Source organism: Burkholderia sp. BC1, assembly GCF_052683555.1.
Window position 1 is genome coordinate 14,459 of the sequence record NZ_JBQYLP010000026.1, and the last position, 51,233, is coordinate 65,691.

The following is a 51,233-nucleotide window of genomic DNA, read 5'->3' on the forward strand; positions in this document are numbered from 1 at the left end:
TGCCTGCTTGCCTGCTTGCCTGCTTGCCTGCTTGCCTGCTTGCCTGCTTGCCTGCTTGCGGCAGCATCATCGTGCATCGAAAAGCCGCCGCTCGTTTTTATTTGCACGGCCCGCGCGCCGCACAATGCATCCCATCGACACCGCGGGCACACATCAACCTGACCGCCCCTCATCCGCCGGACGATCGGCACGTTCAAGGCTCGGCCGACCACACGAGCAGCACACCGCCCGGCGCGGCCGCCAGCCCGCGCGGCGCATGCACGATCGTCGGCTCGACCGCGAGCGTTTGCGTGAGCGTTTGCGCATCGTCGATCGGCGTCGAGCGCACGACCGTCATCAGCCGGGCAGGCCGATGCAGCGCCTCGCGATAGAGCGCGCCGTACCACAGCGCGCGCGTGCCGCGCGCATCCGACAGCGCGTACGGATAGCGCCACAGCCGCAGCACGAGACGGCTGTCGGCGTGCGCCGGATCCGCGCGCACGAACACACGCCGCGTGCTCTCGCCGTGCGTGTAGCGCGGCAGCACCGGCAGCGACTCGGCCGGCCCCTGCGGCATCAGCCAGCGCAGCGCGGTCTGCAGCGTCCACGGCGTCGCGCGCTGCCAGCCGGCCTGCGCGAGATGGCGGTCCAGCGTGTCGGACGTCGCGCACCACTGCAGCGGCAAGTATTCCTCGCGATCGCCGCCGATCTCGGTGCGGCGCGTCGGCACGCGTTGCCAGCCGCCGCGCATCCACTGGTCGACCGTCATCGCGACGACGTCGCCCGCATGCGGACGCGCGGCGCGATCGGCGTCCCATTGCGCGGGCACCAGCCACACGCCGACCGTCGCGAGCACGACCGCGAGCGCGACGGTCGCGCCGACCGGCTGCACGTGCTCACGCACGCGCCAGTACGCATGCGCGCCGGCCAGCAGCGCGAACCACGCCAGCCCGAGGCTCCAGCCGCCGACCAGCCCCGACAGCCACGTATCGCCGACGTAGAGCCGCGCGAAGCCGCCGAGCACGATCCACAGCACGACCGCCGTCACGACCGGCGTGCGCCAGCGCGCGGGCCGGTCGCGCGCGAGCAGCCAGCCGATCCCGCTGCTCGCGAGGATCGCGAACGCCGCGTCGGCATCGGGCAGCGGCATGTGCGCCGCACCGGGCGGTAGCGCCGCCGGCGTCGCCCCCGGCGGCACGACGCCGAACGCGGGTACGAGCACGACCGCGATGCCGACCGTCGCGAGCCACCATGCGGCGCTCGCCCAACAGCGGTGAATCGCGAGCCACGCGAGAAACGCGGCCGACACGATGAGCCCCGCGTCGCGGCCGTGCAGCACGACGACCGCGCGCATCGCGGCGTCGACGGGCGGCGTGCGCAGGTTCTGCAGGAACGCATACAGCGCGACGTCGGCGTGCATCAGCGGCGCGTTCGCGACGACGTCCTGCACGATCCGGCCGAACAGCCATACGCTCGCGACGAACAGCAGCGCGAGCACCGGCACGGCGCCCGGCAGCCGGCGCAGGTGTACAAGGCTGTCGTGCAGCCGCGCGCCGAACCGCGGCCAGTGGCGCACGCACGCATGCAGCGCAGCGGCGAACGCCGCGTGCAGCAGCGGCCAGCCGCGCCGCAGCAGCAGGCGCACGCCGTACCAGACGCCGAGCACGAGCGCGGCGACGACGAGCAGGATCGCCGCAATCCGCACGCTGAGCGCGGCGGCAAGCGCGGCCGAGGCACCGAACAGCATCCCCGGCGCGATATGCACGGGCGCCCAGACGAGCGCCGAGACGATGTTGACGGGATAGAACGACCGGCGCGGCAGCGTCGCGCAGCCGACCACGACCGGCACGACTGCGCGCACCGGCGCGAGAAAACGCGCGAGCACGATGCTTTTCGTCCCGTGACGCAGCACGAACTGCTCGCCGCGCGCATAGACGGCCGCGTGCCCGAAGCGCGCCCAGCCGTTGCGGATCATTCCGCGGTAGTGCCGCCCGAGTTCGTAGCTGATCCCGTCGCCGACGATCGCGCCGACGGCCGCGACACCGATCGTCATCCACGGATCGAGCGCGCCGGCGCCCGCGAGCGCGCCGGCCGCGAACATCACGGCGCCGGCCGGCACGACCGTGCCGATCAGCGCGATCGCCTCCGCGCATGCGGTCGCGAACACGATCGCGAGCGCGAGCGCCGGATGCGCGCCGATCTCGGCAAGCCAGGCGTGAATGGCGGCGCTCATCGCGCGCTCCCGCACCGCGACGCGGCGCGGCGCCGTTCGCGCGCGCAGCACCGGGCAAAGGGGAAGGAGAACTGGAGCCGCGCCCGCGCGCCGCCGGCCGCGCTGCGCGCGTCAGTCGCGCTCATGCCGGCGCGCATCGGCCTCGAGCGGCGCGTCGCCATAGCCGACCGTCGCAATCTCATGCAGATAGCGCGCGAGAAACGCACCGATCGACCCGGCCGCCTCGTACTGATGGACGTGCCGGAACTCGTGCGTGAGGAGTCGCCGCGTGCCGTGCCCGCGCAGCACGAACACCGCGTGGCCGAGCGTCAGGCCGATCGTGCCGGGCGGCAGCAATCCCGTGTCGCGTGCGAGCGCCGCGAGCGCCGGCGTGTCGGGAAACGGCATGCGCTCGACCGTCGCGATGCGGATCCGTTCGGGCCGCGCGACGCCGACCGCGCGCGCATCGCCGAGCTGCGGCCGCGTCAAGGGCACGCCGTCCGCGAGGCCGCGCGCGGCCTGCGCTTCGGCCCACGCGATAGCGTCGGGCAGCGCGGACGACAGTACGTCGGCAAGATCGATCATCGCGAACTCTCCTGGTGGCGCGGCCGTATCCTGCACCAGTGTAGTCCCGAACCAGGGGCGTTCGCGAGGCGCCGAGCGCGATGCGTGGGGCGGCGCACAAGCCGCTGCATCGCAGCAATCGCGTATGTGCGGGCAATGCCTGCGGCACGGCCGCGCAGCGCATCGCAGCGCGGCAAGCCCGCGCGTCGCGCGCCGCGCCTTTCGTCAGCGCATCGCCGTGACGCGCGTCGATCGTTGCGCGCACCGCACGCGCGCAGGCGCGTACCCGCCCAGGCATCGCGCCCGACGGTGCCGCGATGCACTCATGCGCCGGCCGCGACCATCGCGCGCTCGCTACGCGTCCACGCGACGAGCGCGCCGATGCCGAGCACGGCGAGGCACACGATCGGCACGATCATCGGGCCGAATGCGGTGCCCGTCACCTTGCCGGCGAACGGCATCAGGTTCTGGCTGAAGAAACCGCCGAGGTTGCCGATCGAATTGATCGCAGCAACGCTCGCCGCCGCACGCGCGCCGGTGAAGTAGCGCGGCGGCATCGACCAGAAGCACGGATACAGCAGCGGAATGCAGGCGCCGCCGAGCACGAGCGCGACGAAGCGCAGCGGCGTCGACGGCAGCACGAGACTCAGCAGGAAGCCGAGCGCGCCGAGCGCCGCGACGATCGAGATCGTGCGCAGAATGCTCTTCGCGCGGCGCAGCTTTGCCGGCAGCCACAACAGCAGCAGCACCGCGAGCGCCCACGGCAGCATGCTCAGCAAGCCGTTCGTGCTGCTCGACACGCCGAACGACTTCACGAGCGTCGGCAGCCAGTACGTGACGCCGTAGAGCGACGTCGACATCAGCATGTAGGTCGCCGCGAACAGCATCACGCGCGGATCGAGCAGCGCCTTCCACGGCTGCGCATGCTCGGCCTGCGCGGGCTTTTCGCGCTCGAGCGCGGCCGCGACGATCTGCTTTTCGCGTTCGTCGAGGAAACGCGCCTCACGGAACGACGCCGGCAGCACGCGGAACACGACGATCGCGACGAGCACGGCCGGAATGCCGGTCGCGACGAACACCCATTGCCAGCCCGCGAGGCCCCAGACGCCGTTCAGGCTCAGCAGCACGCCGCCGACCAGCGACCCGAGCATGTTCGCGAGCGCGCTGCCGAGCGTGAAGATGCCGAGCACCTTCGCGCGATAGCTCTGCGGAAACCACAGCGTCAGGTAGTAGATGACGCCTGGATAGAACCCGGCCTCGGCGATGCCGAGCAGAAAGCGCAGCGCGCAGAACACGGGCATCGAGGTCGTGAAGCCCATCAGCACCGTGATGAGCCCCCACGTCAGCATGATGCGCGCGAGCCAGACGCGCGCGCCGTAGCGATGCAGCGCGAGCGTGCTCGGCACTTCGAACAGCAGATAGCCGATGAAGAACAGCGACGACGCGAGCCCGAACGCAGCCTCCGTCAGCCCGAGGCTGTGCACCATCTGCAGTTTCGCGAAACCGACGTTCTGCCGGTCGATGAACGCGATCAGGAACATCACGACGAGTATGGGCAGCAGGCGCCGCGCCATCTTCGACATGATGCGCTGTTCGTCGGCGGACGCGGCGTCCGGATAGGCGGTGGAATTCACTGCAGGTACCTCCGTGAAACGGTTGCGTATCGTTGAAATGCGGCGCGCCGCGCGCGACGGGCGCGCGATCGCGGCATGACGGGAATGGCCGGCTGCGCTCAGCCGGACCGGTAGTCGTCGAGCATCGGCGCGAACATCTCGTGCCACGCGCGCGGCTTCGCCTTGATCGTGCCGGCGAGGTAGAGGAAGTCGACGTAGTCCATCAGCTGATTCGGGCGGACCGAGAAGCGCGTCTCCGGCGCGGCGAGCATCTGCATCACGTCGTCGTGCGACACGCCGACGCCCGACGACGCCGCATAGAGCGCCGCCGCCGCACGCGGGTCCTGTGCGATCAGCCGGTTCGCTTCGTCAAGCGCGCCGAGAAACGCCGTGGCGAGCGCCGGTTCCGCATCGACGAGCCGCTTCGGCGCGAACACGACGTCGAGCGTCATCGGGCCCAGGACGTCGACCGAATTCACGACGCGATGAATGCCCGGCTGCCGCAGCTCGAGCGTCGAGAACGGCGGCGACGTGAAGTGCGCGGTCACGCCGTTCTCGCGGCGGATCAGCGCCTGCATCGCCTGCGGATGCGGCAGGTTCACCGTGATCGAATCGAGTTGCGCGAAATGCGCGGCGCCGAGCTGGCGACTCGCGACCATCTGCAGCACGACCGCCGACAGCGACGTGCGGATGCCCGGTACCGCGATCCGGTCGGACCGCGTGAAGTCGCGCAGCGACGTGAGGCCCGGACGGTTTGCGTTCAGCGACAGCGACGTCGTCGACAGCCCGCTGATGCCGATCACTTCGACGTTCGGAATCCCGCGGGCGCGCGCCCACAGCTCGATGAAACCCGGCGCGCCGGCGCCGGCAAAGTCGAGCGTGCCGGCCATCATCGCGTCGTTGACCGAGTTGCCGCCGTCGAGCAGCACCCAGTCGACCGCGACGTCGCGCATTCCGTGCCGCGCCGCGTGCCGCTCGAACAGCCGCTGCTTCTCCATCACGAGCAGCGGCAGATACAGCACGCCATAGCCTTTGGAGATCCGCACCGTGCGCGGCTTCGCGCGCAAGAGCGACGGCGCGCCGAGCGCGCCCAGCATGCCGAGGCCGGCCGCGATCAACGCGCGGCGGCGCGGGCGCGACGTCATGCGCGCACCCTCGCGCGGCGATCCGCAGGCGGCGGCGTGCCGCGCCGTGCGTTCGTCGTGCTCGTGACCTGCTGCATGTTGGCGTCTCCTCTGGTATTAATGCCGTCTTCGCATGCTCCGGCTCGACACAGGTTATCGAGCGAGTCTGAGAAAATGCTGACATCCCGGCCTCGGGAAAACCCGTAACCCCTACCTGCAAACGGCACCATGCGCATTCTCGTCGTGGAGGACGATGCGGAGATCGGCGCGGCGATCCGCAGCCGCCTCGCGCGGCTCGGCCATGCCGTCGATCTCGAAACCGACGGCTCGACCGCGAACAGCCTGCTGCGCGTCGAGCGCTTCGACCTCGTCGTGCTCGACGCCAACCTGCCCGGCCTCGACGGCTTCGCGGTGCTGCGCAACCTGCGCGCCGCGGGCAGCACGACGCCGGTGCTGCTCGTCACCGCGCGTTCGGCGATCGACGATCGCGTCAGCGGTCTCGGCCTCGGCGCCGACGACTATCTCGTGAAGCCGTTCGACTACCGCGAGCTCGACGCGCGCGTGCAGGCGCTGCTACGCCGCAACAGCGGCCATGCGAGCGACGTGCTGACGCTCGGCGGCCTCGTGATCGACCGCAGCAGCCGCCTCGCGGAACTCGACGGCAAGCCGCTGTCGCTGTCGCGCCAGGAGTTCGCGCTGCTCGAGATTCTCGCGAGCCGCCCGCAGCGGATCTTCTCGAAGGACGAACTGCTGAATCAGCTGTTCAGTTTCGGCAACGAGCCGAGCGCGAACGCGGTCGAGCAGTATGTGACGCGCGTGCGCAAAAAGCTGCAAGGCAGCTCGGTCGAGATCCGCACCGCGCGCGGGATGGGGTATCAGATTGCCGCGCACTGACTGGTTCCCGAAGACGCTGTTCGGGCGCACGCTGCTGTTCATCGCGCTCGTCGTCGCGACCGGCGCGCTCGCACTCGCCGCGATCGCGCGCTACTACGCGGGTGTCGCGGCCGAGCGTGCCTACGATCAGCTGCTCGCCGGCGCGTCGATCCAGGTCGCGGAGAATCTTTACGTGCAGGGCGGCGTGCTCGCGCTGAATCCGCCGGTCGCCGCGCTCTCGACGCTGTCGCGCTACGACCTCGTCTACTACAAGGTCGTCGATTCGCGCGGCGTCGTCGTGGCCGGCTACAACGATCTGGCCAGCTCCGCGACGCTCGCGGCCGCGAAACAGGGGCCCGCGTTCGCGAACGCCGTCTATCACGGGCACCGGATCCGCACGGCCACCATCGCGCGCTACATGCCGGAAGAAAGCACGCCGGGCTGGGCGCTCGTTACCGTTGCGCAGACAACGAATGCACGTCAGCAGCTGACGAACGAGATGAGCATCAAGGTGTGGACGCTGATCCTGCTGATGAGCGTGCTCGCGATCGGCGCAAGCGGGCTGGCGATCCGGCGCGGGCTGCGCCCGCTCGCGCAGATCGGCGCGATCATCGCGGCGCGCGATCCGGCCGATTTGCGGCCGGTGGCCGTCGATACGCCGAGCGAGATCGACGCGATCATCGGCGCGATCAACGGGCTGATTCGGCGGCTCGCCGAGCGCATCAACGCGATGCAGCGCTTCATCGCCGACGCCGCGCACCAGATGCGCACGCCGCTCGCGCGGCTCGATGCGCAGATCGAGCTGCTCGACGGCGACGACGATCCTGCGCGTCATGCGGCGCGGCTCGATGCGTTGCGCGCGACCTGCGCCGATGTCGGCCGGCTCACCGGGCAGCTGCTCAATCACGCGATGGTGATTCATCGCACCGAGGCCGTGCCGCTGCAGCCCGTCGATCTGGTCGCGCTCGCGAAGGACGTGCTCGGCCGCGCGATTCCGCTCGCCGACGCGCGCGACGTCGCCGTCGCATTCGCAAGCGACGCGCCGCACGCCTGGATCGACGGCGATGCGATCAGCCTGCAGGAAGCGCTGTCGAACGTGCTGCACAACGCGCTGCTGCACGGCCATGCCGACGACATCGTCGTGTCGGTCGCGACGTCGGGCCATGCCGACGATGCGGTGACGCTGACCGTCACCGACAACGGGCGCGGCATTCCGCGCGAGCATTGGGATGCCGCATTGCAGCCGTTCGTGCGGATCGCGCCGGATGGGACGGAGCGCCGTACGGGATCCGGGCTCGGCCTCGCGATCGTGCAGGAAGTGATGAAGGCGCACGGCGGGCGCGTCGGGTTCGCGTTTCCGGATGCGGGCGGATTTGCGGTCGTGCTGACGTTTCCGAAGGCGGCGCGAACGGGCTAGCGTCTACGCGCGAATCGACGATCGTCGCGGTTGCGCATCGCCGGTCGGTTCAGTTCGTCATACGGTCGGGCGTTGAACGCGTCGAACACGCGGCACGACATGTCGACGCCGGCGCGCGACCCGCGTTCAGGCCGTCACTGCCTCGCCGCCCAGATAGGCATCGCGCACACGCTCGTCGTCGAGCAGCGTCTTGGCCGCGCCTTCGAGCACGACGCGCCCCGTCTGCAGCACGTAGCCGTAGTGCGCGATTTCCAGCGCGAGGCTCGCGTTCTGTTCGACCATGAACACCGTCACGCCCTGCCGGTTGATCGTATCGATCAGCTCGAGCACCTTGTCGACGTAGAGCGGCGACAGCCCCATCGTCGGCTCGTCCATGCAGATCAGCTTCGGCCGCGCCATGAGCGCGCGCGCCATCGCGAGCATCTGCTGCTCGCCGCCCGACAGCGTGCCGGCGCGCTGCGTGAGCCGTTCGCGCACGCGCGGAAACAGGTCGAGCACGCGTTCGTAGTCGTCGGCCACCGCCGCGCGATCGCCGCGCGTGTACGCACCCATCAGCAGGTTCTCGCGCACGCTCATGTCGCCGAACAGCCGCCGCGCCTCGGGCACGGCGGCGATGCCGCGTCGCACGCGCTGCGGCGTCGCGAGGCTCGTCACGTCGTCGCCGTCGAAGCGCACGACGCCGCGGCGCGGCCGCATCAGCCCGAGAATCAGCTTCATCGTCGTCGACTTGCCGCTCGCGTTGCCGCCGAGCAGGCTGACGATCTGCCCGCGGCCGACCGCGACGTTCACGTCGAAATGCACCTGCACCGGTCCGTAGAACGTGTCGAGATGTTCGAGTTTCAGCAAGGCGTCGGTCATGGTCGTATCGGATGACGAAGAAAACGGGCTCATGCGGCTGCCTGTGCCGCGTGAACGGCCGGTGCACCGCCCGCGTGGCGGCGGCCGAGATAGGCTTCGATCACGCGCGGATCATGGCGCACATCGCGCGGTGCGCCTTCGGCGATCTTCACGCCGTTGTCGAGCACCATCACGCGATCGGACACGCGCATCACAAGTTCGAGCTTGTGCTCGATCAGCAGGATCGTCAGGCCGCGCGCCTTCAGCGAGCGGATCAGCTCGAGCATCTCGGCGGTCTCCGTCTCGTTCATCCCGGCCGTCGGTTCGTCGAGCAGCAGCAGGCGCGGATGCAGCGCGAGCGCACGGCCGATCTCGACGCGCCGCCGGTTCGCATACGACAGGCTGTGCGCCGGATGATCGATGCGCGGCGTGAGTCGCTCGCCGAACCCGGCGACGATCTCGCGCGCCTCCTCGCGCAGCGCCGCTTCCTCGCGCCGCACCGACGCCGGGCGCAGCAGCGCGCGCAGCACTTCGGCCGCCGCGCCCAATACGGGCCAGCCCGGCCGCGCCGCGCGCAGCCGCGCATGCGCGCCGATCAGCACGTTGTCGAGCACGCTGAGGTTGCCGAACACGCGGCCATGCTGGAACGTGCGCGCCAGTCCGAGCGCGGCGAGCCGTTCGGGCGCCGCGCCCGTGACGTCGCGGCCGTCGAACGTCACGCGCCCGGCATCGGGCCGGTCCGCGCCCGCGATCAGATTGAACAGCGTCGACTTGCCCGCGCCGTTCGGTCCGATCACGCTCAGCAGCTCGCCTTCGGCCAGCGTCAGGCTCGCGCCGTCGAGCGCCGTGACGCCGTCGAAGCGGCGCGTCAACCCCTGCACGTCGAGCAAGGGCGGTTGGGTGGTAATCATCGCTTTCCTCCTCACACGGTGCCGAGCAGGCCCTGCGGCCGGAACCGGACGAGCAGCAGCAGCACGAGTCCGTAGATCAGCATCCGGTAGTCGGCCGCCCAGCGGAACAGTTCGGGCAGGCCGATCAGCGCGAGCGCGCCCGCGATACCGCCGAGCACGTTGCCGAGCCCGCCGAGGATCACCATCGTCAGCGCGAGGATCGACACCTGCGAATCGAAGGTCTGGTGATTGATGTAGCTGTACAGGTGTGCCGCAATACCGCCGCTCACGCCCGCTGCGACACCGCCGACCGCGAATGCGATCGCCTTGTAGCGGTTCGGTGCGATCCCGTGCGCGCGCGCGGCGACGTCGTCCTCGCGCACCGCGCGCAGCGTGCGGCCCAGGTGCGAACGCAGCAGCCGCACCTGCACGAGTGCGAACGCGACGAGCACCGTCAACGTGAACCAGTACGCGGCCTGTGCGGTCGACGCCCACGGCAGCGGCGCGATGCCCGTGATGCCGAGCGGCCCTCGCGTGAGACCGTCCCAGTTCAGGATCACGAGGCTCACCACTTCGCCGATGCCGAGCGTCGCGATCGACACGTAGTGACCGCGCAGCCGGAACGCCGGATAGACGAGCAGCGTCCCGAGCACGGCCGTGATCGCGCCCGCGCACGGAATCGTCACGGCCGGCGACCAGCCGAGATCCGACGACAGCAGCGCCGACGCATACGCGCCGATCACGAGCAGCGCCGCATGGCCGAGCGAGATCTGCCCGACCGTGCCGGCGACGAGCGTGAGGCTCAGCGCGAGCAGGCCGTACAGCCACGCGTTGGTCAGCGTCTGCAGGACATAAGGCGATGCGCCGAGCCAGGGCAGCACGGCCGCGAGCGCGACCAGCGCGACGATCGCCGGGCGCGGCACGCGCAGCGCCTTGGCGGCCGCGAGGAAGGTGCCCGTCATCGGCTCGGGCGGCAGCGCGCGGTTCGCGCTGAACAAGCCGTTCGGCCGCCAGACGAGGAACACGATCAGCAGCCCGAACGCGAACAGGTCGCGATAGCTCGTGCCGAACAGCGCGACGCCGTAGCTTTCGACGAGCCCGAGCAGCAGGCTCCCCGCGATCGCGCCCGGCACGTTGCCGAGCCCGCCGATCAGCAGCGCGACGACGCCCTTCAGTGTCGCCTGGAAGCCCATCGCGGGATCGATGCTGTTGTAGTACATGCCGACCAGCAGCCCGCTCACGCCGCCGAGCGCGCATGCGATTGCGAACACCGTCTGGTTCACGCGGTCGACGTCGACGCCCATCTGCAGCGCGGCGTCGCGATCCTGCGCCATCGCGCGCACGGCCCAGCCGAGCCGCGTGAAGCGCAGGAAGCCGTACAGCAGTGCGGCCGCCGCGATGCCGATGCCGGCGATCAGCAGATCGAGCGACCCGAGCGTGGCGCCGCCGAGCCGCAGATGCCAGTCGGGCAGCGGCGTCGGCACCGCGCGCGGATCCGCGCCGAACGCGAGCTGCGCGAGCTGGTCGAGGATGAAGCTGATGCCGATCGTCGCGAGCAGCGGCGCGATGCGCGCCGCATGACGCAACGGCCGCAGCCCGATTCGTTCGATCGCGACGCCGAGCGCGCCGCAGCCGAGCACCACCGCCGCGAGCGCGACCGGCAGCGGCAGCCCGAAGCGCGTCAGGCACAGCCAGCCGATGAACGCGCCGACCATATAGACCGAGCCGTGCGCGAAGTTGATCAGATGCGACACGCCGAAGATCAGCGCAAGCCCGACGGCGAGCAGCGCGTAGATATTGCCGACGATGAGGCCGTTGAGCGTGTAGTCGAGCCAGGATGCCATTGCGATGCGTCCGGTACGGTTCAGCGTGCCGCGAGCTGCGGCTTGGCACCGTCCCACAGCGCCCACCGGCCCTGCTTCACGACGAGATACACGGTGCGCGCGCCCGCGACGCGGCGCGTCTGCGGATCGAAGCGCACCTTGCCGAAGATCACGCTCGGCACGTCGCTGATCTTTGCGAAGCCATCGTGTGCGGCCTGGCGCGTCGTGCCGTAACGGCGCAGCACCTCGGCCGACAGGATCAGCGCGTCGTAGGCGCGCGCGACGAACGAGTCGGGATCGGCGTGGAATTTCGCGCGATAGCGCTGCACGAACGCCTGCACTTCGGGGCGCGGTTCGGCCGGGAAGAAATTCGATTCGGTGTAGACGCCGTCGACGGCCGTGCCGCCCAGTTCGAGGAACTTCGGCGAATACACGGAGCCGACCGCCGCGATCGGCAGCGCGATGCCCGAGGTGCGTGCCTGCCGCACGATCTGCGCGCCGTCCGCGTAATACGAGATCAGCACGATCGAGTCGGGCCTCGACTCGCCGATCCGCACGAGCGTCGAACGGAAATCCTTTTCGGCGGGTTGATAGCCTTCGGCCGCGACGACCTGCGCACCGAGCGCTGTCGCCGCCTTCGCGAAGATGTCCTTGCTCGTGCGGCCCCAGTCGGTGTTCAGATACAGCACCGCGATCCGTTTGAAGCCGAGTTCCTTCACGGCGTAGCGCGCGAGCAGCGGCTGTTCCTCGGCCTGGCTCAGCGCGGTGCTCCACAGATAGTCGCCGCCCTTCGTGAAGTCCGGGTGCGAATTCGTGAAGCCGAACTGGATCAGTTGACCGCGCTGATAAATCGGCGACGCGGCCATCGACGTCGCGCTCGAAAAATCGCCGAGCTCGATCACGACGCGCGGATCGGCGACGAACTTCTGCGCGATCGCCACCGCCTGGCGCGGATCGCTGCGGCTGTCCTGGAAGTCGATCGCGAGCGGCCGGCCGTGTATGCCGCCTCTGCCGTTGATCTCGTCGAGTGCGAGATCGAAGCCGCGCTTCCACTGCTCGCCGTATTGCGCGTCCTGCCCCGTGAGCGGCCCGCTCACGCCGACGACGACCGGCTCGCCCGAGACGCCTGCCGCGAGCGCGGCGCCCGTCGACAAACCCCAGGCCGCCGCGAGCGCCGCCACCGTGCCCAGCACGCGCCGCCATGCGCCGCGCGCGTCGTTCCCCGAAACGTTCATGGATCCCCCAACGTCAGTCAATCGAAAAGAGTGAGGGCATGAAACCATCGGGGTCCGGACGATCCAACGAAGTTTTGCGCATATCGATATCGCGGCGCACGCGTAGCGCATCGTGCGCTTCGACGGCCGCCTGCGCATGCGGCATCGCGTGGCCGCGACGAGGCGCACTCATCGTGTTGATTCGATTGCCGTTTCCGGTTCGGCAGCGCGCGTGCGAGATGCGCATCGGCGCATAGCCGGCGATGACGACACGCGCGCCCTTCGCAGTTTTCGCGCTGTCGATAGCAAAAATCATTATAAGAATTGCGCATGCTCACGCTCCTACAATGCGCAAATCGCATCATCGGAACGCGTCATGGAGCTGCATCAACTCGAGGCTTTTTCCGCCGTCATGTCGGCCGGCAGCGTGACCGGCGCGGGCGAACTGCTCGGCCGCTCGCAGCCCGCCGTCACGCGGCAGATCCAGGAGCTCGAGGCCGATCTCGGCTATGCGCTGTTCGATCGTCACGGCCCGCGTGTCACGCCGACGCGGCGCGCGTTCCTGCTTTACGAGGAAGTCGAGCGCTCGCTGATCGGCCTGCGCGCGATCGACGCGCGCGCCCGTGCGATCGGCAGCGAAAGCGCTCAACCGGTGCGCATCGCCGCGACGCCCGCGCTCGCGGCCACGATCGTGCCGGCCGCGCTCGCGGCGCTGCCCGACGACGCGCACGTACCGCACTACCAGTTGCGCAGCGAATCGGCCGAGCACGTCGTGCACGAAGTGCTGGCCGGCACCGCGGACGTCGGCGTCGTCACGCTGCCGATGGCGCATGCGGGGCTCGACGTGCACTGGATCGCGCAGACGCCCTGCGTCGCGGTGCTGGCCGCCGGCGATCCGCTCGCGGCCAAGCCTCGCATCGCGCTGCGCGATCTCGCGCGCCGCCGCATCGTGACCGTCGCGAACCGCCATCGATTGCGCCAGCGCATCGACGCGGCATTCGCCGCCGCGCGCGTGGAGCCGCGCGTCTTCATCGAGACCAATGCGTCGCTCAACGCGGTGATGGCCGCGCGCGCCGGCGTCGGGATCGGCATCGTCGATCCGGCGACGGGTGTCGCGCTGCCAGTGGACGGCGTCGTCGCGCGGCCGCTCGAGGTCGACATTCCGTTCGCGTTCGGCGTCGCGACGCCGGCCGGCAAGATGCGCACGGCGGCCGTCGATGCGCTGCTCGATGCGTTGCATCGCACGACGCGCGCGCTGTTCGACGACGCGATCTTTCACGACGCGTCCGCACACGACGCGCTGCTGCGCGGCGACCGCCCGCGCACGCGTGCGCGGGTGCGCAGGACGAGCCGGGAGATTTCCGCATGACGGCTTTCCACACCCTTTCGAACAACGAAACGAAGGACGAACAACTCGCATGACGACCTCACTCGACGCACTCGAATCGCGGCTCGCCGAGGACCTGCGCTGGCTCGACCTGCCCGCGCCCTCATGGGTGCCGCCGCGCGACGTCGACGGCATGCGCGTGCTCGACGTCGCGATCGTCGGCGGCGGGATGGCGGGGCTCGCGGCCAGCGCCGAACTGCGGCTGCTCGGCATCGACAACCAGTGCGTGATCGATCGCGCGCCGGCCGGCTACGAAGGTCCGTGGGTCACGTTCGCGCGCATGGATACGCTGCGCTCGCCGAAGCAGCTTGCCGGCCCCGCGCTCGGGCTGCCCGCGCTGACGTTTCGCGCCTGGTTCGAAGCGCAATACGGTCGCGACGCGTGGGACGCGCTCTACAAGATTCCGCGCACGCAATGGATGGACTATCTGCGCTGGTATCGGCGCGTGCTCGACCTGAACGTGCGCAACGACACGACGCTCGTCGCGCTGCGCCCGCGCGACGACGGCCTGCTCGCGCTCGATCTCGACACGCAGGGCCACGCGCAGACGCTGCTCGCGCGCCACGTCGTGCTCGCCACCGGCCGCGACGGGCTCGGCGGCCCGTACGTGCCGCACGTCGCGCAACGCGCGCCACGCACGCGCTGGGCGCACTCGTCGGAGCCGATCGACTTCGCGGCGCTGGCCGGCAAGCGCGTGGGCGTCGTCGGCGCCGGCGCGTCCGCGTTCGACAACGCGGGCACCGCGCTCGAGGCCGGCGCCGCGCGCGTCGACCTGTTCTTCCGCCGCCCGGACATTCCGCGCATCAACAAGCTGACGGGCATCGGCAGCCCGGGCCTCGTACACGGCTATGCCGACCTCGACGACGCCAGCAAGTGGCGCTTCATGCATTACGCGCTGACGTCCCAGACGCCGCCGCCGCGCGACAGCGTGCTGCGCGTGTCGCGCCACGCGCAGGCCTTCTTCCATGCGGGCAGCCCGATCGAGACGCTTGCCGAGCATGCGGACGGGCTCGAAGTCACGACGCCGCGCGGCCGCTACGTCGTCGACTTCCTGATCTTCGCGACCGGTTTCCATTCGGACTGGACGACGCGCGCGGAATTCGCGGCGTTCGCTGCGCACGTGCGGCGCTGGAAGGATCGCTATCGCCCTGCGCCCGGTACCTGGCTCGACGAGTTGGCCGAGTCGCCCGATCTGGGCCCCGCATTCGCGTTCCAGGAGCGCGAGCCCGGTGCGTGCCCGGCCGTGACGCGCATCCACTGCTTCAACCATGCGGCGAGCCTGAGCCACGGCAAGCTGTCCGGCGACATTCCCGCGATCAGCGCGGGCGCCGAGCGGCTGGCGCGCGGCATCGCGAGCCGGCTGTTCGACGCGGACCGCGAGCGCCACTACGACGCGCTCGTCGCGTTTTCCAACGCCGAGCTGCAAGGCGACGAATGGCGCGACGCCGATGCGTGAGCGCCTGTTCCATTGACGATGACGGATACCGAAATGATGACCGATACCCTCACACCGGCCGCTGCGCCGGATACGATCGACCGCGTGGCCGGCCTGCGCGACGACGATGCCACGGCCGTACTGCGTCGCGCACGCGACAAGGTACGGCTGCATACGCAGCTCGGCGAAGCGGCGCTGTTCGATCCCGCGCTGCCCGACCTGTCGCCAATCGAGCGTCTGCATGCCGCGCGATATGTCGCGCAGCGGTCGAACGCGCCGGCCCTTGCGTCGCTTTATCGCGCGCGTCTGCTCGACGCCGGCGGCAACGACGCCGACATCGCGCAAGCCGATGCCGATGCATTCGACGCACTGCCCGCGCGGCTCGGCGCCATCCTCGCGCATGCACGGCTTCTGACGACGTCGCCGGCCGCTGCGCAGCGACCCGATCTCGATGCATTGAAGGCGGCCGGCCTCACGACGCCCGCGATCGTCGCGCTGTCGCAGCTCGTCGCGTTCGTTACCTATCAACTGCGCGTCGCGGCGGCGGCGCGGGCACTGCAGGCGCGCGTCGCGAAGGAGGCCGCATGACGACGCACGCTCACGGCTTCACGTTCGACACGCTCGGCTGGCGTGCGTGGCTCGACACCGTGCCGCTCGACACGGCGACGCCCGAACAGCTCGCGGTGCTCGAAGCGAGCCATCCGCAGGCCAAGACGTCCGACTACTATCTGCTGCTCGTTCACCTGCCCGAAATCCTGCGGCAGCGCTCGGGCGTGTTCAACGCGATCATGTACGGGCCCGGCGGGCTGTCGCGCGCGGAGCGCGAACTGGCGAGCACGGCCGTGTCGCGCGTGAACGGCTGCGTGTACTGCGCGTCCGTGCATGCGCAGCGCTTCGCGCAACTCGCGAAACGCACGGACGCGATCGAGCAGGTGTTCGACGATCCGGCGACGGCCGGCACGACCGCGCGCGAACGCGCGATCGTGCGCTATGCGATCGCGCTGACCGAGCGGCCAGATGCGGTCGGCGCGGACGATATCGCAGCGCTCGAAGCCGAGGGGCTCACGCACGAGGAAATTCTCGACCTGTCGCATGCGGTCGCGATCTTCGCATGGGCGAATCGGTTGATGCTGACGTTGGGGGAGCCGGTGTTTGCGGAGGCGGGAGGACGGTAGCAGGGGCGATGTGGCGGACGATGTGTCGTCTGCGGTGCGGCGGCCGATTACGCGCTACACGCGTGCGCCGCACGGGGCGCTGCGGCAGATCGCCGAGCAGGCCGCCGAAGCGGTGAACGTGCTGCGGCGTTTGCGGTCGCCCGCGGATAGCCGCTCCGTTCGATGGCCGCTCCCGGATCGTCGTCGCCGGCAGTTCCGCGGACGCGCATCTCGCCGCGATACTGCCCCACCGCCCCTCAATCCCCCAACAACTTCAACCCCGCCGGCAACGTCTCACCGAACACCCGCACCGTATCCGCCTCGTCGAACGCGACGACCTCGCGCACGCGCTCGATCCACGTATGCGACACGTTCGCGGCCGACAGCCGCCGGATCACCGCGTCGCGCGTGTCGTCCGGCAGATCGCGTTCGCGGTCGCCCGTCAGCTGCGCAATCTGCGCGGCGGCAAACGCCGCAGGCTCGACCTGTTTCCAGTCGAGTGCGAACAGCGCGTCGAGCCACCGGCACGCGACGTCGGCCGGCACGACGTTGTGTGCGCTGCCGTAGAACGGACGCCGCGCGCCGACGCGCCCGAGCGCCCAGGCGCGCAGCGCGCGCTCGGCCGGCTTCTGCACGGGCGCGATCAGCCGTTCGCCGAGTTCGATCTTGCGTTCGATCGGCAGCCGTTCGAGCGACGCCGACAACCGCATCATGTCGGCGGGCCCCACCTTGTCGGGATCGAACGGCAGCTTGCGTCGCTTGTCGTCGGGCGACGGCTCGAGAAACGCGATCGCGTCGCGCACCTGCATCTGCGCGTCGTCGTCGAGGCCGCCGGCCGCACGCCGCCACAGCGTCCACCATTCGGACCATACCTGCGCGTCGTTCACGTACTGGATGCCATCGTCGAACAGCGGCCACAGCTGTTCGATGCGCCACGCATCGAGCGGATGACCGAAGCCCGGCCGCACGCAATAGCCGGCGAGATTGAGCCATGCCCGTTCGTGGTCGGCCGAGCGCCGGCGTCGGCGCGCCCGCGCGAGCAATGCGTCGAACAGCTCGCGCGCGAGCGCGACGTCCCATTCTTCGCGCGGACCAAGCACCTGTTCAAGTTGCGCACGCAACCGTCTCGTATCCTTCGGCGTCACGTTCGCCGCGCGGCTGCCGAACGAGCGGTCGATCAGTTCGAGCGCCTGGTCGATACGCGGATGCCGCGCAGGTGCGGCGCCGTCCTGCTGTGCGGGCGCGTCGCCGCGCAGCTGGAATTCGAGGCGCCAGCGGCGCGCGGCATCGTCGGTCGCGATGCAGTGCATTTCGAGCGTGCCGACTTCGGTCAGCGATGCGGTCAGCTTCACCGGCGTCTCGCGCGCGCCGCCGTCGGCCTGCCCGTCGACGACGGTCGCGATCGGCGGCAGCCGCACGAAGTCGCCGCCGTCGAGATCGACGAGATCGCCCGGCCGGTACGCGGTATCGGCGACGGTCGACATCAGGTGAAAGCGCACCGGCTGCCCGAGCTGCAGCGCGAACGTGCGATCCTCGAGCCGGATCTCGCGGCCCTCTTCCGCACCGTGCGGCAGCAGGCACACGCCGCGCGGCCGCCCGTCGGCCGCGCCGTCGTCGAGCACGAGGAAATAGCTGCGCGCCGAGCCGCCGCCGATGCGCGGCGCATGCCCGGCGCGGGCGAGACCGTATGCGACCGCACCGCGCGCGACCGCGACGTCCGGATGGGCGTTGTGCAGCACGTCGAGCGGCGCGCCGCGCCACGCTCCGAGCGTCTGCGCGAGGCGGCCCGCCAGCGCGTGCGCACGAAACACGCCGCCGTTGAGCAGCAGCGTGTCGGGCAGCGGACCTTCCGCGTGACGCTTCAGGAACGCGGCGACGTGCCGCGTGACGGCCGGATCGCTCGCGTACGGCAAGCCGAATTCGACGATCGCCGCACGCGCACGCTGCGGCAGCTCGTCGGCCGCGACCTGCGGAAAAAAGCCATCGACGACGATCTGCTCGACCTCGCGACGCGTCAACTCGGCCGATCGCGCGCCGCCGACGAGCCGGCTGCCGGCACCGAGCAGCGTGACGGTCACCGATTCGGGCGCATCGTCGCCGAGCAGGCGCTCCTTCGCCGCGCGGCAACGCTCGACGAGCTGCGACAGGCTCGCGGCCGACAGCCGCGTGCCGGGCTCGGTCAAGCGCGTCTCGACGAGGCGCGCGAGCGCGAGGTCCATGTTGTCGCCGCCGAGCATCAGATGATTGCCGACGCCGACGCGCGTAAACGTCGGCTCGCCGTCGTCGCCGGGCGCGACGTCGACGAGCGTCAGATCGGTCGTGCCGCCGCCGACGTCGCAGATCAGCACGCGTCGCGGCGCGGCGAACGTGTCGCGCAGCGTCGCACGCTGGCCGTACAGCCAGTCGTAGAACGCGGCCTGCGGCTCCTCGAGCAGCCGCAGCGCAGGCAGCCCCGCGCGTCGCGCGGCCTCGACGGTCAGCGCGCGCGCGCCGTCGTCGAACGAAGCGGGGACGGTCAGGATGACATGCTGTTGCGCGAGCGGCGCGTCGGGAAAGTGCGCATCCCATGCGGCACGCACGTGCGCGAGATAGCTCGCGCTCGCATCGACGGGCGACACCTTGTCGACGCCCTCGGCAGCGCCCCACGGCAGAATCGGCGCGAGGCGATCGACCGACGCGTGCGACAGCCAGCTCTTCGCGCTCGTGACGAGGCGGCCCGGCACCTGCGCGCCAAGCGTGCGCGCATACCGCCCGATCACGGGCGACGGCGCATCGTCGCGGCCGGCCTGCGCGGCCGCGCCGGCGGCCTGCCACGGCAGCCGCAACGCGTCCGCCGCCAGTTCGCCGGGCGCCGGGTGATAGCGCACCGACGGCAGCAGCGGCTGCGCGGCGACCGCGCCGGCGCCGACGAGTTGCTCGACGTCGAACACGCGAATCGCGTCCGAGCCGGGCTCGACGTAGGCGACGACCGTATTGCTGGTGCCGAGGTCGATGCCGACCGTATAGCGCTTCATTACGCTCAAGCGGTGCCGCGCACGTCGAACTCGACCTTCCAGCGCTCGTCCGTGCCGCTCGGGATCGCTTCGAGCTCGAGCGTACCGGCCTCGGTCACGCGCGCATGCAGCCTGACCGGCACGATCTCGCCGACGGTGCGCCCTTCGGCCGGCAGCGTCGCCTGAATTTCCTCGAGTTCCTGCAGTTCGTCGGGCGACCAGAAATCGAGCAGCGTGCCGACTTCGTCCTGACGACGCACCGACGAGCCGAAGAAGCGGAAATGCACGGGCTCGCCGACGACGAGGCCGAATTCCTGCGGCGGCAGCGCGGCGCTCGTGCCTTCCTCCATCCCGAACGGCGCGACGCAGAGCGCCTGCACCGGCGGTTCGAGCCCGGGCACGGCCGGCATCGCCGACTCGATCGCGACGTAGTACGCACGGGCCGTACCGCCGCGAATGCGCACGCCGCGGCCGCGCTTCACGTAGCCGTAGTACGCGGCGCCGCGCGCGACGGCGAGATCGAGATCCGCGCCTTCGAGCAGCCGGGCGGGCGGCGCGCCTTCGGCGGCGAGCCAGCCGTTCAGCGTGTCGAGCACGCGCTGCGTCAGCAGCGACGACTTGAACACGCCGCCGTTGAACAGCACGGCGGTCGGATGCAGGAACGTCGCGCCGGCCGGCAGCGTATGCTGCACGCCTTCGAGCGCGTCGAGCGCCGCGACCTGCCGGCCGAGGAACGCCGCGAGATGGCGCGTGATGCCCGCGTCCTGCGCATACGGCAGGCCGAGCTGCGTGAGGCCGACGCGCGCGCGCGCCATCGGGCGCGCGGCCGCATCGACCTGCGGGAAGAAGCCTTCGAGTATCGTCTGCGTCAGTTCCGCGCGCGTCAGCTCGGTGCGGATCGAGCCGCCGATCAGCTTCGAGCCGCGGCTCGGCACGACGAGCGGCACCGCGTCGGTCGTCGGGTCGGACAACAGCGTTTCCTTCGCGCTGCGGCACGCGTACGTGAGCGCGCGCAGCTGCCACGGATCGGCCTGCGTGCCCTGCTGCGCGAGCTTGCGCGCGACGACGTGCGCGAGCGCGAGATCCATGTTGTCGCCGCCGAGCAGGATGTGTTCGCCGACCGCGACGCGATGCAGCTCGAGATTGCCGTCGCGCTCGACGACCGCGATCAGCGACAGGTCGGTCGTGCCGCCGCCGACGTCGACGCAGAGAATCAGATCGCCGACCTTCACCTGCTTGCGCCAGCCGCCTTCGCTCTTCTGGATCCAGCTATACAGCGCGGCCTGCGGCTCCTCGAGCAGCGTCATCCGCGTATAGCCGGCCGCGCGCGCGGCCTCGGCCGTCAGTTCGCGCGCCGCCGGGTCGAACGAGGCGGGGATCGTGACGGTGACGTCCTGCTCGACGAACGGCGCGTCGGGATGCGCGTGATCCCACGCTTCGCGCAGATGCGTCAGATAGCGGATCGAGCTTTCGAGCGGCGACACGCGCGTGACCTCGGGCGGCGCATCGCTCGGCAGGATCGCCGCGCGGCGATCGACGCCTGGGTGGCACAGCCAGCTCTTCGCGCTCGACACGAGCCGGATCGGCGTGCCGGCGCCGCGGCTGCGCGCCATCTCGCCGACCGCGAAGTCGCGCGACGCGGTCCACGGCAGCGTCAGGTCGCCCTGCGTGAGTTCGCTCGGATGCGGCAGATAGAGAAACGACGGCAGCAGGTCGCGCGATTCGAGCGCGCCGGGTGCCGTGAGTTGCGTGATCGGCAGCACGTGCTGTGCGATTTTTTCGCCGTCGCTGGCGGCGCTGTCGACATACGACAGTGCACAGTGCGTGGTACCGAGATCGATACCGATCGAATAGCGCGGATCGCTCACAGTTCCACCTCCGCCGGCGCGATCACCGACGCGTCGTGGCTGCCCGTCAGCTTCGGCAGACGCACGTCCGCGACGCGCCAGCCGCGATGGCTGACGGTGCCCGTAAACGGCGCCGACCCGACGACGTTGCCGGTCACGCGCACGGCCGTCGCGTCGAAGCCGGCCGGCAGCGTCACGCGGCTGCCTTCCGCCTCGTCGCGCACCGGCACGATCGTGAAATGCTCGCGCAGCGTCGCACGGCAGCCGTCGTGCACGAGACGTGCGGCCGCTCCGATGTCGGCGTCCGAGTAGCCGGCGATGTCTTCCTCGACGAAATCGATGAAGCGTGCATCGCGCTGCAGCAGGCCGAGCAGTTGCAGGGCGGCCTGCGGGCTCGCTTCGCGCAGCTCGGGCGCGGGGGCCTTCGCCGCGGGCGCGGGTGCCGGCGCGGGTGCCGGCGCGGGCGCTGCGGCGGGCGTCGGCGCGACCGGTGCCGCGGCGCCGTCGCGCAGGCGCAGCACGTTCGCGGCGAACTCGCGATTGCCGAGCACGGAGAAGAAGGTCCCGACGGCGAGCGACAGCCGGCCGAAGAAGGACAGGTTGGATTCGGGCATGGGGTCTGGACTCCTGTGGGCTCGCCGCACGGCGAGCGTCTTGCCTGGCCCCGGCCGGCGGCGCGCGTCAGGACGCGCGCGCCCGTCGCCCGGAGCGCGATTCTGGCCCCCTCGCGGGGTGCGGAAAACCCGTATTTTGCCCTGTGGCGGGCGAACCGGGACAGAAGTCGGGGGACAGACCATGCCGGGGGCGGCGCGGCGGTCGTGTCGGGAGCAGGCGGTATGGCTCGGGCGACGGCGCGGCCGGGCGGATTCGCGGATAGGCAGCGCATGCGCGCGCGATGCACACTCGCGCCCGCGGCGCGGCGCGGCGCCGACCGCGTACTCGTGACCTCAAGACAGCATCGAGCGTCGGCACGCAGATCGGCGATCGGCATGTCGCGCTCGACAACCGAATGCGACCGCGCCACCAATGACCGGCCGCCCCTCGCCGCGCCGTGCGCCGATCGCGCCGACCGCACCGATCGCACCGATCGCGCGGCCGGCCGGCTACCCGGCGTCCGAAAGATTGCGCGATCGGCCGATCACGCGGCCTTCATCGCCTCCGCGATCCGTTGCGGCGCGGTCGGCCGCGCATACATCCGCTCGAGATACGCGCGCAGATTCGGGAACGTGTCGATCAACCCGTACTCGCCCGCCCAGTCGATCAGATAGGCCGTCACGCAATCGGCCACCGTCAGCGTATCGCCGACGATGAACGCGCGCCCGTCGAGATGCCGCTCGAGAATGACGGCCATCGACGCGAAATCGTCGCGCGCGAGCGCGATGTCGGCCGGCAGCCGCTTGTCGGGCGGATACAGCATCGTGTGCCGCGCGATGCGCCACAGCGGCTGCTCGAGCTCGGTCACCGCGAACATGATCCAGCGATACGCGTGCGCACGCTGCGCGAGATCGACGGGCAGCAGGTGCTTGTCCGGATACTTGTCCGCCAGATACAGCACGATCGCCGCCGACTCCGGAATCACGAGATCGCCGTCGATCAGCACCGGCACCTTGCCGGCCGGATTGATACGCAGAAAATCGGGGCGGCGGTGCTCGCCCTCGAGCAGGTTGACGGGCACGAACTCGAAATCCACGCCGAGTTCCTTGAGCCCCCACAGCGCGCGCTGCGTTCGCGTGCCGGCAAATCCGTAAAGCTTCATCGTTACGCTCCTTTCGGTTCGGAATCGCGCAAAACAACCGCCGACCGCGGACGGCGACGCAGCGCCATCGCGACGCCCGCCCGCCGCCGCGACGGCGCTCATCCGCGCGGAATCTCCAGCACGGGCATCACGTCGATCGTCTCGCCCGGAAAGATCGTGAAATGCGGATGGCCTTCGAACATTCGCGCGGCGGCGTCGTGAGACGCGGCGCGCACGATCGTGAAGCCGCCGAGCGCGTTCGACGTATCGTCGATGCCGCGCGCGCTGACCGTCTTCGTCTTGCCGAGCGGGCCGCCCATCTCGACGATCGCGTCGCGATGCCGATCGGCCCACGCGCGCCACGCGGCGATCCCTTCCTGCTCCTTCGCGCGTCGCGCCTGTTCGGGCTGCGCGATCCACGCCTGCATGCGCGGGCTATCCTTGCTGCCGAGGAAAACCGCGAGATACAACTGCTGTTGACTGCTCATGTGTCCTCCGTCCGAGTGCGCGCGGCACCGTGCCGCAGATCGCCCTTGACACAATAGGTTGGTATCAACACAATTGCAACATGGCACGAAAAGAAAAGCTTCCTTTCGAGACGACGCTGATGGTGCGCGACTGCTGCCTGTGCCTGCACATGCAGCGCGCGGCGCGTCATCTTGCGCGCGTGTTCGACGACGCGCTGCGTCCGCTCGATCTGACGAACGGGCAGTTCTCGCTGCTGATGTCGCTGAACCGGCCGGAGCCGGCGCCGATGAAAGCGGTCGCGTCGCTGCTCGCGATGGATCGCACGACGCTGACGGCCGCGCTGAAGCCGCTCGAGCGACGCGGCCTCGTCGCGATCGAGCAGGATCCGCACGACAAGCGCAGTCGCCTGCTCGCGCTCACGCCGGCCGGCGAGCGCCTGCTCGCCGAGGCATTTCCGCTGTGGCAGCAGACGCATGCGGAAATCGAAAAGCCGTTCGCGGCGGGCGATATGGACGCGTTGCGCGGCCAGTTGCGCATGCTGTCCGAGGCACCGCCGGCGCGCGACTGAGCCGTCGCGAGATTTTCCGTGCGCGCGCGGCGCGAAAGCGTATCCTTCATCGCGGCACTCGATCCGCCAACCAGGAGACACGCATATGACAACTGCTGACAAGCATGCCCGCTTTCGCGCACTGCATCGCGCCGGCGATCCGCTGGTGCTGTTCAACGTCTGGGATGCGGGCAGCGCGCGCGCCGTCGCCGACACCGGCGCGCCCGCCCTCGCGACCGGAAGCTGGTCGATCGCGAAAGCCAACGGTTACGCGGACGGCGAAGACATGCCGCGCGCGCTGGCCATCGAGCTGCTTGCCCGCATCGTCGCCGCGACCGACCTGCCGGTCAGCGCCGATCTCGAAAGCGGCTACGGCGAGCAACCCGACGACGTCGCCGATACGATCGCGCTGAGCATCGAGGCCGGCGCGATCGGCTGCAATCTCGAGGACAGTGTTCCCGCGACGGGCGAAGTGCGCAGCGTCGACGAAGCGGTTGCGCGCATCGCCGCAGCGCGCCGCGCGGCCGACAAGAGCGGCAGCGGATATTTCATCAATGCGCGCGCGGACGTCTGTTTCGTCGTCCCCGCCGACACGCACGACGAGGCACTGATCGACGCAGTGCTCGCGCGCGCACGCGCCTACGCGGAAGCCGGGGCGGACGGGCTGTTCGTGCCGGGCCTGAAGTCGCCCGCGCTGATCCGCAAGCTGACGGCGGCATCGCCGCTGCCGGTGAACGTCATGCGCGTGGCCGACACGCCGACGATCGCGGAACTCGCCGCATGCGGCGTGTCGCGCATCAGCCACGGGCCGTATCCGTACATTCAGGCGATGAAGGCGCTTGCGGCGCTCGTGCCGCCACGCGGCTGAGGCTGAGGTCGATGCTGACGCCGACGCCGCGCGCGTCGGCGCGATCGCATCGAAGCGGAACCGCGCGGCACGCGCGTGTTGCTGCGCGCCGCCGCCGTTGCACCGGCCGGCGCGCGCGCAACGAGACATTCCCGTCGACGAATCGAAGCGGTGCCCGGCCCGGCACCGCACACTGCACTCGTTACGACACGGCTTCGACGCGCTTCGGCACCGCGGTGACGATCGTCGCGACCGCGACGGCCAGCACCACCGCCGCGCCGACGAACACGCCGCCTGCGCCGGTCGCATCGAACACGACGCCGCCCGCCGCCGCGCCCGTCGCGATCGCGAGCTGCACGGCCGCGACGATGAGGCCGCCCGCGCTCTCCGCTTCGTCGGGCACCGTGCGCGTGACCCACGTCGACCATGCGACCGGCACGCCGCCGAACGCCATCCCCCACAACGCGACGAGGATCGCATCGATCGCCGGTGCGCGGCCGAGCACGACCAGCAGCACGCCGAGCACGACCATCAGCGCGGGCATCGCGATCAGCATCGGCCGCAGCCGGTGTTCGAGCACGCGGCCCGCGAGCGACGTGCCGACGAAGTTCGCGACGCCGTAGCCGAGCAGGATCGCCGACAGCCCGTTCACGCCGACGCCCGCGACCTGCTCGAGGAACGGCCGCAGATACGTGAAGAAGGCGAAGTGACCGGTGAAGACGAGCGTCGTCGCGAACATCCCGAGGCCGACGCCCGGCCGGCGCAGGACGTCGATCAGCGTGCGCAGCCGCGTCGTGCCGCTCGGCGGCATCGACGGCAGCGTCGCGACCTGCGACAGGAACGCGACGCCGCCGAGCGCGGCCGCGATCAGGAACACGTTGCGCCAGCCGATCAGGTGACCGAAGTAGCTGCCGAGCGGCGCGGCCGCGATCGTCGCGACGGCGACGCCGCTGAAGATGATCGACAGCGCGCGCGGCACCATCGCGGCCGGCACGAGTCGCATCGCGGTCGCGGTCGCCATCGTCCAGAAGCCGCCGAGCGCGATGCCGAGCACGACGCGGCCGATCAGCACCGTCGTCAGGTTCGTCGCGAACGCGACCGCGAGATTCGAGGCGACCAGCAGCAACGAGAACGCGAGCAGCACGCGCCGGCGGTCGATCGTGCGCGTCGCGGCGGCGATCAGCAGGCTCGTCACGAGCGCGACCGTCGCGGTCGCGGTGACCGCCTGACCGGCGACGCCTTCGGTGACGCCGAGACTGTCGGCCATCGGCGTGAGCAGGCTCGCGGGCAGGAATTCGGCCGTGACGAGCCCGAACACGCCGAGCGCCATCGCGAACACCGCGCCCCAGGCCGGTTCGCGGGGAGCCGCCTGCGCGGCGGTGGAGGAGATTCCGGGATTCATCCGTCGTTCCGTATCGTAAAAGGTCGATGACGGCGTATCGTAAGGAGCGACGGCAGGACGGTCTATGACATACAATCCGTCTTTATTGATCAAACGTCCGAGAATGCGATGCCCGACACGCTGCCTCCCGTCACGCCCGACGCGCACGATCTCGTCAGCGAGCTACTGCTCGGGATGCGGCTGAGCGGCGTCCAGTACCGCCGCATCCAGGTCGCGCGGCCGTTCGGCCTGAGCTTCGGGCAGGCGCCCGGTCGCGCGCAGTTCCATTTCGTCGGGCGCGGGCCCGTGCTGCTGCGCGACGCGGCCGGCACGACGATGCAGCTCGAGGCCGGCGATGCGATCCTGCTGCCGCACGGCAACATGCATACGCTCGTGTCCGACCCCGACGTGCCGTGCCGCGAGATCGGCGGCTTCGAGGTCGCGCGTATTTGCGATTCGGTCGCGTCGGTCGCGTCGACGGGCGCGGCGCCCGACGGCGCCGCGGCCGATTCCGCGGGCGGCGATGCGCTGATCTTCAGCGCGTGCATGGAACTCGATCTCGGCGGGATGCAGCCGCTCGTCGGCACGATGCCCGAGTTCATGCACGTCGGCACGCTGCTCGCACGCTATCCGGAGATCCGGCCGATGCTCGACGCGATGGAACGCGAATCCTGCGCCGAGCGTGCGGGCTTCGCGGGCATTCTCGCGCGGCTCGCGGACGTCGTCGCCGCGTTCATCGTGCGCGGCTGGGTCGAATGCGGATGCGGCGACGCGTCCGGCTGGGTGCAGGCGCTGCGCGAGCCGAAGCTCGGCCGCGCGATCGTCGCGCTGCATCGCGATCCCGGCCGCAACTGGAGCGTTGCCGAACTCGCCGCCGAGGCCGGCGTGTCGCGTTCGGTGTTCGCCGAACGGTTTCTTGCCGCGACCGGGATGACGCCCGTGCGCTACCTGACCGAGCTGCGGATGCGGCTCGCCGCACGCTGGATCGCGCGCGATCGCGAGGCGATCGAAACGGTCGCGTATCGGCTCGGCTACGGATCGCTCGCCGCGTTCAGCCGCGCGTTCAAGCGCGTCGTCGGGCGGCCGCCGGGCGCGCTGCGCGCTGACGCCGACGCAGACGCCGCGGCATGACGGCTTCGGCACGCCGTGGTCGCCGTTGCGCCACGTCGCCGTCGGTGATCGAGCAGCGCTTGCGCTGCTCGTGCGGCACGTCGACCGGCTTCACGCGGCACGGCTCGCGCGGCTCCGTGAACTCGCGCAACGCGCGCTGCCGTTCAGCCGCCCGCGTCGCTGCGCGCCTCCAGCGTGTCGATCAGTACGGTCGCGCACTGCACCGCGAGCGTCGCGCACTGCTGCGGATCGACCGTCGCGCCGTTCGTCACCGTGCCCTGCACGATCCTGACGAGCAGTTCCTTCGATAGATCGGCGATTTCGTAGTCTCGTTCCGTCATCGTTTCTCTCCTGCGCGTGTGCCGGCGCCCGCCGGCGCACGCGATTGCGGTTTGCCGCCGCGTCCGCGTTCGCGGATCGCGCGCGGCGCTCAACGTTGCCGTGCGCGCACGACGATCTGCGCCTGCGTGTCGCGCTCGATCCGCTCGAGCGATGCGCGCAGCGTCGCGAACGTTTCGGGCGAACACACCTGGCCATCGAACGTCGCATCCAGCCGTCGCGTGATCTGCACGACGCGCGCGACCGGATCGAACACGTAGTGCGACGTGAAATCGACGAAGCGGTCGCGCACTGCCTTGTCGGCCGGCACGTCGATCACCGCGACGTCGGGCGGCAGCGCGATCTGCGCGGTCTCGTCGAACCTGCCGCCGATGCAGACCCACGGCTGTGTGCGCACCGGCTCCTGCAACCACGCCTGAACCTGCGTCGCGATGCCGCCCCCGACGCTCGACAGCGCAGGCACGGCCGTCGTGCCGTCCGGCCAGACCGGATGATCGAGCGTGCCGGACATCGTCACGTCGAACGGCCCGGCATGCGTGCGCCGATCGCTCGTCGTCAACTGCGCGCGCCCGCGCAGGCCGGTCTGCATCAGACGCTCGTTCGCGAGCTGACCGATGCGGTCGGGCGTCGCACGACGGAACACCGAGCGTTCGAGCTCGGCGGTCCAGCCTTCGTCCTCGACGTACGCATGAAAACGCGCGTCGCCGCGCACGGCGGCGTCGATGTCGAGCCGAGCGGTGCGCCGCCGCGGCTGCGTGGCGGGCGTACGCGACAGCACGCCCGAATCGACGAGCAGCGCGGGGCGATCCATCACGATCGGCGGCAGATAGCCGAACGCGATGCCGGTGGTCGTCGTGTCCGCGTACAACCCCAAGTCGGGCAGCCACGTGATCGCATGATTGATCGCGCCCGCGCCATAGCCGGGCACGGACGGCAGCGTATAGACCGCGCCGAGGTTCAGCAGCACCGGTTCGCTGCGAATGCCGACCGCACCGAGCAGCGCGCCGAACAGCGCGACGTGGTCCTTGCAGTCGCCGTAGCGGTTGCGCAGGATGTCGGTCACGCGATGCGGCGCCGCCGCCGTTTCGCCGAGAAACAGCGCGACGTAGCGCACGTTCGTCTGCACCCAGTCGTAGAGGATGCGCGCCTTGTCGCGCGGGTCGGGTGCGTCGGCCGTCAGCGACTGCGCGAGCTGCACGACGGCCGGATCGTTCGCGCCCGGATCGGCGGCCGCGTTCCGGTAACGCGCGGCGAACGCCGCGTAGTCGGGCAGCGTCGACACGACGAGGTGATCGCCGTAATCGGGATAGCCGACCGAACCCTTTTCGATGCGCGCGTATGGACCGTGCCGATACGTGAACGTGTAGCGCGTGCGGCCGTTCTCGGTGACGGGCGGCAGCGCGACGTAACCGCGCGCATCGGCGACGAGCGGCATGTCGGCCGGCACGTCGAAGATCAGCCGCTGCTCGTCGACCGGCTCGCGCGACGGCTCGACGGTGTAGCCGAAGTAGCCGGGGTTGACCGGCTTCGTGCGCGTCTTGCGAAACACGATGCGCGTGCGCGCACCGGCTGCGACCGCCGGGAACACGACGGTGCGCAGCACGCCGTCCTGGAACGTCGGCGCGCCGGCGGAGCGCGGCTCCTGCACGTCGCGGATACCGTCGGCGCCGACCGGATGTGCGACGCCGTCGCGATCGATCGTCTCCGCCGCGAGCAGCTCGACCTTCTCCAGATGCTTGTCGAACCAGACGTAGCGCTGCGCGATCGCGTCGATGCCGTTCGCATCGTTCGCGCGCAACGTCGAATCGTCGTGTTCGACGAGCGCGCCGTCGTGCTGCAGCACGAACTCGTGCACGTCGCGTTCGAGCGTCACCGGCGCTTCGTCGCCGTTCGCGGCGTCGGCCGATTGCGCCTGCGCCGCGGCGCCGATGCCGAGCGAAACCGCGCAGGCGGCGAGCGCCGCGCAGCCGACGAGTCGGGAAGAAAAAAGCAGCACGTCGAACACTTTGCGCATCATCCGTGATCGTGATGCGGCCCAGTGTGGGCGCCGCGTTCGCGAGCGTCAAGCCGAGCACGAACGGCGCCTGGCACGCCGATGCGCGGCCGCCCGCACGATGGCGCAGCCGCCGTTTCATGCCGTGCGCAGCGAGCCATATGTATCACGTTGTGATATATAATTCAGGCATTCCGTCAAGCGTGCACAGTCGCGCCGGTACGCGTGCGCCGCCTCGGCAGAGACGACGCGCCCGACATGGAGAAGGAGGCATCATGGTGATCAACAACGATTTCGAAATCGGTTACCTCGTCGTCGCATTTGCGCTGCTGGGCGTGATTCTGGTCGGCGCATTGCTGACGGCCCTGCATCTCGAACGGTGTCATCCGAAGCTGGTCGGCGCGGCGATCGGCGCGTTGATCGGCATCGCGCTGATCGAAGCGATGCCGATGCTCACGTGATCGCACTCGGCACACGCGCCGCGCCGGGAATTCGTCCGATCAAATGCCTCTCCGCGCGTGCGGGCGGGCGCGGGGCCGGAACGCGCGCCGTCCGAGGAGAACACGATGGAATCCGCGCTCTGCCTGCGCTATCGTCAATGTGAGATCCGTGCGTGCGCGCTCGTCGAGCCGGCGGCCGGAGAAGGCCTCGAACTCGGCGCGCTGTATCGGCCGCTCGCCGTCGTGTGCTGGCGCGATGCGCAAGGGCGCCACGAAGCGCACCTGTTCGACCCGAAGCATCACGTGCTCCGCCACGACACGGACGCGCTCAGGATCTCGATTGCGCTGGCCAAGCGCTTCATCGACACGAAGCTCGTCGGCACCTGCATGCCGGCAGGCTGAGGCTCGCCGCCACGCGCATCGGCCCACTCACTGCCGGAGGCGATATGGACCACGGTATCGTCAGGATCGTCATCCTGCTCGCAATCCTCGTGTTCGCGGTGCTGTTCTTTGCCGAACGGCGCAGCCGCGACCGCACGCGCGACAGGCTGCTGCACCGATCGTCGCGACGCACCTCGCGGCATCGCCACCCGTAACGCGCATGCAAAAAAACGGCCGACGGCCGCCGCGTCGTTCGACACGCGGCCGTCGGCCTTGCAGCGGAGGTCCAGCCCTGCGGCGCAAGACACGCGTCGCGCGTCTACACGCCCCACATCACATGTCGCCCCTGATCGCGCGCCGCGCGCATCATCTCGAGCAGCGGCCACGCACGCTGCGCGAGCCCGCCGGCGTGCGGCGATGCCTCCGCGTGCAGCGCCGGCGTCGAGTGCGCGTGCATGCGCGCCTGCGCCGCGTCGTCACCGATCGCCTGCTCGAGCCGCGCAATCGCGCCCGGCAACTCGTCCGTCGAAATCACGCCGCGCACGTCGAGCCCCTTGCCGATGAGCCCCAGCAGATACTGCGCCAGATCGCGCAGCATCACGATGTCGGGCGCCGCGGATGATCGAAAGGTAACCAGCATCGTCGTTTCCCCTTACGCCGCCGCACGACGGCCCGGCACGCGCGCATACGTTTGCGCGCGGCTGCGCTCACCCTGTCGCACGCGCGTAATCGCCGCGCGGCTTTCGTCAACCGGCCGGTCATCCGGCGAGAACGCGCGCAACACGCGGTCGGGTTCGGTCCACGCTGCGCCATCGTGCCGATGGCGCGAAGCCTGTTTCGATTTTATATCACGACGTGATGTATTCAAGCCTGCGGGCGCCGGTTGAAACGTTTTCTTATAAAAGAACGAACAGCGGATACGCCGGCTGACGTATCCCTATGTCATCTCGCCCACACACATGCCGCACCGCAGCGACGCACCGCACGCACCGCGTCGTCGCCGTCTGCCGGCCCGACACCGCTTTCGCCGCGTAAGCGGACGCTTGTTTTCGCCGCCCGGCACCGACCCGCGACGCCCTTCGCCGTCATTCCTTACAACCGAGCCCCGCGAATCGCGATCGACGTCCGATTCGTGCGTTATTCCCCGCATTTCGACTTTTGTGCGCGCGCAACAATGGCGATGCCTCGCGTGCGGCGCCCGGCGCGGCCGCTCCGCCACGCACGGCGCCGCACGCGTGGTCTTTCAAAAACCACATTCAACGAGGATTGCCATGCAGCTCCAATCACATCCCGCCTGCCGCCCGTTCTATGAAGCCGGCGAACTCACGCAGCTCACCGCTTTTTATGAGGAAGGCAGAAACATCATGTGGATGATGCTCCGATCCGAACCGCGGCCGTGCTTCAACCAGCAACTCGTCACCGACATCATCCATCTCGCGCGCGTCGCCCGCGACTCGGGCCTGCGATTCGACTTCTGGGTCACCGGCTCGCTCGTGCCCGAGCTGTTCAATGTCGGCGGCGATCTGAGCTTCTTCGTCGACGCAATCCGCAGCGGCCGGCGCGATCTGCTGATGGCGTACGCGCGCTCGTGCATCGACGGCGTGTACGAGATCTACACCGGCTTCGGCACGGGCGCGATCTCGATCGCGATGGTCGAAGGCAGCGCGCTCGGCGGCGGTTTCGAGGCCGCGCTCGCGCATCACTATGTGCTCGCGCAGAAGGGCGTGAAGCTCGGCTTCCCGGAAATCGCGTTCAACCTCTTTCCGGGGATGGGCGGTTATTCGCTCGTCGCGCGCAAGGCGGACCGCAGTCTCGCCGAAGCGCTGATCGCGACCGGCGAAGCACACGCGGCAGAGTGGTACGAGGATCGCGGGCTGATCGATCACACGTTCGAGCCCGGCGACGCGTATCTCGCGACGCGCACGTTCATCGACGTGATGAAGCCGAAGCTGAACGGAATTCGCGCGATGCTGCGCGCGCGCGAGCGCGTGTTCCAGCTCACGCGTTCCGAGCTGATGGACATCACCGAGGACTGGGTGCATTCGGCGTTCACGATCGAGCCGAAGGATCTGGCCTACATGGAACGCCTCGTGATGCTGCAGAACCGTCGCGTGTCGAAGCTGCGCACGGTGTGATGGAACGGCTGTCGCCTTGCGGCGACAGCCGGTTCGGAACGCTCAGGCGATCAGCCTGAGCTTTCGCGTCTCCGCGAGCCACGCCTCGAAGGCGTGGGCGGGCATCGGCCGCGCGAAGTAATAGCCCTGCGCGTGGCCGACATCGATCTGCTTCAGGAACTCGGCTTCCGCATGCGTCTCGACGCCTTCCGCGATCACCGAGAAGTTCAGCGCATTCGCGAGCGACACGACCGAGCGCACGAGCGCCTGCGAACGCGGATTGCGATCGATGCCCGTGATAAAGCTGCGGTCGAGCTTGATCGCATCGAGCGGCAACCGCGACAGTTGCGACAGCGACGAATAGCCGGTGCCGAAATCGTCGAGGTGAATCTTCGCGCCGAGCTGGCGGAACTGCTTCATCAGTCCGTGCGCGCCATGCTCGTCGTCGATGAAGCAGCTCTCGGTCAGCTCGATGTCGAGCAGGCCCGGCTTCAGGCCCGCCGCATCGACGATCGACGCGAACTGATGAACGATGTTCATGTCCTGCAGCTGACGCGCCGACACGTTCACCGCGATCCGCACGCCGAGCCCCTTCGCCTTCCACGCGGCGGCCTGCGCCGCGGCCGTGCGCATCACCCAGCGCCCGAGCGGCGCGATCAGCCCCGACTCCTCCGCGAAACGAATGAACTCGACCGGCGCGACGAGCCCGCGATCGGGCGACTGCCAGCGGATCAGCGCTTCGACTGCATGCACGTCGCCGGTCGCGATGTCGACGACCGGCTGGTAATGCAGCACGAACTGTTCTTCCTCGAGCGCCTTGCGCAGGTTCGTGTCGAGCCACATGTACTTCGCGACGCGCTGGTTCATCTCGAGCGAGAACACGCGATACGTATGCTTGCCCGCTTCCTTCGCGACGTACATCGCCGTATCGGCATTGCGGATCAGCGTTTCGAGCGAATCGCCGTGCTGCGGATGCATCGCGATGCCGATCGAACAACTCGTGTAGACCTCCATCAGGCCGAGATGGATCGGCGTGCGCAGCCGTTCGAGAATGATCTGCGCGGTCGCTTCGAGCAGCGCGCGCGTGCCCTGCTCGAACAGCACGAGGAACTCGTCGCCGCCGAGCCGCGCGAGCGTCGCGCCGGACGGCAGGCAGCCGTTGATGATCGCCGAGACGTCCTGCAGCAGCCGGTCGCCGGTGATATGGCCGTAGTGATCGTTGACGCGCTTGAAGTTGTCGAGATCGAGGAACAGGATGCCGACCTGGCCCGGCGTGTCGCCGGTCTGCTGGGCGATCACCGTGCGGATGCGCTCGCTGATCGCATGGCGGTTCGGCAGCCCCGTCAGCACGTCGGTGTTCGCGAGCTCGGTGAGCCGCTGCTGCGCGTTGCGCTCCTCGGTGATGTCGATGCCGGAGCAGATCAGATACTGCTCGTCCGCGCCGCTGCCGCTCTGCACGAACTTGTTGCGGAACTGGAACAGCCGCGGCCCGTTCACGGTGTTGATGTAGCGCTCGACCGAGAACGCGCGGTTGCTCGCAAAAAAGCCCGTGATGTTGCTGCGCGACTGCGCGCCCTGCTCGGGGCTCATGAACAGCTCGAACGCGCTGCGGCCGATCACGTCGACCTCGCGCTTGCCCGTCACTTCCTCGCAGAGCCGGTTGAAGCGCTGCACCATGCCGTTGCGATCGAGGATCACGACGAGCGAATTCACTTCGGACACGACCTGCTCGGCGAACGCGAGCCCGTGTGCGAGATCGCCGGCCACGGAGGCGGTATCGGTGTACGCCGACGCGGTGCCGGCCCAATCGGTCGTGTTGACCTTCCTGCCGACGAGGTGAAGCGGCACGCGCTCGCCGAACAGCACGATGTCGAGCACGAGGTGCGACGTGACGCCGGTGAGCGCACGAATGCGCGCGGCCTGCTCGCCGGTGAGCGCGACGCTGACGTTGGTCATCCCGCGCACGGCGGCGAGTTCGAGTGCATTGCTGTCGCTGCCGAGCCGCCAGCACGGGCTGCGCGTTCCGACATGCGCCTCGAGCACTGCGCTATCGTTTTCGTCATCCATGACACGCCCCGACCCAAAAAAAACGCACAGTGTAGACGGAGACGAGCACGCCGCCCGCCGGGCGCGCACGCGCGACGCGTGCGGGCCGGGCAGCCGTGATGTCGTGACAGCGATCCTCGTCCGGTACTTGTTCCTGCTGATGCGACCCGGCATTCGCGATCATGCGCGCGGCCACGCCGCGCGAATGACGGACCCATCTTATCAAATGACGATGACGATTGGCACTCACATTTCAAATGGGGTGTCAAGGAACCGGCACTCGATTGGGGAATGCGCTTTTTCGCTCGCGCAACGCGTCGTGAAATGGTTGCGACGGCAAGAATCGGCGTGGACCGAAACGGTGCATCGCCCCGTCTGGCGGGCGTTTGCGGCGGGTCCGGGCGTTTTGGGGACGGAATACTCATGAAACCGGTGCGCACGCATCGAATCGGCTCGATTTGCCGCGTAACATGCGATTTCATTGCGAATTCCGTCGAATAACCGCTTTTCATTAAGCGGCTTTTTCAATCGGCGCGCAATAACGCTTTGTTTTTTCTTTTTTATCGGACGGACGCGCGCGTGCAGCGCGCGCCGCCCGCCTTCGCCGGCCTCAGTCGGCCGCGCCGTAGCCGCCGCCGCCCGGCGTTTCGACGACGAATACGTCGCCGGGCGCCATCTGCGCGCGGGCGATGTGGTCGAGCGTCTCGATCGTGCCGTCCGCGCGCTCGATCATGTTGCGGCCGAGCGCGCCCGGCTCGCCGCCGGCCGCGCCGAACGGCGCGTGGATCCGGTTGTTCGACAGGATCGACGCGGTCATCGGCTCGAGGAAGCGGATTCGCCGCACCGCACCATCGCCGCCGTGCCAGCGCCCGCGTCCGCCCGAGCCGGCGCGGATCCGATGCGAATCGACGCGCACCGGATAGCGCCATTCGAGCACTTCGGGATCGGTCAGCCGCGAGTTCGTCATGTGCGTCTGCACGGCGCCGACGCCTGCGAAGCCGGGGCCCGCGCCGCTGCCGCCCGCGATCGTCTCGTAGTACTGGTATTGCGCATTGCCGAACGTGAAGTTGTTCATCGTCCCCTGGCTCGACGCGACGCAGCCGAGCGCGCCGTACAGCGCGTTCGTGATCGCCGACGACGTCTCGACGTTGCCCGACACGACCGCGGCCGGATAGTCGGGATTGAGCATCGAATGCGCGGGCACGATCACGGTCAGCGGCTTCAGGCAGCCGGCGTTCAGCGGGATGTCGTCGCCGACGAGCGTGCGGAACACGTACAGCACCGCCGCCATGCAGACCGCCTTCGGCGCGTTGAAGTTGTTGTCGAGCTGCGCCGACGTGCCGGTGAAGTCGATCTCCGCGCAGCGCGCCGCACGGTTCACGCGAATCGCGACGCGAATCTCCGCGCCGTTGTCGAGCGCATAGCGGTAGGCGCCGTCCTGCAGCGCGCCGATCACGCGCCGCACGGCCTCCTCCGCGTTGTCCTGCACGTGCTGCATGAACGCGAGCACGACCTCGCGGCCGAACTGCGCGACCATTCGGCGCAGTTCGTCGACGCCCTTCTGGTTCGCAGCGATCTGCGCACGCAGGTCGGCCATGTTCTGGTCGACGTTGCGCGCCGGATAGCGGCCCGACGCGAGCAGCGCGCGCGTGTCGGCATCGCGCAGCGTGCCGGCCGACACGAGCAGCCAGTTGTCGATCAGCACGCCTTCCTCTTCGATATGCGTCGAATCGGGCGGCATCGAACCGGGCGTCGTGCCGCCGATGTCCGCATGGTGGCCGCGCGAGCCGACGTAGAACAGCGGTTCGTCGGCGCCGTCCGCGAATACCGGCGTGATGACGGTCACGTCCGGCAGGTGCGTGCCGCCGTGGTACGGGTCGTTCAGCATGAAGACGTCGCCGTCGCGCATGCGGCCGCGGTTGCGCTCGATCACCGTGCGGATGCTTTCGCCCATCGAGCCGAGATGCACGGGCATGTGCGGCGCGTTCGCGATCAGGTTGCCGTCGCGGTCGAAGATCGCGCACGAGAAGTCGAGCCGCTCCTTGATGTTGACCGAGTACGCGGTGTTCTGCAGCCGCAGCCCCATCTGTTCGGCGATCGACATGAACAGGTTGTTGAAGATCTCGAGCCGCACCGGATCGGCGTCGGTGCCGAGCGAGCGACGCGTCGGCAGCGGCGTCGTGCGCGTCAGCACGAGATTGCCCTGCGCCGTCATCTGCGCGCGCCAGCCGGGCTCGACGACGGTCGTGCCGTTGCGTTCGGCGATGATCGCCGGGCCGTCGATCGCGTCGCCGGCGAGCAGCGTGTCGCGCACGTACAGCGCGGCGTCGTGCCACGCGCCGCCGGAATAGAAGCGCGCGACGGTATCGGCGCGCGGCGCGTCGCCGTCGCCGCGGGGCGCGAGCGGCGCGATCTCGACCGGTGCGTCGGAGCGGCCGATCGCCTCGACCGACGCGAGTTCGACGACGAGCGGCGTGCCCGGCATCAGGAACGCATAGCGCTGCCGATAGGCGGCTTCGAACGCGCGCTGCATCGCGTCGACGCTGCCGGCCGGCACGTCGAGCGCCGAATCGGTGCCCTGGTAGCGCAGATGCACGCGCCGTTCGGTCGCGATGCGCTCGGGCGGCACGCCCTGTTCGAGCAGCGCGCCGACGGCCTCGTCGGTCAGCCGGTCGAGCGCCGCGTTCAGCGCGGGCAGCGAAGCGTCGGACAGCACGGCCTCGATCGCGCGCTCGCGCATCGCGGTCTGATCCGCAAGCCCCATTCCGTAGGCCGACAGCACGCCGGCAAGCGGATGCGCGAACACCTGCGTCATGCCGAGCGCATCGGCGACGCCGCACGCATGCTGGCCGCCCGCGCCGCCGAACGTCGTCAGCACATAGCGCGACACGTCGTGGCCGCGCTGCACCGAGATCTTCTTGATCGCGTTCGCCATGCTGCCGATCGCGATCTCGAGGAAGCCTTCCGCGAGCGCCTCGGGCGTCTCGCGCCGGCCGGTCGCCGCATGGATCTCGTCGGCGAGCGCGCGGAACTTCGCGACCACGCCGTCGCGGTCGAGCGGCGCGTCGGCATGCGGGCCGAACACGCGCGGGAAATAGTCGGGCTGGATCTTGCCGAGCATCACGTTGCAGTCGGTCACGGTCAGCGGGCCGCCGCGCCGGTACGCGGCCGGCCCCGGATTCGCGCCGGCCGATTCGGGACCGACACGCAGCCGCGCGCCGTCGAAGCTCAGCACCGAGCCGCCGCCCGCCGCGACGGTATGGATGCTCATCATCGGCGCGCGCATCCGCACACCGGCCACCTGCGTCTCGAACACGCGCTCGAACTCGCCGTTGTAGTGCGACACGTCGGTCGACGTGCCGCCCATGTCGAAGCCGATCACGCGCTCGAAGCCGGCCGCGCGCGCGGCGCGCACCATGCCGACGATGCCGCCCGCCGGGCCCGACAGGATCGCGTCCTTGCCCTGGAACGCATCGGCGCGCGTGAGCCCGCCGCTGCTCTGCATGAATTGCAGGTTCACGCCCGGCATCTCGTGCGCGACCTGTTCGACGTAGCGACGCAGGATCGGCGACAGATACGCGTCGACGACCGTCGTGTCGCCGCGCGACACCATCTTCATCAGCGGCGACACCTCGTGCGACGCCGACACCTGCGTGAAGCCGATGCGCCGCGCGAGCTGCGCGAGCGCGCGTTCGTGCGCCGTGTAGCGATAGCCGTGGATCAGCACGATCGCGAGCGCGCGCACGCCGTCGTCGAACACGCGGCGCAGCACCGCCTCGGCGCCGGCAAGATCGAGCGGCGTCACGACCTCGCCGTGCGCGCCGACGCGTTCGTCGATCTCGACGACGGTCTCGTACAGCGCATCGGGCAACACGATGTCGAGATCGAACAGCCGCGGCCGGTTCTGGTATGCGATGCGCAGCACGTCGCGAAAGCCGCGCGTCGTCGCGAGCGCGGTGCGTTCGCCCTTGCGCTCGAGCAACGCGTTGGTCGCGACGGTCGTGCCCATCTTCACCATGTCGACGCGTTCGGGCGTGATCGGCTCGCCGTCGGCGAGGCCCAGCAGATGGCGGATGCCGGCCACGGCCGCGTCGCGATACTGCTCGGGGTTCTCCGACAGCAGCTTGTGCGTAACGAGCGTGCCGTCGGGCCGGCGCGCGACGATGTCGGTGAACGTGCCGCCGCGGTCGATCCAGAATTGCCAGCGCGCGGCGTCGGAGGAAACGGGGGAAGTCTGTCGGTCAGTCATGGCGATGAACTCGATGCGTCGTTGAATCGGAGGACGAGCGCCGCCGCACGGCGCGCATCGCGCGCCGTGTGACGAAGCGGTGAAAACGGGAAAGAACGAACGGGCGGGCGGTGCGCCGCTTACGCGGCGTCGAGTTCGCGGCCGCGCGTCTCGGGCAGCGTCAGCGCGGCGACGATCATCACGCCGTACGCGGCGACCGCGAAGATGCCGATGCTTGCGCCGAGCCCGTAGTGTTTCGCGAGCGCGCCGATCAGGAACGGAAACAAGGCGCCGATCGCGCGGCCGACGTTGTAGCAGAAGCCCTGCCCCGAGCCGCGCACGCGCGTCGGGAACAGCTCGGTGAGGAATGCGCCCATGCCGGAGAAGATGCCCGATGCGAAGAAGCCGAGCGGGAAACCGAGGAACAGCATCGACGTATCGGTCAGATGCAGCGACGTGTATGCGAACGCGATCGCCATCGAGCCGAGCGCGAACAGGATGAAGTTCGGCTTGCGGCCGAGCCGGTCGGTCAGGTACGCGCTCGTCAGATAGCCGACCCACGAGCCGAGGATGATCATCGCGAGATAGCCGCCCGTGCCCATCACGGTCAGATGGCGCTCGGTCTTCAGAAACGTCGGCAGCCAGGTCGTGATCGCGTAGTAGCCGCCTTGCGCGCCCGTCGTCAGCAGCGCCGCGCGCAGCGTCGTCGTGATCAGCTTCGGCGCGAAGATCTCGGTGAAGCGCGGCGCATCGGCTTCGCGTGCCTGCGCGGCCTTCTCCTTCTGGTAGACGTCCGGCTCCTTCACGTAGCGGCGAATCACGACGACGAGCAGCGCCGGCGCGAGCCCGACGAGAAACAGCGCACGCCATGCGAGCTCGGCGGGCAGCACCGAGAACAGCAGCGCATACAGCAGCGCGCAGAGCCCCCAGCCGATTGCCCAGCCCGACTGCACGAGGCCGACCGCCTTGCCGCGATCGCGCGCGCGGATCACTTCGCCGATCAGCACGGCGCCGGCCGTCCATTCGCCGCCGAAGCCGAAGCCCATCAACGCGCGCGCGGCGACCAGCTGATGATAGTTCTGCGCGAGCCCGCACAGCGCGGTGAACACCGCGAACCAGAGCACCGTGAGTTGCAGCGTGCGCACGCGGCCGATCCGGTCGGACAGCAGCCCGGCGAGCCAGCCGCCGGCCGCCGAGGCGAGCAGCGTGATCGTGCCGATGAAGCCGGCATCGGCGAGCGAGATGCCCCAGGTCGCGACGATCGTCGGGATCACGAACGACAGCATCTGCGTGTCCATCCCGTCGAGCATGTAGCCGACCTTGCAGCTCCAGAAGGCGCGGCGCTCGCGCGGCTGCGCGTCGGCGTACCACGAGAACAGGCCGCTGCGCGCGGGGCGCTCGGGCTCGGCGGTTCCCGCCGCGAGGGTCTTGCTTTCCATGGTGTGGCTCCTGTCGTTAAGCGCCGTCAAAGTCGTGCCGCGCCGAACCGCGCGGCACGCTGCGCGGATGCGCGCCGCCCTCCGGCCGGGGCGGATCGTCGGTCGGTCGCGGCATCGGCCGCGACGGTATCGAGCCGGCGGCCGGCGGGCCGCCGCGTTGCGTCAGAACACGGCCAGCGACGCGTTCGTGATGTCCGTCATCAGCATGTGGCCCGGCGTATGCGCGATCGCGAGCGGCAGCTTCGCCTCCATCAGCGCGGTTTGCGGCGTCACGCCGCACGCCCAGAACACCGGCAGTTCGCCTTCGCGAATCGTCACGGCGTCGCCGAAATCGGGCGCGCCGAGATCGGCGATGCCGAGTTCGCGCGGATCGCCGAGATGGATCGGCGCGCCGTGCACGCCCGGAAACCGGCTCGTGATCTGCACCGCGCGTATCGCGTCGGCGCCGCGCATCGGCCGCATCGATACGACGAGCTGGCCGCCGAACACGCCCGCACGGCGGTTCGGAATCGACGTGCGATACATCGGCACGTTGCGGCCTTCCTCGACATGACGGAGCGCGATCCCTTCGCGTGCGAGCATGTCCTCGAACGAGAACGAGCAGCCGATCGCAAATACGACGAAATCGTCGCGCCACAGCGCCTCGAGCGAGTCGACGCGCTCGGTCAGGCGTCCGTCGCGATAGACGTTGTAGCTCGGCACGTCGGTGCGGATGTCGAGATCGTCGCCGAGCACATCGAGCCGGAACGCGCCGGGCTCGCCGACGCCAAGCAGCGGGCACGCCTTCGGGTTCGCCTGGCAGAAGCGCAGGAAATCGTGCGCATACGCATCGGGCAGGATCGCGAGGTTCGCTTGCGCGAACGGCCCGCAGTGACCGGCGGTCGGGCCGCGGAATGCGCCGCGGCGCACGGACTGACGGAATTCGGAGGGCGTGATCGGGTTCATCGGCGGATCGGGAAGCAGGCGAGCGACGGTGTCGCGTGGATGGGATACGCCGAAGAATAGAAAAGAAAAATTTTGGCCGCCAACGAGTTTTTTTACGGCCGGTGTATAGAATTTCTTAACGAACCATCGGGTTTTCCCCGGTCCCGTTCAGTTTTCGTAACGGGCAAGCTTTGCGCGCCCCGCCCCGTCCGCCGCCCATGAACACGCGATTTCTCGAAACCTTCGTCACGCTCGCGAAGCTGCGCAACTTCCGCACGACGGCCGCCGCGCTGCATGCGACGCCGGCCGCGATCTCGCAACGCATCAAGGCGCTCGAGGACGAGCTGCAGACCGTGCTCGTCGATCGCGACAGCCGGGAATTCCGGCTCACGCCGCACGGCGAGTATCTGCTCGCGTATGCGCAGGCAGTCGTCGAAGCGACGCACGAACTGCAGGCGGCCGCGTCCGGCGAAAGCGCGCTGCGCGGCAAGCTGCGGCTCGGCGTGATCGAGACCGTCGTGCACAGCTGGCTGCCGCACTACCTGCGGCGACTCGCGGCCGACTATCCGCAACTCGAAGTCGATCTGACCGTCGACGTCAGCGTCGTGCTGCAGCGCCGGCTGATGGCGGGCGAACTCGATCTGATCATTCGTGTCGAGGGCAGCGACGAGCCGGCGGTGGTCTGCGATGCGCTCGCGAACTATCCCGTGCGCTGGATCGCGCGCGCCGGGCTGCTGCCGGCCACGCGCACGGGCCTCGCGCGCCAGGTGCTGCGGCAGCCGATCCTCACGTACGGGCGCGGGACCGCGCCGCACCGCGCGCTCGAGGACATCGTGCGCACGCTCGCGCATGCGCACGGCGTGCCGCTGTCGGAGACGCGTATCACCGGCTCGCCGTCGATCTCGGTGATCGTGCAGCTCGTGCGCGACGGCTTCGGCGTCGCCGCGATTCCGAGCCTGTTCGTCGATGCGCTGATCGAAAGCGGCGAAGTCGTCGAGCTACCGCTGCAGCCGTCGCCGCCGTCGATCGTCGTGTCGATGTCGCGGCGCGTCGATGCGCCGCGCTTCGTGCACGGGGCGTCGATCGCCGCGCGTGCCGCGTGTCACGAGTATTGCGAGAAGAGTCACCGGCGGCTCGTCGAGGCGCTTTGAGGCGAAGCGCGGTTGCGCCGGCTCGTGCGGCCAACGGCGGAATCGCGCGATCCGATGCCGCGCGACGGGTCAGGCCCGTTGCAGATCGGTTGCCGGCCGGCCGTCGAGCCACGCCTCGATTGCCGCTGCGTCACGGTGCGTATGCGTCGATCGTGCCGGCGTTGCGAGCAGCACCTGCCGCGCGCGCTCGAGTGCCTGCGCGAAACCGCGTAGCTCGCGCGTCGCCGGCCGATCGTCGAGACGCCGGCGCGCGAGCGCCGCTTCGATGCGTGCGTCGATCAACGCAAGCTGCGCGTCGATGAAGTCGAGACAGAGCGCGCGGCAATGCGCGGAAAGCGACGCGACGATCAGCAGCACGGGCGCGATCGGCAGCGTCAGATACGCGCCCGACGCGAGCCGCGACCACGCTTCGCGCATCGGCTGCCCGCCGTCGATCAGCGACGCGAACGCCGCATCGCGCCACACCGCGCGCTCGAACGCGAGCGCATCGCGGCACGCATCGAGCGCGGCGCGGTCCACGACCTCCGTCGCGCGCACGAGCGCAATCGACGGCACCGCGTGTGCGGCAGCGTGTTGCGCTTGCGTCTCGTCGACGATGCAGCGGCTGCCGAACCACACCGCGTCGTCGCACCGCGCGGCCAGCACGCGCGCTTGCAGGCGGTCGGGCAGCAGCGGATCGAGCGGCACCGCGCCGCAGATCGACGGTTTGTCCGCGTGCACGCTGCACCGTCCGTCGTCCGCGAGCGCCGGGCAGCGGCCGAGCGACGGATAGTCGTAGCCCTGCAGCGTCAGCACCGCCCAGTCGCCGCTCGCGCCGCCGAAACGGTGGAACAGCCGCTCGGCGAGCGCATCGCATGCGGCGACGTCGTCCGCATCGAGCCCGTGCTCGCGTTCGCCCGCGCGCCAGCGCTCGCCGATCTGCCGCTTCGGCACGCGATGGATCGTCAGCGCGCCGACGAAGCGCTCGCGATGCCGGAACAGTTCGCGCAACGATAGCGTCGGCGCGCTGTTGCAGCAGCGCCCGCATGCGTTGCAGGCCAGCGCGTAGGCGTCTACCACGGCCGTCGCACCGAGTCCTGGTAGCGCGTCAGGATGAAGCGCGCAACGTCGTCGGAGTGATACGCGGCGACAAGCTGCGCGACCCACGGCTTCGTGCGATCGGCATCGCGCACGGTCAGCACGCCCGCATACGGCGAACGCGCGTCCTCGATGCCGATGCTGTCGCGTGCCGGCTGCAGGCCCGCGCGCGCGGCGCCGTCGTCGTCGATCGCCGCGAACGCGACCGTATCGAGCGCCGCGTAGAGCCGATCGCCGCGCAACGCGACGATCTTCAGCCCGAGCCGGTTGCCGGTCACGTCGCGCAGCGTCGCATGAAGCCCGGCCCGTTCGCGCAGCGTGATCAGCGTGTCGTTCTGCAGCAGCACGAGTGCACGCGCCATCCCGCGCGCGTCGGCCGGAATCGCAATCGTCGCGCCCGGCTGCAGCGCATTGAGATTCGTCAGCTTGCGCGAATAGAGCGCCATCGGCAGCGTCACGGTCGGCGCGACAGCGGTCAGCGCATAGCGGTGCGCGGCGCGCGTGGCCGCGAGTTGCTGCGCATCCTCGAAACTCGCCGCATCGATTCGTCCGCCGGCCAGCGCCGCATCGATGCGCGATGCGTCGTCGAACACGACGACGTCGACGTTCAATCCACGCGACGCGGCCACGCGCCGGACTTCGTCCATGATCTGCGCATGCACGCCGCGCGTGACGCCGACGCGCAGCGCCGGCCCGTCGGCCGCGCATGCGCCATGCATGCCGGCGAAACCGGCCGCCGCGAGCGCGACGGCCGTCACGAAACGCGCGACGCGGATCATGCCGGATCCCTCAGGATCGTGCGGAAACCGATGTGCGACGCGGCGAGATCGGCTTCCTGCCGTTCGCGCGACGACGCGCGATAGCGCACGCAGTAGTCGCGCGAGCACAGGAACGAGCCGCCCTTGATGACCATCGGCGTGTCGTGACGGCGTTCGGCCGGTGCGACGGCCGCCGTGTCGCCGTTCGTATGCGACTGGTGCGGGCCGGTGTAGACGTCCTTCGTCCACTGCCAGGCGTTGCCGATCATGTCGTAGAGCCGGAAGCCGTTCGCCGCGTAGCAGCCGACCGGCGCGAGCCCCGCGTGCCCGTCCTCGGCCGTGTCGAGCACGGGGAACGGGCCCTGCCAGTAATTGGCGGCCGGCTTGCCGCGCGCATCGCGCGGCGCCGCGTCGAGCGACGCATCGTCGCGGCCGGCCTTGCCCGCGTATTCCCATTCGGCTTCGGTCGGCAGGTCGCGGCCGAGCCAGCGCGCATACGCGAGCGCATCGCGCTGCGTGACGAGCGTGACGGGCAGGTTGCCGCGCCCCTCGACGTCGCTGCCGGGGCCGCGCGGATGGCGCCACGACGCGCCCTTCACCCAGCTCCACCACGCGAGGTCGCGCGCGTTCAGTTCGTCGCGCGTCGGCACGTGAAACACCGCCGCGCCGCCCTGCTGCTCGGCCTCGGTCACGTAGCCCGTCGCCTGTACGAAAGCGGCGAACTGCGCGACCGTCACGTCGGTCTGGTCGATCCAGAAACCGCCGACGCGCGTGCGGCCGTCGCCGGCCGGACGTTCGTCCTGATAGCCGCGCGTGCTGCCGAACACGAAGGTGCCGCCGCGCACGTGCACCATCCCCGCCTTCGGATCGTCGCGCCAGTTCGCCGGCAACCCCGAATAGCGCGCGCACTGCTGCTCGGAGCCGAGCGCCGCGAGCGCTCGGTCGCGATTCGCGTCGTCGAACGCGCTGTCCGGCGCCGCCGGCCCGTGCGTATAGCCGGCCGCGAACGCCGCGCCGAACAGTGCGGCCGCGAGCGCCGCGCCGATCGTCCAGAACCGCATCGCCGAATCCTCAGTAGTAGCCGCGCGGACGCAGCGGCTCGACGCCGCCGACGTTGCTCATGTACGCCTTCCACTGATCGATCAGCGTGCTGACCACCGACGGATTCTGCGCGGACACGTCGGTCGTCTCGCCGCGGTCCGTCGTGAGGTCGTACAGCTGCCAGTGACCGTCGAACGGCCCGAGCGGCGGCTCCGTCCACAGCGCCTTCCAGCGGCCGTCGGCGCTGCGCAGATACGCGCGGCCGTAGGCTTCGTCGCCGAACGGTGCGGTGTGCACTTCGCCGTTCGCGGCGCCGGTCAGCACCGGCAGCAGCGACTGGCCGGTGACCGGATAGACGTAGCGGTTGCCGTATACGACCTTGCCCTTGTTCTGATCGACGCCCGTCAGCGTGTTGATCAGCGGCGGCGCCGGCTGCGACGGCGGCGTCACGCCCGCCACCGCGAGGAACGTCGCCGTGTTGTCGGTCACGTGCGTGAACGCGCGCAGCGTCGGCAACTGCTGCGTCTGGCCCGGCAGGTGAACGATCGTCGGCGTCGACACGCCGCCTTCCGCCGAATAGCCCTTCGTGAGCCGGAACGGCGTCGCGCTCACCTCGGCCCAGCGCAGTCCGTACTGCAGCCGCTGCGCGTTCTGCTTGCCGTTGTCGGTGCCGAGCGCCGAATAGGTCGGTTCCTGCGCGTTCGCGGTATCGGTCGCGGTCGGGTCCGCGCCCGAATCGATCGGCCAGCCTTCCGCGCCGTTGTCCGACTGGAACATGATGAACGTGTTGTCGTATTCGCCGATGTCCTTCAGGTGCTGGATCAGCAGGCCGATGTTGTAGTCGAGGTTTTCGACCATCCCCGCGTAGATCTCCATGTAGCGCGCCTGCGCCTTGCGTTCGGCCGGGCTCAGGCTCGACCACAGCTTGTCGACCTTGCCCGCGCCGTAGTCGCGGTAGCCGTCGGCCGCCGAATGCACGGCGCTGACGTATTTCGCGTTGGCGGTGCCGTCGTTCGCCGTCGCGGGCGACGCGACCGTCGTCTCGGGCAATCCGTCGAACGGCTTGAAGTCGGCCGGAATCAGGCCGAGCGCCTTCTGCCGCGCGATTCGCGCGTTGCGGATCGCATCGTAGCCGGCGTCGTAGACGCCCGCGTACTTGTGCAGCCACGGATCGGGCACCTGCAGCGGCCAGTGCGGCGACGTGTATGCCGCATAGGCGAAGAACGGTTTGCCGTCGCTGTGATTCGAATCGATGTACTGGATCAGCTTCTGCGTATAGAAATTCGTCGAATAGAACACCGCCGGATTGCCGCCCGCGCCGCCCGGCTGCCCGGGCTGGCCCGGCTGCACGTAGCGGCCGTCCTCAGTGTAGTTCGACGAGCCGGCCGGCTCGTGCGCGAAGTGATTCGTCGCCGCGCCGCCGAGCAGCACGTAGCTGCGCTCGAAGCCCCATTGATCGGGCGTCTGCCCGCTGCCCGTCGCGCTGCCGACGATGCCCGAGCCGATGTGCCACTTGCCCGCGATATATGTGTGATAGCCGGCATCCTTCAGCAGCTGCGCGAACGACAGCGCGCGATCGTTCAGATAGCCCTCGTAGCCCGGCAGCCCGCGCCGCTCGTCGGTCGGCACGCCCATCGTGCCTTCGCCGACCAGATGGTGATCGGTGCCCGAAATCAGCATCGCGCGCGTGATCGCACACACGGTGCCCGTATGGTGATTCGACAGGATGCGGCCCGACGCGACGAGCGCGTCGAGGTTCGGCGTGTTGATCTCGCCGCCGAACGCGTGGATGTCGGAATAGCCGAGATCGTCGGCCATGATGTAGAGGATGTTCGGGCGCTTCGCCGATGGCGTCGCGTCGGCCTGCGGAGGCGGGTTGCCGTCGACGCCGCCGCACGACGCGAGCGACAGCGCACCGGCGGCGATCGCGCATACGACGCGAAGACGGAACGGGACCGAACGTGACGCGGACATGCTCATGCTTTATCACCTGAGGGACGGAGCGGCGATGGTAGCGTCCGGCACGCGGCGTCCAAAGTCGAAATCGTCACAAGCTAACAGGCAGGCGGAATATCGGGATAAGGGATCGCGGATGCGGCGGGCGATTTTTCGATGGGCGGTGTGAATTCGTATTCGTCTTATTTTATTGACTTAATAATTCGTAATTGGACGAAGTTTTATTCGCCATATTGACGATGTTGTTTCGAACTTGTCATAAAAACCCGGCACGGTTCGCGCATCGACATGCACGCCGGAATACTCGCATAAATACAACACTCTAGACCTCCCGCAATCTCTATATCACGTACAAATTCCATCCGATTCATCGACATACGAAATTATCTCGATTTAATCGACAAAAACCGATGCCATTCAAATTCACTTCACGCATATAGAATCCCGTCGATTTCACCGTCTCAATCGATCCGGACATGCGCAACCCGATTTATGCAGTGCGAACGCTATGCACTGTCGCCCTGCTGTTGCGCTGCGTTATCTCCGTCGCGCAGGACACGCGCTCCTATGCGCCGCCTACCGACACCGCCCATCGCCAGGCCGAACAGATCGATCATCTGCGCGAGCAGCTCGCGCCGCCCATCGATGCGCTGTCCGCACGGCCGCCGCACGCGACCGACCGCTTGTCGCTGCCGGCCGAAGCCGATTGTTTTGCGATCCATACGATCGAATGGCGGCACGCCGAAGCGTTTCCATGGCTGCCGCGCGAAGCGGCCGTCGAGCATCCATGCATCGGGCCGCAAGGCTTGCGGGCGCTGCGCGACTGGGTCACGCGCCGGCTGATCGCACGCGGCTATATCACCTCCGTCGCCGTCATTCCGGAACAGGATCTGTCCGGCGGCCGGCTCGTCGTCGAGATCGTGCCCGGCCGCATCGGCGCGATCCGCGACGCGGGCGGCCGCATCGGCTGGCCCGCGCCGCTGTTCCCGCGGCACGCGCATGGGCTCTTGAACGTGCGCGATCTCGATCAGGCGCTCGAAAACGTGCGGCGTCTGCCGGGCCAGGCCGCGACCGCGTTCGATCTCCTACCGGGCGCGGCGCTCGGCGACACCGACATCGTCGTCCGTCATCCGGCGGACGCACGCCGCGTGCGCGTACTCGCGACCGCCGACAACGCCGGTCTCGATGCAACGGGACGCAACCAGCTCGGCGCGATCGTCGCGGTCGATTCGCCGCTCCATCTCTACGATCAGCTCGTCGTCACCTACAACACCGATGCCGCGCGCGGCAACAAGACGCTCGGCTCGCAAGCCAAAAGCGCCGCGTGGAACGTGCCGATCGGCTATGCGTCGGTGTCGGTCGGCATCAGCGAATGGACGTCGCGGCAGACACTGCCCGCCACAGCCGGCGGCGCAGCCGCGCTGCCGCTCGCACAGCGCACGCGGCGCTACGAGGTCGCGCTGCGCGTCGTGCCGTACCGGACGAGCCACGGCAAGACGACGCTGCGCTTCACGCTGTCGCGCCGCGACGACCGGAGCCGGCTCGGTTCGACCGAACTCGACGTCAATCGCCGCGACATCGTCGGCTACGACGTCGGCATCGCGCATCGCGAGAAGCTCGCCGACGGCGCGCTCGACGCCGGCTTCGGCATGCGCGGCAGCATCCCCGCGCTCAGCGCGCATCCGGGGCGCGTCAACGATCGGCCCACGTGGGACGGCCGCTATCGCCTGTTCACCGCGACGCTCGCGGGCGACGCGCGCTTTCGTGTCGGCGCGCGTCGCTTCGGCTATCGCGGCACGTTGCGCGTGCAGCACGCACCGGGCGCCGCACCGTCCACCGAGTTTCTCCAGATCGGCGGCCGCTACACGGTGCGCGGCTTCGACGGCAATCAGACGCTCGCCGGCGCGAACGGCTGGATCTGGCGCAACGAGCTCGCAACCGGCGCGTTCGGCGCCAACGAAATCTATGCGGCGCTCGACGCCGGCCGCGTGTCGGGCGCCGGAGCGGCCGAAGGCGCAGGCCGCGGCGGACGCACGCTCGTCGGCACGTCGGTCGGCGTACGCGGCGGCTATCGGCTCGTCGGCTACGACGTCGCGCTCGGCGCGCCGCTGTACAAGCCCGCCCTGCTGAACACGGCGGCGGTCGCGCTCGACGTATCGCTGACCGCCCGTTTCTGATGCGCGTGCGCGTCCGCACGCGCCGTTCGTCATGGAGGATCACGCCATGTAAATCGTTCGCCCGTCACGGCCGCGCCGCAGCGCGGCCCGTTCCGGCGCGGCCTGCGCCGTGCCGTCGTTTTGAACCTTCATCATCGGGATGATCATGCAACACACTCGTCGACCCCATCTCCCTCCCGCGCAGCCATGCGCGCGTCGCGCGCTCGTCGCGGCACTCGCGTGCGCGATGCCGCTGTTCGCCGCGCATGCGCAGAATGCGCCGCTCGTCGTCGATCCGTCGGCCGCCCATCGTCCGACGCTCGCGAATGGCGCGAACGGCACACCGATCGTCAATATCGCGGCGCCCGACGGTGCGGGCCTCTCGCACAACCGCTTCACCGAGTACAACGTGGGTGCCGCGGGCCTCGTGCTGAACAACAGCGTGCACGCGGTCGACACGCAGCTCGCAGGCCGCATCGACCGCAATACGCTGCTCGGCGGCAGGCCCGCGTCGGCGATCCTCAACCAGGTGACGGGCGGCAATGCGTCGATGCTGGCCGGCGCGACGGAAGTCGCCGGGCACGCCGCGCGCGTGATCGTCGCGAACCCGAACGGAATCGGCGTGAACGGCGGCAGCTTCATCAACGCGAATCACGTGTCGCTCGTCGCCGGTACCGTCGAATTCGACGAGCAGGGTGCGATCCGACAGTTCCGCACCGAGCACGGCCGCATCGCGATCGACGGCGCGGGGCTCGATGCGCGCGACGTCGACCAGCTCGATCTCGTGTCGCGCACGCTGCAGGTCAATGCCGCGCTGCACGCGCGCCGCGTGACGGCCGTCGCACAGCGCGGTACCGCGAACGTCGAGCAGCCGGGCAGTCATCAGTTGTCGGGTCAAGGCGACGGCGCGATGCCCGACGTCGCGATCGACGTGTCGAAGCTCGGCAGCATGCACGCGTCGGCGATCACGATGCACGGTTCGTCGGCCGGTGTCGGCGTGAATCTCGCGGGCAAGGTCGATGCGGTCACCGGCGGTATCGCGATTTCGTCGGGCGGGATCGTGAAGGTGCAGGACAGCGGCAGCCTGACGGCCGACCGTCTGTCGATCAACGGCAACCTCGACAACGCGGGCAGTGTGCGTGCAGGCCGCGCGCTGAGCGCGATGGGGACGCTGCACAACCGCGCGGGCGGCCGGATCGAAAGCGGCGGCACGCTGTCGTCGATGGGCAGCGTGCGCAATGCAGGCACGCTGCATGCGGACGCCGCGATGTCGCTGATGGGTGCGCTCACGAACGAGCGCGGCGCACGCATCAGCAGCTACGGACGGATCAATCAGATGGGACACGTGAGCAATGCGGGAGAACTCGTTCAGTTCGCGCCGCGGCCGACGGTGACGCCGGTGGAGGATAAGCCGGCGTCGACGGCACCGGCGGGTGTTGCGGGGAACGACGTGGGTGAGCCGGAGGGGGCGACGGCGGTTGTGGAGAAGCCTGTCGCGCCGAGCGCGCCGGCCATCGCGGAGAGCAAGCCGGCTCTGCCTGAAGTCTCGACGCCTGTCACGGAAAAGCCCGTTGCGCCGACCGCACCGGTCATCGCGGAAAGCAAGCCGGGTCTGCCTGAAGTCTCGACGCCGGCTACGGAAAAGCCTGTCGCACCGACCGCACCGGTCGTCGCAGAAAACAAACCGACTCAGCCCGACGTTCCTACGCCGGTTACGGAGAAGCCCGTCGCACCGACCGC

42 protein-coding genes are annotated in these 51,233 nt (G+C 69.4%); 16 read left to right on the forward strand and 26 right to left on the reverse strand.

The window, feature by feature from the left end:
- Nucleotides 1–193: 193 nt before the first annotated feature.
- From ACSHSS_RS14870 to ACSHSS_RS14885, 4 genes are all read right to left on the reverse strand, one after another.
- Nucleotides 194–2,212, reverse strand: coding sequence for an LssY C-terminal domain-containing protein (locus tag ACSHSS_RS14870; protein WP_217023973.1), 2,019 nt, complete (start codon nt 2,210–2,212; stop codon nt 194–196).
- 111 nt (nt 2,213–2,323) lie between these two features.
- A complete protein-coding gene (locus ACSHSS_RS14875; protein ID WP_217023974.1) occupies nt 2,324–2,776 on the reverse strand; it encodes a hypothetical protein in 453 nt (150 codons plus the stop codon).
- A 302-nt stretch (nt 2,777–3,078) separates the two neighbouring features.
- Nucleotides 3,079–4,338 carry an MFS transporter gene (locus ACSHSS_RS14880; RefSeq protein WP_208542285.1) on the reverse strand — a complete coding sequence of 420 codons (1,260 nt, stop codon included), beginning with the start codon at nt 4,336–4,338 and terminating at the stop codon, nt 3,079–3,081.
- A gap of 149 nt (nt 4,339–4,487) precedes the next feature.
- On the reverse strand, nt 4,488–5,513 hold the full coding sequence (locus ACSHSS_RS14885) for an ABC transporter substrate-binding protein (RefSeq protein ID WP_105825496.1): 1,026 nt from the start codon (nt 5,511–5,513) through the stop codon (nt 4,488–4,490).
- A 207-nt stretch (nt 5,514–5,720) separates the two neighbouring features.
- Here ACSHSS_RS14885 and ACSHSS_RS14890 point away from each other — a divergent pair, with 207 nt between their 5' ends.
- Nucleotides 5,721–6,386, forward strand: coding sequence for a response regulator transcription factor (locus tag ACSHSS_RS14890; RefSeq protein ID WP_006397844.1), 666 nt, complete (start codon nt 5,721–5,723; stop codon nt 6,384–6,386).
- Nucleotides 6,373–7,782 carry a sensor histidine kinase gene (locus tag ACSHSS_RS14895; RefSeq protein WP_217023975.1) on the forward strand — a complete coding sequence of 470 codons (1,410 nt, stop codon included), beginning with the start codon at nt 6,373–6,375 and terminating at the stop codon, nt 7,780–7,782. The genes ACSHSS_RS14890 and ACSHSS_RS14895 overlap by 14 nt, the downstream gene beginning before the upstream one ends.
- 126 nt (nt 7,783–7,908) lie before the next feature.
- Here the strand turns inward: ACSHSS_RS14895 and ACSHSS_RS14900 are convergent, their stop codons facing one another.
- The 5 genes from ACSHSS_RS14900 to ACSHSS_RS14920 are packed head-to-tail and all read right to left on the reverse strand — an operon-like array spanning nt 7,909 to nt 12,862.
- Entirely contained in the window at nt 7,909–8,673 is a 765-nt protein-coding gene (locus ACSHSS_RS14900) for an ABC transporter ATP-binding protein (RefSeq protein WP_217023976.1), read from the reverse strand.
- Nucleotides 8,670–9,530 (reverse strand): ABC transporter ATP-binding protein, encoded by an 861-nt coding sequence (locus ACSHSS_RS14905; RefSeq protein ID WP_217023977.1) that lies wholly within the window; start codon nt 9,528–9,530, stop codon nt 8,670–8,672. Before ACSHSS_RS14905 ends, ACSHSS_RS14900 begins: the two co-directional genes overlap by 4 nt.
- A gap of 11 nt (nt 9,531–9,541) precedes the next feature.
- Nucleotides 9,542–11,353: an ABC transporter permease gene (locus ACSHSS_RS14910; RefSeq protein WP_217023978.1), complete on the reverse strand. Its 1,812-nt coding sequence runs from the start codon at nt 11,351–11,353 to the stop codon at nt 9,542–9,544.
- Nucleotides 11,354–11,373: 20 nt separating this feature from the next.
- The gene (locus ACSHSS_RS14915) at nt 11,374–12,567 is read right to left on the reverse strand and encodes an ABC transporter substrate-binding protein (RefSeq protein ID WP_217023979.1); all 1,194 of its coding nucleotides are present in this window, start codon (nt 12,565–12,567) and stop codon (nt 11,374–11,376) included.
- Nucleotides 12,568–12,580: 13 nt separating this feature from the next.
- Nucleotides 12,581–12,862: a hypothetical protein gene (locus ACSHSS_RS14920; protein ID WP_445545170.1), complete on the reverse strand. Its 282-nt coding sequence runs from the start codon at nt 12,860–12,862 to the stop codon at nt 12,581–12,583.
- 60 nt (nt 12,863–12,922) lie between these two features.
- Here ACSHSS_RS14920 and ACSHSS_RS14925 point away from each other — a divergent pair, with 60 nt between their 5' ends.
- From ACSHSS_RS14925 to ACSHSS_RS14940, 4 genes are read left to right on the forward strand one after another with little or no spacing between them, the layout of a single operon-like run.
- A complete protein-coding gene (locus ACSHSS_RS14925) occupies nt 12,923–13,915 on the forward strand; it encodes a LysR family transcriptional regulator (RefSeq protein ID WP_445545171.1) in 993 nt (330 codons plus the stop codon).
- Nucleotides 13,916–13,964: 49 nt separating this feature from the next.
- Nucleotides 13,965–15,389, forward strand: a complete 1,425-nt coding sequence (locus ACSHSS_RS14930) for an NAD(P)-binding domain-containing protein (protein ID WP_445545172.1) — start codon at nt 13,965–13,967, stop codon at nt 15,387–15,389.
- Between the two features lie 36 nt (nt 15,390–15,425).
- Entirely contained in the window at nt 15,426–15,956 is a 531-nt protein-coding gene (locus ACSHSS_RS14935; protein WP_445545191.1) for a CMD domain-containing protein, read from the forward strand.
- Nucleotides 15,953–16,543, forward strand: a complete 591-nt coding sequence (locus ACSHSS_RS14940; protein ID WP_006397834.1) for a peroxidase-related enzyme — start codon at nt 15,953–15,955, stop codon at nt 16,541–16,543. The genes ACSHSS_RS14935 and ACSHSS_RS14940 overlap by 4 nt, the downstream gene beginning before the upstream one ends.
- A 236-nt stretch (nt 16,544–16,779) precedes the next feature.
- Here ACSHSS_RS14940 and ACSHSS_RS14945 read toward each other — a convergent pair whose 3' ends face one another.
- The 5 genes from ACSHSS_RS14945 to ACSHSS_RS14965 form a co-directional block, all read right to left on the reverse strand.
- On the reverse strand, nt 16,780–19,536 hold the full coding sequence (locus ACSHSS_RS14945) for an Hsp70 family protein (RefSeq protein WP_445545173.1): 2,757 nt from the start codon (nt 19,534–19,536) through the stop codon (nt 16,780–16,782).
- A gap of 5 nt (nt 19,537–19,541) precedes the next feature.
- Entirely contained in the window at nt 19,542–21,383 is a 1,842-nt protein-coding gene (locus ACSHSS_RS14950) for an Hsp70 family protein (protein ID WP_445545174.1), read from the reverse strand.
- Nucleotides 21,380–21,976, reverse strand: coding sequence for a DUF2760 domain-containing protein (locus tag ACSHSS_RS14955; RefSeq protein ID WP_035953862.1), 597 nt, complete (start codon nt 21,974–21,976; stop codon nt 21,380–21,382). The genes ACSHSS_RS14950 and ACSHSS_RS14955 overlap by 4 nt, the downstream gene beginning before the upstream one ends.
- A gap of 524 nt (nt 21,977–22,500) precedes the next feature.
- Nucleotides 22,501–23,118 (reverse strand): glutathione S-transferase family protein, encoded by a 618-nt coding sequence (locus ACSHSS_RS14960; protein ID WP_006404385.1) that lies wholly within the window; start codon nt 23,116–23,118, stop codon nt 22,501–22,503.
- A gap of 98 nt (nt 23,119–23,216) precedes the next feature.
- The gene (locus tag ACSHSS_RS14965; RefSeq protein ID WP_012217618.1) at nt 23,217–23,585 is read right to left on the reverse strand and encodes a YciI family protein; all 369 of its coding nucleotides are present in this window, start codon (nt 23,583–23,585) and stop codon (nt 23,217–23,219) included.
- Between the two features lie 80 nt (nt 23,586–23,665).
- Here ACSHSS_RS14965 and ACSHSS_RS14970 point away from each other — a divergent pair, with 80 nt between their 5' ends.
- Entirely contained in the window at nt 23,666–24,133 is a 468-nt protein-coding gene (locus ACSHSS_RS14970; RefSeq protein ID WP_060097471.1) for a MarR family winged helix-turn-helix transcriptional regulator, read from the forward strand.
- An 85-nt stretch (nt 24,134–24,218) separates the two neighbouring features.
- Nucleotides 24,219–24,980, forward strand: a complete 762-nt coding sequence (locus tag ACSHSS_RS14975) for an isocitrate lyase/PEP mutase family protein (RefSeq protein ID WP_445545175.1) — start codon at nt 24,219–24,221, stop codon at nt 24,978–24,980.
- A 181-nt stretch (nt 24,981–25,161) separates the two neighbouring features.
- Here the strand turns inward: ACSHSS_RS14975 and ACSHSS_RS14980 are convergent, their stop codons facing one another.
- The gene (locus ACSHSS_RS14980) at nt 25,162–26,361 is read right to left on the reverse strand and encodes an MFS transporter (RefSeq protein ID WP_006416426.1); all 1,200 of its coding nucleotides are present in this window, start codon (nt 26,359–26,361) and stop codon (nt 25,162–25,164) included.
- Between the two features lie 108 nt (nt 26,362–26,469).
- Between ACSHSS_RS14980 and ACSHSS_RS14985 the strand changes: the two genes are divergently transcribed.
- Entirely contained in the window at nt 26,470–27,471 is a 1,002-nt protein-coding gene (locus ACSHSS_RS14985; protein ID WP_445545176.1) for an AraC family transcriptional regulator, read from the forward strand.
- Nucleotides 27,472–27,614: 143 nt separating this feature from the next.
- Here the strand turns inward: ACSHSS_RS14985 and ACSHSS_RS14990 are convergent, their stop codons facing one another.
- Both ACSHSS_RS14990 and ACSHSS_RS14995 read right to left on the reverse strand, forming a co-directional pair.
- A complete protein-coding gene (locus ACSHSS_RS14990; RefSeq protein WP_006416404.1) occupies nt 27,615–27,791 on the reverse strand; it encodes a hypothetical protein in 177 nt (58 codons plus the stop codon).
- A gap of 89 nt (nt 27,792–27,880) precedes the next feature.
- A complete protein-coding gene (locus ACSHSS_RS14995; protein WP_445545177.1) occupies nt 27,881–29,806 on the reverse strand; it encodes a DUF3857 domain-containing transglutaminase family protein in 1,926 nt (641 codons plus the stop codon).
- Between the two features lie 251 nt (nt 29,807–30,057).
- On the opposite strand from ACSHSS_RS14995, the gene ACSHSS_RS15000 reads away from it, so the two are divergent.
- The 3 genes from ACSHSS_RS15000 (at nt 30,058) to ACSHSS_RS15010 (ending at nt 30,818) form a co-directional block, all read left to right on the forward strand.
- Nucleotides 30,058–30,243, forward strand: a complete 186-nt coding sequence (locus ACSHSS_RS15000) for a hypothetical protein (protein ID WP_006397821.1) — start codon at nt 30,058–30,060, stop codon at nt 30,241–30,243.
- 105 nt (nt 30,244–30,348) lie between these two features.
- Nucleotides 30,349–30,624: a hypothetical protein gene (locus ACSHSS_RS15005; protein ID WP_035955965.1), complete on the forward strand. Its 276-nt coding sequence runs from the start codon at nt 30,349–30,351 to the stop codon at nt 30,622–30,624.
- Nucleotides 30,625–30,668: 44 nt separating this feature from the next.
- Entirely contained in the window at nt 30,669–30,818 is a 150-nt protein-coding gene (locus tag ACSHSS_RS15010; protein ID WP_006397819.1) for a hypothetical protein, read from the forward strand.
- A gap of 104 nt (nt 30,819–30,922) precedes the next feature.
- On the opposite strand, the gene ACSHSS_RS15015 is transcribed toward ACSHSS_RS15010, so the two are convergent.
- Nucleotides 30,923–31,243: a DUF1840 domain-containing protein gene (locus tag ACSHSS_RS15015; RefSeq protein ID WP_105772337.1), complete on the reverse strand. Its 321-nt coding sequence runs from the start codon at nt 31,241–31,243 to the stop codon at nt 30,923–30,925.
- A gap of 631 nt (nt 31,244–31,874) precedes the next feature.
- Here ACSHSS_RS15015 and ACSHSS_RS15020 point away from each other — a divergent pair.
- On the forward strand, nt 31,875–32,738 hold the full coding sequence (locus ACSHSS_RS15020; protein WP_006397815.1) for a crotonase/enoyl-CoA hydratase family protein: 864 nt from the start codon (nt 31,875–31,877) through the stop codon (nt 32,736–32,738).
- A gap of 42 nt (nt 32,739–32,780) precedes the next feature.
- Here the strand turns inward: ACSHSS_RS15020 and pdeR are convergent, their stop codons facing one another.
- The 4 genes from pdeR to ACSHSS_RS15040 all read right to left on the reverse strand — a co-directional run bounded on the left by pdeR (nt 32,781) and on the right by ACSHSS_RS15040 (nt 41,366).
- The gene (gene pdeR, locus ACSHSS_RS15025; protein WP_445545178.1) at nt 32,781–34,784 is read right to left on the reverse strand and encodes a cyclic di-GMP phosphodiesterase; all 2,004 of its coding nucleotides are present in this window, start codon (nt 34,782–34,784) and stop codon (nt 32,781–32,783) included.
- A 589-nt stretch (nt 34,785–35,373) separates the two neighbouring features.
- Entirely contained in the window at nt 35,374–39,012 is a 3,639-nt protein-coding gene (locus ACSHSS_RS15030) for a hydantoinase B/oxoprolinase family protein (protein ID WP_445545179.1), read from the reverse strand.
- Between the two features lie 119 nt (nt 39,013–39,131).
- On the reverse strand, nt 39,132–40,430 hold the full coding sequence (locus ACSHSS_RS15035; protein WP_006416413.1) for an MFS transporter: 1,299 nt from the start codon (nt 40,428–40,430) through the stop codon (nt 39,132–39,134).
- 162 nt (nt 40,431–40,592) lie between these two features.
- Nucleotides 40,593–41,366 (reverse strand): putative hydro-lyase, encoded by a 774-nt coding sequence (locus ACSHSS_RS15040; protein ID WP_035488206.1) that lies wholly within the window; start codon nt 41,364–41,366, stop codon nt 40,593–40,595.
- Between the two features lie 206 nt (nt 41,367–41,572).
- Here ACSHSS_RS15040 and ACSHSS_RS15045 point away from each other — a divergent pair, with 206 nt between their 5' ends.
- Nucleotides 41,573–42,505 (forward strand): LysR family transcriptional regulator, encoded by a 933-nt coding sequence (locus tag ACSHSS_RS15045; RefSeq protein WP_006397808.1) that lies wholly within the window; start codon nt 41,573–41,575, stop codon nt 42,503–42,505.
- 69 nt (nt 42,506–42,574) lie between these two features.
- Here the strand turns inward: ACSHSS_RS15045 and ACSHSS_RS15050 are convergent, their stop codons facing one another.
- Genes ACSHSS_RS15050 through ACSHSS_RS15065 form a run of 4 tightly spaced genes read right to left on the reverse strand, consistent with a single transcriptional unit; the run spans nt 42,575 to nt 47,361 of the window.
- Nucleotides 42,575–43,564 carry a flagellin N-methylase gene (locus ACSHSS_RS15050; protein WP_445545180.1) on the reverse strand — a complete coding sequence of 330 codons (990 nt, stop codon included), beginning with the start codon at nt 43,562–43,564 and terminating at the stop codon, nt 42,575–42,577.
- Nucleotides 43,558–44,361, reverse strand: coding sequence for a MetQ/NlpA family lipoprotein (locus ACSHSS_RS15055; RefSeq protein ID WP_445545181.1), 804 nt, complete (start codon nt 44,359–44,361; stop codon nt 43,558–43,560). The genes ACSHSS_RS15050 and ACSHSS_RS15055 overlap by 7 nt, the downstream gene beginning before the upstream one ends.
- Nucleotides 44,358–45,401, reverse strand: coding sequence for a formylglycine-generating enzyme family protein (locus tag ACSHSS_RS15060; protein ID WP_445545182.1), 1,044 nt, complete (start codon nt 45,399–45,401; stop codon nt 44,358–44,360). The genes ACSHSS_RS15055 and ACSHSS_RS15060 overlap by 4 nt, the downstream gene beginning before the upstream one ends.
- Nucleotides 45,402–45,411: 10 nt before the next feature.
- Nucleotides 45,412–47,361 (reverse strand): arylsulfatase, encoded by a 1,950-nt coding sequence (locus ACSHSS_RS15065; RefSeq protein WP_445545183.1) that lies wholly within the window; start codon nt 47,359–47,361, stop codon nt 45,412–45,414.
- A gap of 452 nt (nt 47,362–47,813) precedes the next feature.
- Between ACSHSS_RS15065 and ACSHSS_RS15070 the strand changes: the two genes are divergently transcribed.
- Entirely contained in the window at nt 47,814–49,514 is a 1,701-nt protein-coding gene (locus ACSHSS_RS15070) for a ShlB/FhaC/HecB family hemolysin secretion/activation protein (protein ID WP_445545184.1), read from the forward strand.
- A gap of 145 nt (nt 49,515–49,659) precedes the next feature.
- The coding region (locus ACSHSS_RS15075; protein ID WP_445545185.1) for a two-partner secretion domain-containing protein at nt 49,660–51,233 on the forward strand (1,574 nt) is incomplete at its 3' end.

Bases quoted from the DNA above. Each gene is read 5' to 3' on its own strand.
- ACSHSS_RS14870 (WP_217023973.1), bottom strand. From the start codon at position 2,212: ATGAGCGCCGCCATTCACGCCTGGCTTGCCGAGATCGGCGCGCATCCG.
- ACSHSS_RS14875 (WP_217023974.1), bottom strand. From the start codon at position 2,776: ATGATCGATCTTGCCGACGTACTGTCGTCCGCGCTGCCCGACGCTATC.
- ACSHSS_RS14880 (WP_208542285.1), bottom strand. From the start codon at position 4,338: ATGTCGAAGATGGCGCGGCGCCTGCTGCCCATACTCGTCGTGATGTTC.
- ACSHSS_RS14885 (WP_105825496.1), bottom strand. From the start codon at position 5,513: ATGACGTCGCGCCCGCGCCGCCGCGCGTTGATCGCGGCCGGCCTCGGC.
- ACSHSS_RS14890 (WP_006397844.1), top strand. From the start codon at position 5,721: ATGCGCATTCTCGTCGTGGAGGACGATGCGGAGATCGGCGCGGCGATC.
- ACSHSS_RS14900 (WP_217023976.1), bottom strand. From the start codon at position 8,673: ATGAGCCCGTTTTCTTCGTCATCCGATACGACCATGACCGACGCCTTG.
- ACSHSS_RS14905 (WP_217023977.1), bottom strand. From the start codon at position 9,530: ATGATTACCACCCAACCGCCCTTGCTCGACGTGCAGGGGTTGACGCGC.
- ACSHSS_RS14910 (WP_217023978.1), bottom strand. From the start codon at position 11,353: ATGGCATCCTGGCTCGACTACACGCTCAACGGCCTCATCGTCGGCAAT.
- ACSHSS_RS14915 (WP_217023979.1), bottom strand. From the start codon at position 12,567: ATGAACGTTTCGGGGAACGACGCGCGCGGCGCATGGCGGCGCGTGCTG.
- ACSHSS_RS14920 (WP_445545170.1), bottom strand. From the start codon at position 12,862: ATGATTTTTGCTATCGACAGCGCGAAAACTGCGAAGGGCGCGCGTGTC.
- ACSHSS_RS14925 (WP_445545171.1), top strand. From the start codon at position 12,923: ATGGAGCTGCATCAACTCGAGGCTTTTTCCGCCGTCATGTCGGCCGGC.
- ACSHSS_RS14930 (WP_445545172.1), top strand. From the start codon at position 13,965: ATGACGACCTCACTCGACGCACTCGAATCGCGGCTCGCCGAGGACCTG.
- ACSHSS_RS14935 (WP_445545191.1), top strand. From the start codon at position 15,426: ATGACCGATACCCTCACACCGGCCGCTGCGCCGGATACGATCGACCGC.
- ACSHSS_RS14940 (WP_006397834.1), top strand. From the start codon at position 15,953: ATGACGACGCACGCTCACGGCTTCACGTTCGACACGCTCGGCTGGCGT.
- ACSHSS_RS14945 (WP_445545173.1), bottom strand. From the start codon at position 19,536: ATGAAGCGCTATACGGTCGGCATCGACCTCGGCACCAGCAATACGGTC.
- ACSHSS_RS14955 (WP_035953862.1), bottom strand. From the start codon at position 21,976: ATGCCCGAATCCAACCTGTCCTTCTTCGGCCGGCTGTCGCTCGCCGTC.
- ACSHSS_RS14960 (WP_006404385.1), bottom strand. From the start codon at position 23,118: ATGAAGCTTTACGGATTTGCCGGCACGCGAACGCAGCGCGCGCTGTGG.
- ACSHSS_RS14965 (WP_012217618.1), bottom strand. From the start codon at position 23,585: ATGAGCAGTCAACAGCAGTTGTATCTCGCGGTTTTCCTCGGCAGCAAG.
- ACSHSS_RS14970 (WP_060097471.1), top strand. From the start codon at position 23,666: ATGGCACGAAAAGAAAAGCTTCCTTTCGAGACGACGCTGATGGTGCGC.
- ACSHSS_RS14975 (WP_445545175.1), top strand. From the start codon at position 24,219: ATGACAACTGCTGACAAGCATGCCCGCTTTCGCGCACTGCATCGCGCC.
- ACSHSS_RS14980 (WP_006416426.1), bottom strand. From the start codon at position 26,361: ATGAATCCCGGAATCTCCTCCACCGCCGCGCAGGCGGCTCCCCGCGAA.
- ACSHSS_RS14985 (WP_445545176.1), top strand. From the start codon at position 26,470: ATGCCCGACACGCTGCCTCCCGTCACGCCCGACGCGCACGATCTCGTC.
- ACSHSS_RS14990 (WP_006416404.1), bottom strand. From the start codon at position 27,791: ATGACGGAACGAGACTACGAAATCGCCGATCTATCGAAGGAACTGCTC.
- ACSHSS_RS14995 (WP_445545177.1), bottom strand. From the start codon at position 29,806: ATGATGCGCAAAGTGTTCGACGTGCTGCTTTTTTCTTCCCGACTCGTC.
- ACSHSS_RS15000 (WP_006397821.1), top strand. From the start codon at position 30,058: ATGGTGATCAACAACGATTTCGAAATCGGTTACCTCGTCGTCGCATTT.
- ACSHSS_RS15005 (WP_035955965.1), top strand. From the start codon at position 30,349: ATGGAATCCGCGCTCTGCCTGCGCTATCGTCAATGTGAGATCCGTGCG.
- ACSHSS_RS15010 (WP_006397819.1), top strand. From the start codon at position 30,669: ATGGACCACGGTATCGTCAGGATCGTCATCCTGCTCGCAATCCTCGTG.
- ACSHSS_RS15015 (WP_105772337.1), bottom strand. From the start codon at position 31,243: ATGCTGGTTACCTTTCGATCATCCGCGGCGCCCGACATCGTGATGCTG.
- ACSHSS_RS15020 (WP_006397815.1), top strand. From the start codon at position 31,875: ATGCAGCTCCAATCACATCCCGCCTGCCGCCCGTTCTATGAAGCCGGC.
- pdeR (WP_445545178.1), bottom strand. From the start codon at position 34,784: ATGGATGACGAAAACGATAGCGCAGTGCTCGAGGCGCATGTCGGAACG.
- ACSHSS_RS15030 (WP_445545179.1), bottom strand. From the start codon at position 39,012: ATGACTGACCGACAGACTTCCCCCGTTTCCTCCGACGCCGCGCGCTGG.
- ACSHSS_RS15035 (WP_006416413.1), bottom strand. From the start codon at position 40,430: ATGGAAAGCAAGACCCTCGCGGCGGGAACCGCCGAGCCCGAGCGCCCC.
- ACSHSS_RS15045 (WP_006397808.1), top strand. From the start codon at position 41,573: ATGAACACGCGATTTCTCGAAACCTTCGTCACGCTCGCGAAGCTGCGC.
- ACSHSS_RS15055 (WP_445545181.1), bottom strand. From the start codon at position 44,361: ATGATCCGCGTCGCGCGTTTCGTGACGGCCGTCGCGCTCGCGGCGGCC.
- ACSHSS_RS15060 (WP_445545182.1), bottom strand. From the start codon at position 45,401: ATGCGGTTCTGGACGATCGGCGCGGCGCTCGCGGCCGCACTGTTCGGC.
- ACSHSS_RS15065 (WP_445545183.1), bottom strand. From the start codon at position 47,361: ATGAGCATGTCCGCGTCACGTTCGGTCCCGTTCCGTCTTCGCGTCGTA.
- ACSHSS_RS15070 (WP_445545184.1), top strand. From the start codon at position 47,814: ATGCGCAACCCGATTTATGCAGTGCGAACGCTATGCACTGTCGCCCTG.